The sequence below is a fragment of the Halopseudomonas pertucinogena genome, from assembly GCF_014646575.1.
Lineage (GTDB): Bacteria > Pseudomonadota > Gammaproteobacteria > Pseudomonadales > Pseudomonadaceae > Halopseudomonas > Halopseudomonas pertucinogena.
In genome coordinates this window covers 1-57671 of record NZ_BMNN01000007.1, presented here as the reverse complement: position 1 = coordinate 57671, position 57671 = coordinate 1, and the positions used below count along the sequence as shown (strand labels likewise).

The following is a 57671-nucleotide window of genomic DNA, read 5'->3' as shown; positions in this document are numbered from 1 at the left end:
GGCACCGACCTGGAGCGGCTGTCACGGGACACCCCGCTGCGCGCCATTCGCAGCGGCGTTACCTCCAACCAGGCAGGGGGCTACCTGCGCTGGTACCAGAACGAAATGCGCGAATACACCCTGGGGGTATCGACCAGCCGGTTTTCCGATGGCAACCGGCGCATGAATTACGCCATCAGCGGCAAGGAGCGGCTGTACACCCACCCTTATCTGACGCTGGATCTGCAGCCTTACCTCGGCGCAAGTACCAACAGCAGTCAGGATGGTCCCTATTACAGCCCCCGCCGGGATATCCATCTGGCCCCATCGCTGCTGGCCGACCATGTCCTGCATCGCTATTACGACACCCTCTGGCGCCAGCAATTCCTGCTGGGCGCAGGGTATTACCGGCAGCGCGGCGAAGGCGGCGGCATGAGCGCCACCGCCGGCTACGGCCAGCGCTATGCCGCCAACCAGGTGCTCGACCTCGGCGCCATGCTGATCTGGGGCCGGCAACCCTATGACGGCGACCAGGAACACGACCTGAGCCTGGTCTTCGACTTGAACTACCGATTCTGAGAACCACGATGAAAAGATACCTATCCATGGTTCTGGCAGCAGCACTGGCCTTGGGCGCGGCACTGGCAGCCGCCCAGCCGGTGGAGTTCGTTCCGCCCCAGCAGCGACCGGCGCAGAACTCGGAAAAGCCCTGGCCGAAGAACCACTTTCTGGCGCTCTGCTACCACGAGGTGGAAGACGATGCGGCCGACGAACGCTATCTGTCGGTGCGCACCAGCGCACTGAACGAACAGATCGCCTGGCTGCGTAATAACGGGTACAACCCGGTCAGCGTGCAGCAGATCCTCGAAGCCCACAGGGGCGGTCGCGAACTGCCGGAAAAGGCCGTGCTGCTGAGCTTCGATGATGGCTTCAGCAGCTTCGTCAACCGCGTCTACCCCTTGCTCAGGGCCTATGACTGGCCCGCACTGTGGGCCCCGGTAGGCAAATGGGTGGACACCCCGGCAGACGAGATGGTGGACTTCGGCGGGTTGCCGACCGAGCGCGAACGCTTTGCCGACTGGCAGGCGGTGGCTGAGCTGAAGGACTCACCGCTGGTGGAAATCGGCTCGCATACCTGGGACATGCACTTCGGTGTGCAGGCCAACCCCCAGGGCAGCCGCCAACCGGTGGCAGCCAGTCGGTTCTATGACCCCGCCACAGGGACCTACGAAAGCACCGAGGCTTTTCACCAGCGCATCGCCGCCGATGTGCGCCGGATCACCGACAAGCTCACCGAGGTCACCGGCAAGGCGCCGGTCGCCTGGGTCTGGCCCTATGGCGCCGCCAGCGGCACGGCGCTTTCGGTTATCCGCGAGCATGGCTACGAAATGGCCTTTACCCTGGAACCGGGGCTGGCCAGCACCGAGGACCTGAGCAGCATTCCGCGGCTGCTGATCTCGGGCAACCCGGACATCGATGACTTTGCCCGCCAGGTGACGCGGTTCGAGGAACAGCCGGCAGTGCGGGTCATGCACATTGATCTGGATTACGTCTATGACGAGGATCCCGGTCAACAGCGCCGGAATATCGACACGCTGATCCAGCGGGTACATGACATGCGGATTTCCCACGTATTCCTGCAGGCCTATGCCGACCCGGAGGGCGACGGCACCGTGCGCGAGCTGTACTTCCCCAACCGCTGGCTGCCCATGCGGGCCGACCTGTTCAATTTCGTCTCCTGGCAGCTGAGGACCCGTGCCGATGCCCGGGTCTATGCCTGGATGCCGGTGCTGGCCTTCGACCTGGCGCCGTCCATACCCCGGGTGCAGCGCTGGTCCGCTGATGGCATCCACCAGGACGCTGAGCAGTACAGCCGCCTGTCACCCTGGAGCCCGGTGGCCCGCCGGCAGATCACCGAAATCTACCAGGATCTGGCCCAGCGAGCGTCCTTCCAGGGCATCCTGTTCCATGACGATGCCCTGCTGTCCGACTTCGAGGATGCCGGCGATGACGCCCTGGCTGCCTATGAAGCCGCCGGCTTTCCCCGGGATATCGGCGAAATCCGCGATTCGCCGGAACAGCTGCAGGCCTGGAGCCGCTACAAATCCCGTTACCTGACCGACTTCACCCTGGAGCTGACCGAGGCCGTACGGGCCATCCGCGGGCCGCAGATCAGCACCGCGCGCAACATCTATGCAATGCCGCTGCTGGAACCCGGTTCGGAGGAGTGGTTCGCCCAGAACTTCGAGGACTTCCTGCAGGCCTACGACTGGACAGCGGTGATGGCCATGCCGCTGATGGAAGGCATCCCGGAACAACACAGCAAGCGCTGGCTGGACCGGCTGGTCAGAACCGCGCTGGCCCATCCGGGCGCGCGGGACCGGGTGCTGTTCGAGCTTCAGGCAATGGACTGGCGCAAGGATGGCAATCACCGGCAGATTCCCCCGCGGCAACTGCTGGACTGGATGTACCAGCTGCAGATCAGCGGCGCCCGCCACTTCGGCTACTACCCGGATGATTTCCCCGCGAACCATCCCGACCTGAAGACCATCCGCCCCGGGTTCTCCTCCTACTGGTATCCCGACCATGACTGATCGCCTGTTCGCCCTGCTGGTGCTGTGCCTGATGCTGGGCCTGCCGCTCGGCGCCGCCGCGCTGTTCACCGCCGATGTGATACTCAACTTCGTGTTCTTCTGGCCGCTGTTCATGTCCGGGCTGTGGATCATCGGCGGCCTGTACTTCTGGGCCCATCGCGAGCGGCACTGGCCCTGGGGCGAGGATGTCGCTCCGCCAGAGCTGATCGGCAACCCGCTGGTATCGATCCTGGTGCCCTGCTTCAACGAGGGCGTGAACGTCCGCGAAACCATCGGCGCGGCACTGGCCCAGCGCTACCGGAACATCGAGGTCATCGCGGTAAATGACGGCTCGTCAGACAACACCGGCGAGGTACTGGATCAGCTGGCCCTGGAGCATCCCCGTCTGCGGGTCATTCATCTTGCCGCCAACCAGGGCAAGGCGATCGCCCTGAACACCGGCGCCCTGGCTGCCCGCAGCGACCTGCTGGTCTGCATCGACGGGGACGCCATGCTCGAGCAGGACACCGTGGCCTACATGGTGGCGCCGCTGCTCGATAACCCGCGGGTCGGCGCGGTAACCGGCAATCCGCGGGTACGTACCCGCTCGACCCTGGTGGGCCGGGTGCAGGTGGGCGAGTTTTCCTCGATCATCGGCCTGATCAAGCGGACCCAGCGGGTATATGGCCAGGTATTCACCGTCTCCGGCGTCATTGCCTCGTTTCGCAAGCGGGCGCTAGCGGAGGTCGGCTTCTGGAGTCCCGAGATGGCCACCGAAGACATCGACATCAGCTGGAAGCTGCAACGCCAGCACTGGGCGATCTTCTTCGAGCCCCGCGGGCTGTGCTGGATCCTGATGCCGGAAACCCTGCGCGGGCTGTGGAAGCAGCGGCTGCGCTGGGCGCAGGGCGGCGCCGAGGTGTTCCTCAAGCACATTCGCAACATCTGGATCTGGCGTAACCGGCGCATGTGGCCGCTGATCATCGAATTCTGCCTGTCCGCAGCCTGGGCCTTCGCCTACGGCTTCAGTCTGATCCTCTACCTGATCGGCCAGTTCGTGACGCTGCCGGACAACCTGACGGTCCTGCAGGTCATCCCGCCCGCCTTCACCGGCCTGCTGCTCGGTGTCGTCTGTCTGCTGCAGTTCGCCGTGAGTCTGCTGATCGAGCGGCGCTACGAGAAAAACCTCGGCCGCTCGCTGTTCTGGGTCATCTGGTTCCCGGTGGTGTACTGGATGCTGAGCCTGTTCACCACCATCGTGGGCTTCACCAGAGTCATGCTCAAACGTCAGAACCAACGCGCGCGCTGGGTCAGTCCCGACCGCGGCATAGGGAGGATCACCCGATGAGTCATCCACTGATCTGCACCGAGCGACGGATACTGCCCAGGCTGCTGGACACCCTGTTCACTCTGCTCGCCTGGATCGGCTTCGGCTGGCTGGTCTGCCAGGGCCTGATCAATGTCCTGCAGGCGCAGCCTGATGCCGGCGCCCGACCTCTGGCGCTGAACGTCAGCACCATCAGCATGTATCTGCTGATTGCGCTGATCAACGCCATGCTGCTGGTGCTGTGGGCACGCTACAACCAGCGCCGTTTTGCCGTGGAGCGCCGCCAGCGCCGCGACGGGCTGCCGGACGAGACGCTGGCCCGCCTCAGCGGCCTGCCTGCCGAACGCCTGCAGCAGATGCAGGTCACCCGATCAATGGTGGTCAGCCACGACGCCGACGGCAGCATCACCGAGTTGCGCGCCCGGGAGGCCGTACTCGGCTTCCTGGACATACCCACACTCGACACCATCGATTAGCCCACAGCTGGCGCAGACCGGCGGATTGTCAACTATATTGACTGCTGACTCAGGCAGCCGCCCCCGCTGACCTTGCTTTACCATCCTCCGGGCCTGCTGCCATTCTCGCCGGGAGTACGCCATGGCATTGCTGCACCCGCTGTTCGACCAGAACGTTCAACAACACGGCAGCGCCCAGACGCTGCTCCATCCCGACCTGCAACGGCTGGATCTGACGCAGCTGGCCCGGCAGGTCAGCCTGCATTACATGGTCGATGAAAACAGCCTGATGCCCGAGCTGATCAAGGTGCTGGGCCACCAGCCGGAGGATGTGAGGCGGCTGGAACAGCGCACCGCCGAACTGGTCGAGCGGGTCCGCCGCCAGGGTGATGCCAGTGACAGTCTCGACCGGCTGCTGCAGCAATACAGTCTGGACACCCGTGAAGGGGTGCTGCTGATGTGCCTGGCCGAAGCCTTGTTGCGGGTACCCGATTCGCGCACTGCCGAAGCGCTGATCCGCGACAAGCTGTCGGTGGCGGACTGGAAGAGCCACCTGGGCCAGAGCGACTCGCTGCTGGTCAACGCCTCCACCTGGGGACTGATGCTCACCGGCGGGCTGGTGAAGATGGACCCGCGGGACAACCAGCCGCTGCCCGTGTTCAATCGGCTGGTCAGCCGACTGGGCGAACCGGTGGTACGCCAGGTGATGTCCCATGCAATGAAACTGATGGGCTACCAGTTCGTGCTGGGCCGCACGCTGCCCGAGGCATTGCGCAACGGCAAAGCCATGCTCAGACAGGGCTATACCTATTCCTTCGACATGCTCGGCGAGGCCGCCCGCACCGCCGAGGACGCCCGCCGCTACCTGGCTGCCTATCTGGACGCCATCGAGCGGGTCGGCGAGGCTCGTTCCACGGCGAAGGCGAGCGCTCCACCGCCATCCATCTCCGTCAAGCTCTCCGCCCTGCACCCGCGCTATGAGCGCAGCCAGCGCACGCGGGTACTGAAAGAGCTGGGTGCCAGCCTCGGCCAGCTGGTGGATCGAGCCCGTGAACTGGACGTGGCCATTACCCTGGATGCGGAAGAGGCGGACCGGCTGGAGATCTCGCTGGAACTGCTGGAGCAGGTCTATCGCCAGCATGCCCGGGGCTGGGGCAAGCTGGGCATGGTGGTACAGGCCTATTCCAAACGGTCGCTGCCGGTGCTGCACTGGCTGACCCGGCTGGCTGACGAACAGGGCGACACCATTCCGGTGCGCCTGGTCAAGGGGGCCTACTGGGATACCGAAATCAAGCTGGCCCAGATCGAGGGGCTGGCCGGCTACCCCGTGTTCACCCGCAAGGCCAATACCGACATCTCCTATCTGGCCTGTGCCCGCTACCTGCTGTCCGACAGCGCCCGCGGCCGCCTGCTGCCCCAGTTCGCCACCCACAATGCCCATACCGTCGTCAGCCTGCTGGACATGGCCGGCGACCGCCCCATCGAGTTCCAGCGCCTGCACGGCATGGGCGAGGCTCTGTACAACGAGGCGCTGCAACTGGCGCCCGCCGGCAGTTACTGCCGCATCTACGCCCCGGTGGGCGCGCACAAGGATCTGCTCCCCTATCTGGTGCGACGGCTGCTGGAGAACGGTGCCAACTCGTCCTTCGTGCACCAGCTGGTGGATGAGGACGTGCCGGTGGCCCAGCTGTGCCAGCATCCGCTGGAAGCGCTTGCCGGCAAGATCCAGTACCGCAACACCAGCATCCCCCTGCCGCAGGATATCTACGGCCCCCAGCGCCCGAATTCGCGCGGCCTGAACCTGAACATCAACAGCCAGCTCGAGCCCCTGCTCCAGGCCCTGGAGCCCTGGAACAGGCACCGCTGGCAGGGCGCGCCGCTGCTCGCCGACACGGTGACCGCCGACGCCGGCCCTTCCCATGCGGTGGTGAGCCCGTTCGACCGTGGCCAGCAGGTGGGCGAGGTCCGTTCGGCCAGCCCGGAGCAGGTAGCCCAGGCGCTGGACGCGGCGGCAATGGCGTTTCCCCGCTGGAACGCGGTCGCGGTGGCCGAACGGGCCGCCTGCCTGCGGCGCCTGGCCGACCTGCTGGAGCAGCACTTTGCCGAACTCATGGCGCTCTGCGCCCGGGAGGCCGGCAAGCAGCTGCGCGACGGGGTGGCTGAAATCCGCGAAGCGGTGGACTTCTGTCGCTATTACGCGATGAAGGCCGAGCAGAAGATGGGCGAACCGACCTTGCTGCCCGGTCCCACGGGTGAATCCAACGAGTACTACCTCACCGGCAAGGGCGTATTCGCTGCCATCAGCCCGTGGAATTTTCCGGTGGCCATCTTCCTCGGCCAGATTACCGCAGCGGTGGTGGCTGGTAATCCGGTACTGGCCAAGCCTGCCGAACAGACCTCGCTGATCGCCTGCCGCTGCGTCGAGCTGGCCCACGAGGCGGGGGTCCCGCGGGATGTGCTGCAACTGCTGCCCGGCCCGGGGAGCGAACTCGGCCCCCTACTGACGGCCGACCCGCGGGTGGTGGGTGTGGTATTCACCGGCTCGACCGCCACCGCGCAGCAGATCAACCTGGGCCTGGCCCAGCGCAGGGGTGGCCCGCTGGCCAGTCTGGTAGCCGAAACCGGCGGCCAGAACGCCATGCTGGTCGACTCCACTGCACTGCCCGAGCAGGTGGTGTCGGATGTGCTGGAGTCAGGTTTTGCCAGTGCCGGCCAACGCTGCTCGGCGCTGCGCGTGCTGTTCCTCCAGGAAGACATAGCCGACAGGGTGGAAACATTGCTCATCGGCGCGATGCAGGAGCTGCAGATAGGCGATCCGCGCGACCCGGCAACCGACGTCGGGCCGGTGATCGATGCGCGGGCCCGGGAACGGCTGCAGGGGCATATCGATCTCCACCGAGCCCAGGGCCGCATGCTGGCGGTCAGCGGAGTGCCGGACGAATGGCTGGCGAAGGGGGAATTCGTGGCGCCGGTAGCGCTGCGCCTGGAAAGCATGAACGAGCTGACCGCCGAGCACTTCGGCCCGGTGGTGCACATCGTCCGCTACCAGGCCGAGGAGCTGGAGGAGGTGCTCGACAGCATCAACCGCTGTGGCTACGGGCTCACCTTCGGCATCCAGAGCCGCAATGAAAGCCACGCTGCGGCCATCGAGAAGCGCATTCGCGTGGGCAATGTGTATATCAATCGCAATATGATTGGCGCCGTCGTGGGCGTGCAGCCTTTTGGTGGCATGGGGCTGTCCGGTACCGGTCCCAAGGCAGGCGGGCCGCATTACCTGCTGCGCTTCGTCACCGAACGAACCCGTACCATCAATACCGCAGCCATAGGCGGCAATGCCAGCCTGCTGGCGCAGGGCGATGACTGAGCGGCAGTTCTGCCGTGATCGGCTTCGCCTCTATCTGCAAGGAGCTGTTCAATGCTGGACGACACCAATAACGCCTGCCTGGCCAAGCCGCAGAGGAGGATATTCCCGTGACGGACCAGACCTATCAGCTGATCGCCATCGCCGTGTATTTCCTCACCATGCTTGGCATCGGTTATTACGCCTACTTCCAGACCACCGACCTCGACGACTACATGCTCGCCGGCCGCAAGCTTCCACCGAGCGTAGCTGCGTTGTCTGCCGGTGCCTCGGACATGTCCGGCTGGCTGCTCATGGGGCTGCCCGGCGCTATCTACTCAGCCGGACTGGTGGAGGCCTGGATCGCCATCGGCCTGACCATCGGCGCCTATCTCAACTGGCGCTTCGTTGCGCCGCGGCTGCGCTCGTACACAGAGGTATCCAACAACTCGATCACCCTGCCCAGCTTCATGGAGAACCGCTTCAAGGACGAGTCCCGACTGCTGCGCATCACCTCCGGGATCATCATCCTGGTGTTCTTCACTTTCTATGTCTCTTCCGGCATGGTGGCCGGCGGGGTGTTTTTCGAGGCTTCCTTCGGCACGCATTACCTGTTCGGCATGCTGCTGGTGGCCGGCGTCACCCTGACCTATACCCTGTTCGGCGGCTTTCTGGGCGCTTCGCTGACCGATGTGGTGCAGGGTCTGCTGATGCTGGCGGCGCTGGTCATCGTGCCCGTGATGATTGTCATCGGCATGGGCGGTCCCGGTGACACCATCGCTGCGATCAATGCCGCTGACGCGGCCCACAACCTGGCCAACCCGGACGACGAGCTGCGCCGCACCTCGCTGCTGTTCGGTGGCAGCCTGCTGGCCATCATTTCCGCTGCATCCTGGGGGCTCGGCTATTTCGGCCAGCCGCATATCATCGTGCGCTTCATGGCTCTGCGCTCTTCCGCAGATGCCAAGGCCGGGCGCCGCATCGGCATCGGCTGGATGATCCTGGTGTCGGCCGGTGCGGTGTTTACCGGGCTGATCGGCGTCGGCTACTTCCACAGCACCGGGCGCACCCTGGACAACCCCGAAACCGTGTTCCTGCTGCTGTCGCAGATCCTGTTCCACCCGCTGGTCGCCGGTCTGGTACTGGCTGCGGTGCTGGCAGCGATCATGTCCACCGTGTCGTCGCAGCTGATCGTCTGCTCATCCGCGCTGGTCGAGGACCTGTACAAGATCTTCGGCAAGGATCTCTCCGTAACACAGCAGGTGCGCATGGGCCGGGTGGGCGTGCTGGCCGTGGCGGTGGTGGCCGCCCTGCTGGCGGTCGATCCGCGTTCCAACATCCTGGGGCTGGTCGCCTTCGCCTGGGCCGGTTTCGGCGCCGCCTTCGGCCCGATCATCCTGCTGTCGCTGTTCTGGCGCCGACTCAGCGCCATGGGCGCGCTGGCCGGCATGATCGCCGGCTCGGTGGTGGTGGGCATCTGGGGTAACGTGCCGGCCCTCAAGGCGCTGATGTACGAGATCGTGCCCGGCTTCTTCGCCTGCGTGGTGGTTGCGGTGGTGGTGTCGCTGCTGACCAGGCCGCGCCATGACCAGGAGATCCAGCGCGAATTCAGCGCCATGGAATCCCAGCACTGAGGAACAGCTTTCGATGGTCAAGGGCCGCCGTTTCCCCTAAGCTCTGCGGCCCCGTCAACCCGGCCACTGGAAATCAATCATGAAATCGATCAACAGACTCCTGCTCGCCCTGCTGACCCTGGCGGCACCCCTTTCCGCGCTCGCCGCCAACGGACATTACGTACCGGGTATCGAAGCCACCGGCGGCGCCTTCCTGCCGCCTGCGCCTGGGCTCTACTACCGAGCCTATCTGGTGCACTACGACATCACCGATGTGGTGGATCCCAGCGGCGACACGCTGCCCGGCAGCAACTCCGGCTCGGTTTCGGCGCTCGCCAACCGCTTCGTCTGGGTCTCCGGACGCAAGTTCCTCGGCGCTGATTACGGTGTGGAAACCATCATCCCGGTTCAGCGCACCACGCTGAATTTCAAGGGACTGGGCGTCGACAGCAGCGAAAGCGGCGTGGGCGACGTCTACCTGGGCCCGGTGGTACTGGGCTGGCACGGCTCGCAATGGGACGCGGTATTCGCCGCCGGCGTCTGGCTCGACACTGCCGAGCACGACGCCCGTGATCCCGCCTCCATCGGGCGCGGTCACCACACCACCATGCTGACGCTGGGTGGCGCCTGGCATTTCGACGAGCAGCGTCGCTGGTCGGTCTCGGCCCTGTCCCGTTACGAGATCAAGGGCGAGCAGGATGATACGCATATCACTCCGGGGGACAGCTGGCTGGTGGAGTGGGCACTGACCCATCGCCTGGAAAGTGGCCTGGAAGTTGCGCTGGCCGGTTTTGATGCCTGGCAGCTGGAAGCCGACAGCGGCACCCCGAGCAACGACAAGCTGGAGCGGCACGCCGCCGGGATCGAACTGGGTTACGGCTGGCGCGAGCTCGGCATGGAATTGCGCGGTGCCGTCTATCACGAGTACTCGACGCGGGCCGGCAGCAGTGGCGTGCAGCCGGAAGGGAATCTGTTCAGGCTGGCCCTGACCAAGGCCTTCTGAGCCAGCGTGGCGAAGACGGAGCATGGGGTGCGGTTGCGACCATGGGCTAATCAACGGCCCCGGTTGCGCCTGCTAAAGTGGACATCTGTTGTAACAATTGCCGACAGACTGCAACAAGTCCCGGAATAACAACAACGAGGTCATTCCATGCTCATCTTCTTCGCCAGCCTTGCCATACTGCTGCTCGGTTACCGGTTCTACAGCCCCTTCGTCGAGAAACAGGCCGGCATAGACCCCACCGCTGCAACGCCCCAGCAACGCCTGCACGACGGGGTGGACTATGTCGCCATCAGTCCTGCCCGGGCATTTCTGATCCAGTTTCTCAATATTGCCGGGATCGGCCCCATTTTCGGGCCCATTCTCGGTGCCCTCTACGGTCCCATCGCGCTGGTGTGGATTGTCATCGGCAACGTCATAGGCGGGGCCGTGCACGATTATTTCTCCGGCGTGATGAGCCTGAAGGAAGATGGCAAGAGCCTGCCGGAGATCGCCGGCAACTACTACAACGTCATCTTCAAGGGTTTCATGCTGGTGTTCACCTGCATGCTGCTGTTCTTCGTCGGCGTGGTCTTCATCATGAGCCCGGCCGGCCTGCTCAGTAACCTGTCCTACTTCGAAGGCACCATCCTCGCGAACAATATGTTCTGGGTGGTGGCGATCCTGGTCTATTACTTCCTGGCTACCCTGCTGCCGATCAACAAGATCATCACCAGACTGTATCCGTTGTTCGGTCTGCTGATGATCGTGATGACCACCCTGGTTGCCCTGGCGCTGCTTGTGGAGGCGCCGCACCTGCCCCGGGTGAGCGATATCTTCGCCTATTTCCACGGTCACCACGAGCATGACTTCCTGACGCCCAACGCCGAAGGCCTGCCGGTATGGCCGCTGCTGTTCCTGACCATCACCTGCGGTGCCATCAGTGGCTTCCACTCCACCCAGTCCCCGATGATCGCCCGCTGCCTGACCAACGAGAAATACGCTCGACCGATCTTCTACGGCTCGATGATGTGTGAAGGGATCGTCGCCTGCGTCTGGGCACTGGCCGGCATCGCCGCCTTCCCCGGCGGTTACCCGGAACTGAAGGCCATGCTGGATCTGGGTGGTCCGGGGCTGGTGGTCAACCACATCGCTACCAGCTACCTGGGCGTGTTCGGTGGGGTGATGGCGATCATGGCAGTAGCGATCTTCCCGATCACCTCGGGGGACACGGCGTTCCGCTCGCTGCGCCTGACCATCACCGATGCGTTCCATATCCGGCAGTCGATCGGGCGCCGGCTGTCACTGGCTGCGCCGATACTGGGCGTGGCCTTCCTGATGACCTTCCTCGACTTCTCGCTGATCTGGCGCTACTTCGCTTTCTCCAACATGCTGCTGTCCACCAGCGTGCTGTGGCTGGCGACCAAGTATCTGCTGGACCGCGGTACCTTCCACTGGGTGACCAGCATTCCTGCAGTGATAGGCACGGCGATCACCGTGTCCTATATTGCCACCGCGGGGATCGGCCTCAACCTGCCGGAAGCGTTCAGCAAGCCGATCGGGATCGTTATCGCAGTGGTGTGCACCATCGGCCTGATCATTCATCACAACCGGCGTGCCGCCGTGGCTGTCGCAAGCCCGGATGCCTGACACCCCGACTGCCCCTTCGGGGGCAGTCAATCATCCACACACACCCGGTTGCGCCCCTGCGCCTTGGCGTCATAGAGCGCCCTGTCGGCCAGCTCCTCCACCCGCTTGCTGTCGTGCCCGTGGACATTGAGCACCATCAGCACCACATTGTCCCGCTCCGGATAGATGTTGGCCACGCCCTCCAGCAGGTGGCCGGGCAACACGGAGGCGACAATGACGCCGGAGAAGACGCCGTTCACGTAATAGGCATGGCTGAACTGCAGCATCCATTCGCCGGTTGCCTCGTTGCGCAGCGGCGCACTGATCAGAAAAGGAACACGCTGACGGGCATGCTGTTCAAAGTAGTCACTGGCGGCGACTGAGCCACCGGTACTCCCCCCGCCGGCGGCTCGCCGGCTGCTGAACAGGATATTCCCCTCCGCATCGGTGACCAGCATCTCCCGCAGCGCCCCGTTGAAGATGCTCTCCTGTCCCACATCAATCAGATCGCGGTATACCCGCAGGTCACCGTCAAGCCAGTGATGCGCCAGGTGTTCGAGCAGGAACTCGACCTTCATCAGCTGCGAGCGTGCCTGCATGGCCAGGGCGTGGGCCGCCTGGTCGCCGCGCAGTGCAGTGCCCTGCTCGGCCGAGCGCAGGTGATCGGCATGGGTGCCGCGCAGTTGCATCCAGTAGAGTCCCAGCAGGGTGAGGAATACCAGCCACGCCATGGCCAGGCGCATCGGAAAGCGTATTCGTTTTACATTCACGGACGGCGGGCCCTGCTGCCTTGGAAAGATACGGGACAAACTACAACAACAGGCTCCCGAGCGTCCAATAGGCCGCCCTCACCATGGCCATTGGTTGGGGCTATGTTGAAACGGCAGTGCAGCCCGGCCCGGAGAGACGGCTGCGCCCGCCGGTCACCGGCTGGACGACGATGCGCGTGGCGATCCGCTCCTTCAACGCCGGTACGTGGGAGATGATGCCGATCAGCTTGCCTTCCTGCTGCAATCCGGACAGGGTATCCAGCGCGGTATCCAGCGCTTCCTCATCCAGCGTGCCGAAGCCCTCGTCGAGAAACAGCGAGTCCACCCGCACGTTGCGACTGGACATCTGCGACAGCCCCAGCGCCAGCGCCAGGCTGACGATGAAGCTCTCGCCACCCGACAGGTTCCGGGTCGAGCGCACCTCACCGGCCTGGTAATTGTCCATCACATTGAGCTCCAGCGGCTGGGAACCGTCGCGCACCAGCAGATAGCGATCGCTCATTTTCTGCAACTGGCGGTTGGCGTGGCCGATCATCATCTCGAAGGTGAGGCCCTGGGCGAAGTTGCGGTATTTCTTGCCGTCCGCCGATCCGATCAGCGCATGCAGGGCGTCCCACCGGCGACACTCGCGTTGCTGCGCCTCGATGGCCTGCTGCTGCGCCTTGAGACGCTCACGGGCCGCCGCGTTCTCCTGCAGCCGATGGCGCAGGCTGGCACAGATATCGCGAACCTCCTCCAGCGCCTTTTCATCAGCGCTCAGCCGGGACTGCAGCTGCTCAAGGGTGTCAGCGGTCAGGCGGCGCTCACGCTCGCTGGCCAGTCGCTTCCGACATTCCCCACGGCGTACCTCCAGCTCGGTCTGGCGCTGCTCCAGGGCCCTGGCCTGCCCGGCCAGTTCGCTGCGCTCGGTGGCACTCAAGGCCGCCGCGAGATAGTGCTTTTCATCGGCAAAGCCGGCCTCGACAAGGCGCGCGTGGAATGCCGCCTGCTGCTGCAGCAGCTCGGGCTCGCAGCGGGCGATACGTTGCTGCAGCGCCTCGACCTGCACATGAGCACTGTGCCACTGCCCGTGCAGCTCGGTGTGCCGGGCCCGGGCCTGCTGCTCCGCCGCAGCGGCAGTATCAGCCAGCTTCTGCAGCTGACGTTCCTCGCTGGCGGGATCGCGTTCCCCGAACAGCGCTCTGCGCTGTGCCTGAAGCGCGGCCAGCTCCTTTTCGAGAGCAGCCAGGCCCTGCTGACGAACCCGCAGGGCAGCTTCGGCTGATTCCAGCAGCGCATCGAGCCGGCGCACCTCGCCGGCAAGCTCCGCCCTCTGCGCGTCGATCTGCAGCTTGCTGGCTGCCTGCGCCTGCCAGGCCGCCAGTCGCGCCTCGAGGCTGTCGAGCAGCGGCGCGATGCCCTGCTCGGGCAGCTCCGTGATCCCCAGCGGCAACAGGCCGGCGGCCACCTCAGCGCGGCGACGGGCAAAATCGTGGTGCATGGCCTGCAGACTGGCGTCGATCTCGGCCAGCCGGGCCTCGGCCGAGGTGAGCTGATGATTTGCGGTTCTGCCCGCCGCCTCGGTACTGGCAAACGCCGTGTGGACCTGCAGCTCGGCCTGCTCCAGTTCGCGAATACCGGCTTCCTGCTCTTCGGCCCTGGCGATCAGCCGGTCGAGAGCCTGGATCCGCTGCTCGGCAGCATCCGGTGTCGGCACGTTGCCATGGGCGAAGGGGTGTTCGGTGGCGCCGCACAGCGGACATGGCTGACCGGCGGTCAACCTGCTGCGCTGTTCCTCCAGCTCGGCGATGCGACTGAGCAGGGCAGCTTCGCGCAGCAGCCCGTCCTTCTCGGCGCGGTATTCGCGCAGCAGGCGCCCCTGCAGCAGTTCGGCGAGAGCCTCCCGCGCGTGCTGCTTGCGCTCGATCGCCTGCTCCAGCGCCTGCTTCTGACAGCGGTATTGCTCGCGCAGCGATGTCAGCGCCGCGCTCGCCTCTCGCACAGCGCTGTCGGCGGTGTTTCGCTCCTCCTGACGCCGGTCGATGTCCTGCTGCCGTTCGAGCAGCCCATGCATCTGCTCTCTGACACCGGCCAGGCCGCTGACCAGCCATTCATCCCGGGCGTGCTGTTGCAGGTAGTCCTGTATCTCTCGCAGCTGCTGTTCTGTCCGATCGAGTTTTTCCTGCTCGGTACGGCGCTGGCGGCGGAGCGCTTCGATTGCGGCGGTCTCCTTCCCGCTGGCCTGCTGCTCGGCGCTGATGCGGCGCCCCAGCTCAGCGAGCCCCTGATCCAGTGAGCGCACCTGTTGCAGGAGCGGCGCAGCGTCGCTGAGCTGTTGGCGGTGCTGGAGACAGGCCTGCTCGGCGCCCAGCAGGATGTCTTTCTGTTCCCGGGCCGCGGTTTCCAGTGCCGGCAGCGCCTGCTGCTGGGCAACCAGCGCGCCACGGTCCTGCTGCAGTTGCCTGCGGGTGGCATCGAGTGCGGCGTGGCAGCCGTCGAGCGTCGCCGCCCGAGTGGCGCGTTCGAGTCGGGCACGTTCCGGCTCGAACGCCGCAACGTCCATCTTCAGCCGTTCGGCTTCGGTATCCAGCGTCTGCAGTTCCCGAGCCAGGCTATCGAGGGTGGTCAGCCAACTGATCGCCTCGCGGGTTCCGGCCAGTCCTGCCTCCCGTTCTGCCTGTTCCGCGGTACGGGTCTGCAGTTGCTGTTCAAGCAGCTGCTCCTGCTCCGCGTCCAGCAGAACCAGCCCGGCGGTCTCGGCCTGCAGCAACTCCAGCTGCTGTTTCTCGGTCCGCTGGCGCTCATGAACGCGCACCGAAATCTCGCTGTAGATCTCGGTACCGGTGATCTGTTCGAGAATCGGCGCACGCCTGTCCGCATCGGCCTGCAGGAAGGCGGCGAAGCCGCCCTGGGCCAGCAGCATCGAGCGGGTGAAACGCTCGAAGTCCATGCCGGTGACGCTCTCCACCTGCCCGGCCACCCGGCGGATCTGCGACTCAATGATCTCGCCGGTGTCGGCGTCGGCTATCTCCTGCTTCGGTTGCTGCAGCTCGCCTTCGGGCTTTCGCCGCGCCCGGTGCTGGCTCCAATGGCAACGGTAACGGCCGGCGGCGGTTTCGAAGGTGACCTCGGCAAAGCACTCCCCGGTCTGCCGGGACATGATCTCGTTGCCGCCGGCGGTTACCCTGCCAAGTCGCGGCGTGCAGCCGTACAGCGCAAGGCAGATGGCGTCCAGGATGGTGCTCTTGCCCGCGCCGGTCGGTCCGGTAATGGCGAATATGCCATCCGCAACATAGGCCGGGTCGGTCAGGTCGATCTGCCATTCGCCGACCAGCGAATTGAGGTTACGCAAGCGGATCTGCAGGATTCTCATCAGCGCTCGCCACCCTGGGCCAGGGGATCTTCGTCATGGAGCTCGCGAAGTATCTCGCGGTAGGCGTCCATCAGTGCCGAGCGCTGCTCCTCCATCACGTCATGCTGAGTCAGGCAGCGCTCGAACACCTCGGTCACGTCCAGATCATCCAGCGTCTCCTGCTCATCCATCCGGTCCAGCACCCGGTCGATGATGCGGCTGTTCTTCACCCGCAGGATATCCATGCCGGTGCCGGCAATGGCGTTGTCCAGCCGCTCGCGCAGGTCGGTGACAATTTCCTCGCCCTGGTAGACCACCTCCAGCCAGGCCCGGGAGTCGCTGGCCTTCAGCTCGGCCAGACGCGCGGCAATGGCCTGCCAGTCACCGCTGATGCGCTCCAGTTGCTGGAATACCGGTATGTCCAGCAGTTCAACCCGGGTGCTGCGCTTGCCGTCGGCCGTGTCGAAGGTGACCTGGCACAGGCTTTTCTGCTGCCTGGCCTCGCCAAACCCCATGGGCAACGGCGAGCCGCTGTAGCGGATGATCTCGGAGCCGTTCACTTTCTGCGGAATGTGCAGATGGCCGAGGGCGACATAATCGAATATCGGCGAGAAAACCGCTCCGGTGACATGCGCCAGGCTGCCCACATACAGATCGCGGACGCCATCGTCCTTCAGCGTCTGGCCTCCGGCGGTGAACAGATGGCCGGTGGCAACGATGGGGATATCCACATTCAGCGCTTGCCGTTGGCGGCTGGCTGTGTCGGCGACGGCAGCGTAGTGGTCCCTGATGCCTTCGAGCAGTTTGCGCTCCTTGTCTGCAACGCTTTCCCCCGCCTCGACCTGGCGGATGTCGCGGTCCCGCAGATAAGGCACCGCGCAGACAATCAGCTCCGGCTCGCCCTGGGCGTCCCGCAGCACCAGCACCTCGTCGGCCGGGTCCTCGGCGCTGCTGCCGACGACATGCACATCCAGTGCGCGCAGCAATTCACGGGGCGCATTGAGAAACGAAGGAGAATCATGATTGCCGGCAACGATCACCACATGCCTGCAGGGAGAGGCGGCCACCTGGCAGAGAAAACGATAGTAGAGCTGCTGGGCCCGATTGCTCGGCGCCGTGGTATCGAAGATGTCACCGGCCACCACGAGTATCTCGGTGCCCTGCTCATTCATGGTTGCGGCGAGCCAGTCGAGGAAAGCGGCAAACTCCTCGTAACGTCGCCTGCCGTGCAGGGTGCGACCAAGATGCCAGTCTGATGTATGCAGCAGTTTCATGAAATTCCCGGGCCTTGAAGTACGGGCCGATTGTCGCATAACGGCAGCGGTGAATGCTGCCTGCGGGATATCGACGGTAGCCAGCAGATTGGATACTCTGGCGTCGCGGCGCTCAGCCCGGCCTCGACCAGACCAACAACAATAAAGGAACGCCCTTGATAACCGTCCATCACCTGAATAACTCGCGCTCGCAGCGCATCCTGTGGCTCCTTGAGGAGCTGGCCGTGCCCTACGAGATCAAGCGCTACGAGCGTGACCCACAGACCATGCTGGCGCCGGCGGCCCTGAAGCAGGTGCACCCGCTGGGCAAGTCCCCGGTGATCACCGACGGCGAGCTGACCATCGCCGAATCCGGGGCCATCATCGAGTATCTGGTCGACCGCTATGGCGATGGCCGTCTGGCACCCGCGCCGGGCACGCCGCAGCGGCTGCGCTACCGCTACTGGCTGCACTATGCCGAAGGTTCGGCGATGCCGCCGCTGTTGCTCAAGCTGGTCTTCGACCGGATCGAGAAGGCGCCCATGCCGTTCTTCTTCCGCCCCTTTGCCAGAGGCATCGCCAGCAAGGCCAGGGCCAGCTTCATCGAGCCGCAGATACGCCAGCACCTGAACTATATGAATGACGAACTGGCGGCCACCAGGTGGTTCGCCGGCGAGGAATTCAGCGCCGCGGATGTGCAGATGAGCTTCCCACTGGAGGCCGCAGCGGCGCGGGGCGGGCTGGATTCCAGATGGCCCCGCCTGCTGGATTTTCTGCAGCGCATTCATGGCCGACCGGCGTATCAGCGCGCGCTCGAGCGCGGCGGCAGATATGACATCGTCGGCTGAGGCCGGGCGTCCGTTACATGCGCCAGCGGGCGATGATGTGCTGCCCCATCCGCCGGCGCGGCACCTGCCGTCTCGGTACCGCATAACCGCACACGGTAATGCCCTTGCGCCGCATCCGCTGCCGACTGCCGGCCAGCAGCGGGTGCCAGGCGGGCAGCGGCTCGCCCCTGTGGATCCGGCGATAGGAACAGGATGCGGGGAGCCAGTCATACTGCTCGACATTGGCCGGAGTGAGCTGATGACAGCTGGGCTCCCGCCGCAGGCGGCTGGCGTAATCGCTGCAGCGGCTTTGTTCGATATCCAGCAGATCGCAGGCGACGCTGTAGACCGTGACCTCACCCTGGTCTACCTCGCGCACCAGGCAGCACTGCCCGCAACCGTCGCACAGCGCCTCCCATTCCCTGGCGTTAAGCTCGCCCAGTGAATAACGTTCCCAGAAACGCTCCCGCACATCTCCCTCCCGCCGAAAAAGGAGCGCATTAGACGACATTCGCAGCATTTAGTCAAATTTCTCGCATTTTTACGTTTTTTGTCGGCGGTTCGTGCAGCGCCCGGGGTCGCCGGAGCTGTATCCCGGCCCAGCGACCGGGTATCCTTGCGGCCATGTACAGCCTCGCCCGTCCCGTCACCAGCGTTCTGGAAATCCGCAAGAGTCGCTTCATCGGCTGCGTGGAGCCCGTTGCCGATCGCGCCGCCGCTCAGCTGCGAGTGGATGAACTGCGCGCCCAGCACCCCGGCGCCGCCCATGTCTGCTGGGCCCTGCTCGCCGGCGGGCACAGCGCGGCGGTGGACGACGGCGAGCCCTCCGGCACCGCCGGACGCCCGATGCTCGAAGTGCTGCGTCACCAGCAGCTGGATGGTGTACTGGCCACCGTGGTGCGCTACTACGGTGGCATCAAGCTCGGCGCCGGCGGACTGGTGCGAGCCTATACCGATGCGGTGGCCCAGGCCCTGGCGTCGGCAGAGAAAATCGAATATATCCCCCACCAGACAGTACGCTGTAGCCTGCCTTATGCCCATGAAGGGATTGCCCGCCAGTTGATTGCCGAGTCGGGTGGCGAACTGGGCGACGTCGAGCATTGTCAGACCGTCACCCTGACAGCGCGTCTGCCGGCCACCGCCAGCGATGCACTCCATGAACAGCTTCTGTCGGTAACGCGCGGCGAGCTGGAATGGGAAACTTTCTGTTCGGAGTAGGCTCGTGGAACGCCCCCCTGAACGCAGAATACCGAGCTCCATCTCGACGCTGCGAGCCTGCCGCAACCCGATGGCCGGGATGGAACCCGGCCCTCCAGCCCCTCTGGGAACGTCGAGTTCCATCTCGACGCTGCACGCCCACCGCAACCCAGATGGCCGGGATGGAACCCGGCCCATCTCGACGCGAAATGGGACCAGTCGCCGAGCTAGCCGGATGCCGAGCGGCAGCTGGCAGCGGTTGCCACAGGTGCGGCCTGCAGCAGCCACTCCAGAGCCTCATCCCAGAACGGTTGCGCTTCGCTGCGGAAATAGCCCATGTGGCCGATGGCCGGTTTGCCCGGTGCCGGCTCTATGTCGTAAATGGTCAGCGGGGCGTTGATGTAGCCCTTGACGAAGGCATCCCGCGATCTGGGCGGCGCCCAGGGGTCGTCGCGGGACGTGACAAAGGCACAGGGGGTCTGCACGGCGGCGTAGCGCGCGTGGACGAAGGTCATGCGCGGGTCGTCAAAGTAGTAATGGGGATAACTGCACCAGCGCTTCCAGTCCCGGTAAACACCCTTCGGCAGATCGTCGCCCATACCCAGCACACTCCAGGCCATGTAGCCCTTCCAACGCACTATCACCGGCATGAGGACATTCCAGAACAGCCGGATCTTCAGCGCCTCACCTCGGGGCATCCAGCCGGCCCAGCCGGCGCCGGAACCGAAGCTGTAGCAGGCGGTGAGCCGATCATGGTTGGGAAGCATGCCGATGGCATGGCCACCGAAGGAGTGACCTATCCAGTACAGCGGCAGATCTTCCTGACTGAGCAGATCGACTGCCGCCGGCAGATCCTTTTCCGACCAGTCCAGATAGGACATCTCGAACCCCTTGAGGCTTGCCGGGCTGGACTCACCGGTGCCCCGATAATCCACCGTGAGCACATTGAACCCACGGCGCGCAGCATACTCGGCAAAGCGTCGATAAAAACGCTGGGGCACGCCCGTCCCGCCAGCCACCAGCACATTTCCCCGCGGCGGACCAAGGGCCTGAAACCGCGTGGCACCGAGCGCGTAGCCATCCCTTGCGGTAATGGTGATTCTGCGGGAACGGACATCTGGCTCCGGCGAGCCCGGCTTGGCGGTCATGCGTAGCTCCATACTGCGTTGTTGTTAGAAACGAAGCGGTCGACAGGAATGCATTGGCACGGCACACCAATTCAAACGACCGTTTAACACGCTAACCAATCTGTCGGGCGCGGTCAAACGGCAAAAGGGAGTAACAAAGGGGAGGATCGGGTGAATCAGGATTAAGGGGGCCGCTGCCGGCCCCGGAGAGGATCAGTCCTGCATCTGTTCGCAGATTGCCCGGGCAGCAGCTGCGGCTGACCCGAAGCGCTGGTTGAGGGCTCCGTGGGCCTGGCTTATCGCTTCCCAGCGACCGTCTGCCCCTTGCATGGTAAGGCCTACCTGCAGACCCTCATGGTCATGCACGCTGATCTGCCTTTCACCGGCAGCGTTGAGCTGCACGCGACCCAGTTCACACGCCGCGGCAATACCGCTGCCAACCAGCAGCGTCAGCCCCAGAGCGGCACACAGAATTGGCTTTTTCATCTTTGAATCTCCTGGTGGACCGGCTCGCCGGAGGCGGCGAGCCGGTCGGCTTTTTCAGCGCAGATTGATTACGACCGGAATTTCCTGAATAACGGCGGTTTCGGCACCGACCACATCAAGCCGGAAGACGAAACGCTGTTCACCGGGCCCACTGCGACCGCGATTGAAGGTAACGTCGAAATGGACGGTTTCCCCACGACGGACGTCGCGGATAACCGACGGGGTGATCGACTGCACCATGCCGGCAAAGTCGCCATTGGGCGCGAGCCGGAGATCCAGCATCGCCGCAGCGGTATCCAGTGCCTCGACAACCTTGGCCACGATGTCACTGCTGGCGCTGTCGAGCTGGAATACCTGGCCGTTGGTCTGGGCAACCATTTCCGCTACGTCGGGCACGCTGTAGCCTCGCTCCAGCCCATACACGCGGATGCCCATACCATTGAGCGCGTTGACGGTTTCCGTCCAGCCCGGCCCGGGATAGCCCTCACTGTAGTAACCGCCGTCCTCATTGGTGGAGCTGTGGAAAGCCGCATCGGTAGCCAGGAACACGATCCGCAGCGAGCCTTCCCGCCAACCCGTGATGGACGCATCCAGATCCGCGGCGGGCGTGCCCGGCACGCTGCGACCGGCACCGGTGGCCAGCTGATAAAGGGCTTCAAGCTGGCTTTCCGGCGTGTCATTGCCACTCCGAAGGGTCAGACCGTTGATGGCATCGATGGTCTGCTCGCTGTCCGCGGTCAACGCCTGATCCAGCCTGAACGCATAGTCACCGGACGAACCCCAGGGGCTGATCGGCGTGTCGGCGAAGGACGCAATCCCGGTGTGCACGTCATTGCCACTGGCCCGGAAGGCGTTTACCAGGTCCACAGCCTGACGCTTGAACTGGTTGATACTGCTGCCGTAACTGCCGGAAACGTCGACCAGGAACATGATATCGACACGGTCGAACACTGCACCTTCGAGCGGCAGGGTAACCGCGAGACGCTCGGTGACGCTTTCGCCACCGCCAATGACCACAGTGACCGGGTCGGTGATCGGACGGGTACGCCCTTCCCTGGCATCCAGGGCGGCCTGTATCGCGCCTTCGACGTTGAGTCGGGCGCCCTTGCCGAGACGACTGGGATCTGCGCCCACCTCGGCAGCGCTCAACGGCTGGGTGAACACATCGCTGCCCACCACGGTACCGCCTTCGCTCAGCACCACCTCGTTGTTCTCGATGGGTAGCGCGCTCTCCCTCAGCAGGCGACGAACCTGGGCCGGGGTCAGGTTGGGCTCGATGCTGCGCATGGCAACCACTGTCGCTGCGACCAGCGGAGCGGCGAAGGAGGTGCCGCGGGCTTCGCCATCATTCCAGGCACTGCGAACCGTACCGGACGCAGCAATGTCCACCCGGCTGCCGTAGTTCGAGTAACCCTCGCGCGCCGGAGCCGCTGCATTGTCATGCGCGCCGACCGTCAACACCTGAACGCTGGGATGGGCACCGAACAGGCGCACGTCGCGCTCACCCGTGTCGGTATTGCCGTTGCCGGCAGACACTACCAGCATGGCGTTGGGATAATGTCGCGCCATGCTCGCCACCAGTCGATCATAGGCTCGACTCAGGCTGTCGAACTGGGCAGCACCGATCAGGTTGTTGGTGACCGGCGAGCCATCGCTCTGCACCGGGCCATCAACGCAGCCAGAGACACCGAAACGGGCGCAGCGATGCACACCTGCGCTCATGTTGACCACCTGAGCGCCACTGTCCAGCGCCAGCACCACGTCTGCCAGAAAGCTGTGAATGGAACGGGTGCCGCTGTTGCCCACACGGATGTTGACACCACCATGTGCACCCGCCTCCCCCATTGCACGGAGCAGGCCGGCGGCACCGCCATCGCCCAGCTCCGCGGCAATCAACCCCATCACATTGGTACCGTGGATCGAATCGCTGGAGGTCGACCGACCCCGGTCGGGAGAGAACAGTCCGATGTTACCGGAACGGCTGCTGCCGTCGGCGGCATACCCGTTGAAATCCGGCCGGGAGAAGTGCACTCCCGCCTCGAATACACCCATCGAGCGGAAGAAGGGCATGACCGCACCGCTACGCTCGGGATGCACCCTCTCGGCATAGAGCTGCGCGCCCTCTTCCACCCGGTTGGAGGCACGCTGGCCCGCCAGGCCAGGGTCCGCGCTCCAGCTGATCGCTTCCGGGTCAAGATGGATATCCATCAGAGCATCTTCGATATGCTCACGTGCCCGCAGGCGCTCCATGGCTTCTTCCAGCTGCTCGATGCTGGTGGTGGGAAGCCGCAGCTGACGGCTGCGCAGCAGGTCGATCCCGCCCACCACCTCGCCACCTTCGGCAGCGGCGGCGGCCTCGGCCACGGCATCCAGGTCCGCTCCCTCGGCAATGAATATCAGAACCAGATTGGCCGCGACCTTGCTGTCACCCTCATCCTCCAGCAGCTCATCCTCATCGGGAGCCACGATGGAGACAGAATCGCTGATGGTGAAGCGCAGCCTGTTGCTCTCGACACTTCCGGCACGGAGAAACAGCGTCTGGTCGCCGGCAAGACCGGAGGGGATGACGAAGGTGAGCTCATCTTCGTCCACACCGGCTGGAGTGATCACCTCGTCACCGAGCACCACTTCCAGGTCATCGAGGCTGACGCCTTCGCCTTGCTTCTCGAAGCGCACCCTGACGGTACTGCCCGCAGGCCCCGAGGACGGATTGATCGATGTCGTGCTCAGTGTCGCCGACGTATCGCCGCCACCGCCGCCACCCTTGTCATCGTCCCTGCTGCTGCCACCGCCACCGCCGCCCAGACAGCCGGTCAGTATGACCGCGAGCAGCACCAGCCAAAGCCCCCGCCACAATTGTCCGGGAGCGCCCCCTGAATATGCGTTATGCACCATGTTCTCCTCAAGAACGGTGCCACAGAGGGATACTGCAGTACGGCTTCCCTACCGAGGCCTGAATTTTTGCGTAATTTTGCACCGCCCGATGCTATCGACAAAAAACAGGCACTTCAAACCAGATTTGTGCTGCCTGTCATCTTTTTGACAAATAAAGTTTCCGTTCCAGAGGCAGTACCGCCGGTCAGGGACGCTGGAGCGGGCATTGCTCCGGCCGATATGACGGCAGACCTTCCGAATCGACTATATAATTTCCCATGTTTCACCCCGTCCTGAATTCGAACTGGAACCACTCGATGCGGCATAACCTGAAGTCAATTACATTCATGCTGCTCGTCACGGTCCTGGCACTGAACCTGTTCATGGTCACTCTGCTGACCTATACGCTGCATGCCTCCTACAAACGCAAGATCGCCGAGGTGCGGACCAACGTCGCCAACATCGCGCTGATGATGGAACAGAGCATTACCGGCACCGCCAGGGAGGTGGATCTGGTGCTGCAGGAGATCCAGTATTTTCTCAACAGAGAGCTGGCTGAAAGGGGCACAGTTCGGCGGAGCGAGATGGATGAGCTGATAAAGGCCAGGCAGGGTTGGGTCAGCCATGTCGCCCGTATACGCGTCAGTGACGCAACGGGCGCGGTACGCTTTGCCCCCAATGGGCCCCCGAGCCAGCTGAGCTACGCAGATGCCGAGATATTTCATCAGCTTCGTTCGGGCGCCCAGGTCGGCCTGGCGATCTCGCCGCTGATACGGTCCCCCCTGACCGGTGAGTGGATCCTGCTGTTTGCCCGCCGCTACGACAACGCCGACGGCAGCTTCGCGGGTGTGGTTGCCGCATCGGTGCGGGCCAGCCATTTCGCCAGCCTGGTCTCCGAACTGGATCTCGGCTCCAAAGGCATTGCCTTGGTGCGCGACCTCGACATGCGGCTGGTGGCCCGCCACCCGCCGCTGGACGCCCCGCCCGGTCGCACGGGGTCGGTGGGCGGCTCGGCGGAGCTTACGGCACTGCTGAACTCAGGTGAACCTTCCGGCATCTTCTTCAGCGAAGGCACCGCCGACGGCGTCCCTCGCACCAATGCCTTCCGCCGGTTATCCGAGCCTCCGGTGATGCTCGTGGCAGGGCTGGGCGAAGATGATTACCTGGCTATCTGGCGGCATGATCGTAACAAGGCGGCAGGGCTGGGATTGCTGTTCTTTCTGGTGACGACCCTGGGCAGCGTTCTGATGTGGCGGCAGATCAGGGCCAGCCACCGGGCCAACCGGCGCAGCCATCTGCTGCTGCAGCATGCCAGTGACGGCATCCACATTCTCGACAGCAGGGGCCGGTTGCTGGACGCCAGCGATGCCTTCTACCGCATGCTCGGCTACCCGGCCGGGGGGCATGCCTGCCCCTCCCTTGCCCCCTGGGATGTCATGCATCCGGGGGACCAATTCCGTGCGCTGGTCGCGTCCTGCCTGCGACACAAGCGGGTCACCACCTACGAAAGCGTGTTCCGGCACCGCGACGGTGGCGAGTTTCCCGTGGAGGTGAGCGTCGTTCCCCTTGAGATAGACGGCAAGCCCCAGCTGTTCTGCGCCGCCCGCGATATCACCACGCGCAAGAAGGTGGAGGAGGACCTGCGCATCGCCGCCCGGGCCTTCGAATCCCAGGTGGGGATGATGATCACCGATGCCGATCTGCACATCCTGCGCTGCAACGAGGCCTTCACCCGGATCACCGGTTACGCCATGGAGGATATCGTCGGCCGGCATCCGAACATCCTGCAGTCCGGTCGGCATGACGAGAAGTTCTACCGCGCCATGTGGCAGGCCATCAGGACCGACGGCTCCTGGCAGGGGGAGATCTGGAACAAGCGCAAGAACGGCGAGATATATCCGCAGCTGCTGTCCATCGGCTCGGTACGCGATGAAAAAGGCGAAACCACCCATTATGTCGCCTCGCTGTCCGATATCTCGTCGCGCAAGGCCGACGAGGAACAGATGCGCACCCTGGCCTTCTACGACTCGCTCACCAAGCTTCCCAACCGTCGGCTGTTTCTCGAGCGTCTGGATCAGGCCCACGCCGCCGCCCAGCGCCTGCAGACCTTCGGCGCCCTGCTGGTCGTGGATCTGGATGACTTCAAGACGCTCAATGACACCGAGGGGCATGCTGCCGGTGACCTGCTGCTGGCCAAGGTGGCGCAGCGGCTGGTCGACTGCGTTCCGCAGAACGAGGCGGTCGCCCGGCTCGGCGGGGATGAGTTCGTGATCCTGCTGGATAATCTCGGGCCCCACGAGGTGGAGGCGGCACGCCGTGCCGAGCAGGTGGCGAGGGGCGCAATGGCGACACTGGGCAAGCCCTACCGCCTGGGCCGGTCCGATTACCGTGGCTCCGCAGGTATCGGCATCGCGCTGTTCGGGCCCGGCAATATGCCGTCCGCCCAGGAAGTGCTGCGCAACGCGCATCTGGCTGTGTCCCAGGCCAAGAATACCGGCAGTAACAGCCTGTGCTTCTTCGATACCCGCATGCCCGCCCAGGTCAGGGAACGCAGCGATATCGAAGCGGGGCTGCGCATCGCGCTGGAGCAGGATCAGCTGGTACTGCACTATCAGCCGCAGGTGGACCGGGATGGCCACATCATCGGCGCCGAGGCGCTGATCCGCTGGTGCCACCCGCAGCAGGGCATGATCTCACCCGGCCGCTTCATTCCCCTGGCCGAGGCCAACGGCCTGATCCTGCCCATCGGCAACTGGGTGCTGGAGACCGCCTGCCAGCAATTGGCACGCTGGGCAGAGGTGCCCGCCCTCGCCCACCTCACCCTCTCGGTGAACGTCAGTGCGAATCAGCTCTCCCAGCCGGACTTCGTCGAACGGGTGCTGGAGGTGCTGCAGCGAACCGGCGCGCCGGCGCAGAAGCTGAAGCTGGAGCTGACCGAGAGCGCCCTGGTGCATGAGATCGAAGAGATCATCCGCAAGATGTCGGTGCTCAAGGAGCACGGGGTATGCTTCTCACTGGATGATTTCGGTACCGGCTACTCATCGCTCAATTACCTCAGTCGCCTGCCGCTGGATCAGCTGAAGATCGACCAGAGCTTCGTTCAGGGAATGCTGCAGGATACCAACAGCGCCGAGATTGCCCACCTGATCATGCTGCTGGCCGAGCGCATGGGGCTGGTAGTGCTGGCCGAAGGAGTGGAAACCGAGGAACAGCGTGCCGCGCTCCTTGAGCGCGGCTGCCAGCAGTTCCAGGGTTATCTGTTCGGGCGGCCGATGACCGTCGAGCAGCTGGAAGGGGAGCTGCAGGCCTGACTCCCCGGCGCTCACACGGTGCGGGAGAAGTTGCCCTTCTGCTTCGCTCCCAGATAGGCGTCGAACGCCATCGCCACGTTGCGCAGCATCAGCTTGCCCTCAGGCAGCAGCACCACCTCGTCATCATGGATGGCCACCAGCCCGTCGGCCACCGGCTCGGCCAACTGCTCCAGGGCGTCAGCGAAGTAGCTGCGGAAATCGATGCCGTACCGCTCCTCGAACCTCGCAAAATCGATCCGCTCCTGACACATCAGGTCCAGAATCACTTCCCTGCGCAGCTGATCATCCTCACTCAGGGTGTAACCGCGCATGATCGGCAGCAGGTCGGCATCAATCCGCGCGTAATACTGGGACAGCTCCTTGACGCTCTGGCTGTAGGTGTTGTGCACCTTGCCGATCGAGGAGACACCGATACCGATGAGGTCGCAGTCGGCATGGGTGGAGTAGCCCTGGAAGTTGCGCTGCAGGGTACCGTTCTCCCGGGCGATTGCCAGCTCGTCATCCGGCAGCGCAAAGTGGTCCATGCCGATGTAGACATAACCGGCGGCGGTCAGCCGGGCGATGGTAAGCTCCAGCAGCTCCAGTTTGCGCTCCGGCGGTGGCATGTCCTGGGGGCGGATGAGCTTCTGCGCGCGGACCAGCTCCGGCAGGTGAGCATAGCTGTACGCAGCGATGCGGTCCGGGCGCATCTCGATGATCTTGCTCAGCGTGGCATCGAAGCTCTCCACGGTCTGCAGCGGCAGGCCGTAGATGAGGTCCACACTGATCGAGCGGAACTGCGCCTCGCGGGCCGCCAGCACCAGGTCACGGGTCTGCTCCTCGCTCTGCAGACGGTTGACCGCCTTCTGCACCGCCTCGTCAAAGTCCTGCACGCCGAAGCTCAGCCGGTTGAAGCCCAGTGCCCGCAGCTGATGGATCTGGGCGGGGGCGACGGTACGCGGGTCGACTTCCAGCGAAAACTCGTGGTTGTCGCTTTCATCCATGTTGAAGGAAGAACGCAGGGTGTCCATCAGGTCTTCCAGCTGCTCGCTGGTCAGATAGGTCGGTGTACCGCCGCCCAGATGCAGCTGGGTCAGCTTGCGCGACCTGTCGAACAGCGCCGCCTGCATGGCGATCTCGCGTTTGAGGTATTCCAGATATTCCACCGCACGCTCGGTCTTGTGGGTGATGATCTTGTTGCAGGCGCAGTAGTAGCAGAGGCTCTTGCAGAACGGGATATGAATGTAGACCGACAGATCCTTCGGCATCTCAGCGGCATTGCTGGCCTTTGCCGCAGCGCGGTAGTCATCCATGGCAAAAGCCTGATGGAACTGAGGTGCCGTGGGGTAGGAGGTGTAGCGCGGACCCGGCCGATCATATTTTTCGATCAGTGCGCGGTCAAAGGTGATTTTCTGTGTCATGGGTGCTCGCCCTCATCATCGCCGGCCGGAACCCGGCTATTCTTGCGTGTGATTGTATGGCACCACGGGCCGGGTTGCATTGAGGCGAATCAACGCAGGGCGCACCTGGTCACTCCTGGCGCAGACCGAACATCACCGAATGGGCTTCGCCCTCGCTCACGGATACCACGACTCCCTGGCGGCCATATATCCAGGCTTCGCCCCCTTCTACCGGCATGTGCCAGTCCGCCACGCCGAATGTCGCAATCACCTTCTGCGCGCTGAGCGGCTCCTCGGGCATTACGCTCAATCGCTCCACCGGATACTGCGCCAGCGCGGCTGCAACCGCCGGCGACACCGCCTGGTCAGCCATGTCCGGCTGCCAGGCCTGCGCTTCCACCAGACTGTTGGTGCGCTCCTCGTCCAGGCCGATCACCGCCTGCAACCGCCAGCGCTGGCCATCGGAGTCCAGCGGGTGGCGGCTGACCAGCCGCGGCTCGCCGTCGGCGCTGATCATCCACAGGCTTCCCTTGCCCAGCGTGCGCTCCACATCAGCCAGGGTCAGCAGCCGTTCCCGCAGGGGCGCCCAGAGCGTTGCCTCGTAAGCAGCCTTCCAGGCCAGCGGCTGGCCCGCTTCCTGCTCGGCGCGCCAGCGGTCCAGCGCCAGCAGCGTGAGCAGCACCACCGCGACCAGTGTGCCGATCCGTAAACCCATGCGTGCGTTCATGCAGCTCCCCTTTCCCTGCGATGCGAAACGATAAAAGCAAAAGGGCATCCGAATGGATGCCCCTTGATCTGCGCCGGAGAATATCAGGCTGCGTCGTCGATATTGATCTGCTTCTTCAACTTGTTCATGGCGTTCTTTTCCAGCTGGCGAATGCGCTCCGCCGAGACCTGGTACTTCGCCGCCAGCTCATGCAGGGTCGCCTTCTCCTCGGCCAGCCAGCGCTGGTAGAGAATGTCGCGGCTGCGCTCGTCCAGCTGCGCCAGCCCTTCCTGCAGTTGCTGGGTCGAGCTGTCGGCCCAGTCGGCGTTTTCCATCTGCACGGCCGGATCGTACCGCTTGTCTTCCAGATAGTGCACCGGCGCATAGGTCGCGTCGTCATCGTCGTCGCTGGCGCCGTCAAAGCCCAGGTCCTGGCCATACAGGCGGCTTTCCATCTCGCGCACTTCCCGCGCCGCCACGCCCAGGTCGGCCGCCACCGCATCGACCTCGTCCTGGTTCAGCCAGGCCAGCTTCTTCTTGGCGCTGCGCAGGTTGAAGAACAGCTTGCGCTGGGCCTTGGTAGTAGCCACCTTGACGATGCGCCAGTTGCGCAGGATGAACTCGTGAATCTCGGCGCGGATCCAGTGCACGGCAAAGGACACCAGGCGCACGCCCATTTCGGGGTTGAAGCGCTTCACCGCCTTCATCAGGCCGACGTTGCCTTCCTGCACCAGATCGGCCTGGGCCAGGCCGTAGCCGGCATAGCTGCGAGCGATGTGCACGACAAAACGCAGGTGCGACATGACCAGCTGCCGGGCTGCGTCAAGATCCTGGTGATAGTACAAACGGTCAGCCAGCTCGCGCTCTTCCTCGACACTGAGTATCGGGATGCTGCTTACGGTCTGAACATAGGCCTCCAGGTTGGCACCTGGCGACAGATTATGTACGGGCTGCAAAGCAGTGCTCATGTTTGGACTCCAAATGGTTGAAAGACCCCTTTTGCGTCCGGTCGGGACGTGGCTCAAGCAGGCCGGGCCTGCGAGCCGGACACCCGATTGTAGCATTCAGAGATCTGACATGGAATGCTGGGCAAAGTTCATATGTACGAATAAATACAGTTATTAATCAATGCCTTACATGTTACTGCGGCTCGATTTCGCGAATATGACGGCCGACCGCGAGCCAGGCGCCGGCAAGCCCCAGCAGCATGCCGCCAGCCACCAGCATCACGCCGTCCGACACTGGCATGCCGGCCAGGGCAAAGTCACTCTGATACAGCGCGGCGACCTGCTCGACGGTAAGGTTGAGCCAGTACAGTCCGGCCAGCACCAGCAGCCAGGCGAGTACACCGGCCAGGGCACCATAATAGAGTCCAAGATAGAGGAACGGCCTGCGTACGAAGGCATCGGTGCCGCCAACCAGCTTGACCACCAGAATCTCTTCCCGGCGGCTTTCGATTGCCAGTCGGATGGTGTTGGCCATGACCAGCAGCAGGGCAATGATCAGCAGTGTCGCCAATCCTGCCGTGAACCGCTCGAGCATCTTCAGGATCGCCGTCAGCCGCTCGACCCACAACAGGTCTATCTGCACCTCGTCGACACCCGGCAACCGCGCCAGCTGATCCCGCAGGGGCTGCAGCGCCGCCGCACCGCCCTCGATGCTGTGCGGCGTTACCAGAATGAGGTTGGGCAGCGGGTTGTAGGCAAGCTGCTGGAGCGCATCGCCCAGACCCGAGTGCTGCTGGAATTCGACCAGCGCCAGCTCCCGGTCCAGCAGCTCCGTGGCAGCCACGTCCGGCCGCGCCTCGATCTGCTGCTGCAGCTCGGCCGCACCCGCGGCATCCACCTCGTCTTCAAGATAGACCGAGAGCTGGGCTGCCCGTTGCCAGTCCACCCCGAGCTGCTCGACCTGGTCGATGAGCACCGCCAGCCCCATCGGCAAGGCCAGCACTATGCTCATCACCAGCACTATCATCAAGGTGCTGAACGGGGCATGCGCCATTCGCCGCAAAGCCAGCCGGGCGCTGTCGCGATGGCTGTTGGCCCAGCTGCGCAGCGGGTGGCGCCAGTTGCGCTGTGAGCGGGCAGCACCGCTGGCCTTCGCCGGCCGCTTGTCAGTCGTCTTGCCTGGGTTGGTAGCCATTTCAGGCTCCATCCGCCAGCAGTCGGCCTTCGTGCAGAGTCAGCATCCGATGATCCAGTCTGGCAATCAGTGGCAGGTCGTGGCTGGCAATGATCACGGTCACCCCGACCCGGTTGAAATCCTCGAACAGCCCCATGATCTCGGCGGACAGAGCCGGGTCCAGGTTGCCGGTGGGCTCGTCGGCCAGCAGCAGGGCCGGCTTGTGCACCACCGCCCGGGCAATGCCGACCCGCTGCTGCTCACCACCGGACAGGGCGATCGGGTACATGCTTTCCTTCTTCAGCAGACCGACCTTGTCCAGCGCGGCACGCACCCGGCGGCCGATCTCGTCCCGCGGGGTGCCGTTGATGATCAATGGCAGCGCCACATTGTCGAACACGGTGCGATCGAACAGCAGCTGGTGATTCTGGAATACCACGCCTACCTGGCGGCGCAGGTAGGGAATGTCATGGCTGCGCAGGTCGCGCAGGTTCTGGCCACCGACATGCACATGGCCGGAACTGGGCCGCTCCATGCACATGATCAGCTTCAGCAGGGTGCTCTTGCCGGCACCGGAATGGCCTGTGATGAAGACCATCTCCCCGGTGCGGATATGAAAACTCAGGCTGTCCAGTCCCTGGTGGCCGTTGGGGTATCGCTTGCTGACCTGGTCGAAGCGGATCATCGGCTACTCGCGTCCGAACAGCGCCTTGACGAACTCCGGCGCCGTGAACGGCCGCAGGTCATCGATCTGCTCACCCACGCCGATGAAGCGGATCGGCAGGCCGAACTGCTTGGCCAGCGCGAAGATCACCCCGCCCTTGGCGGTGCCGTCCAGCTTGGTCAGCACCAGTCCGGACAGGCCCACTGCCTGGTCGAACAGCTTGGTCTGGCTGATGGCGTTCTGGCCGGTGCCGGCATCCAGCACCAGCAGCACCTCGTGGGGCGCTTCGGGGTCGAGCTTGGCCATGACCCGCTTGACCTTCTTCAGCTCGTCCATGAGGTTGTCCTTGTTGTGCAGACGACCGGCGGTATCGGCAATCAGCACGTCAGCGCCGCGGGCCTGAGCGGCCTGCAGCGCATCGAAGACCACCGAAGCGGAATCGGCACCGGTGTGCTGGGCAATTACCGGAATATTGTTGCGCTCGCCCCATACCTGCAGCTGCTCGACCGCTGCGGCACGGAAGGTGTCTCCGGCCGCCAGCATCACCTGTTTGCCCTCGCCCTGCAGGCGTTTGGCGAGCTTGCCGATGGTGGTGGTCTTGCCGACACCGTTCACGCCCACCACCAGGATCACGTAGGGCTTCTTGCCGGCGTCGACCTGCATGGGCCTGGCGACATCGGCCAGCAGGCGTTCAAGTTCATTCTGCAGCGCCCGGTACAAGGCATTGCGGTTGGACAGCTCGCGGCGCCGCACCCGCTGCTGCAGCGACTCCATGATCAGGGTCGTCGCCTCGATGCCGACATCGGCCATCAACAGACGGGTCTCCATCTCTTCCAGCAGCTCGTCGTCGATTTCCTTCTCGCCGAGGAACAGGTTGGCCATGCCCTCACCGAGGTTGGCGCTGGTCTTGGACAGCCCGGCGCGCATCCGCGCGAAGAATCCCCTGGGCTCTTCCTGCGGTTGCGGCGGCTCGGGAGCCGTTTGCTCGCTGAGCCCGCCGAACAGCTGCTCGGCAGCCTGGCGGGCGGCCAGGTCATGACTGGGTTGCTGAGCGGCCGGCTGGCTGGGTGCTGCGCTCTCCACCGATGCAGCGGCCTCGGCGGCGGATGCCTGAGGAATCGATGCCTGCTCGGGTACGGGCACGTCTGAAGGTGCAGGGGTTTCGCTGGCCGGCTCATCGGCCTTGCGGCGCATCCAGCCGAACAGGCCCTTCTTGCCACCGCGGGCATCATCGCCGCGGTCGGGGCCCTGCTGGGGATGCTCTGGCTTGTCTTTGGAACCAAACATGAACGATCACTATCTGAGTCTGGCGCCGACCGGGATGGAGACCCTTGGCCTGCGCGTTGGAGGTTGGGTTATCCTACCCCACTTCCGCCATCGGCGGTATGACCCATGCAAGCCACAGGATTGAACATGCATACGGCGCGGCGCTCCCTTGTATACACGGTTTTCCTGCTGCTGCTCGGCCTGGCCGGCAGCACCTCGGCCAGCGACACGCGGCAACCCACCCACGAGTTCACCCTGGATAACGGTCTCAAGGTCATAGTGCGCGAGGATCATCGCGCCCCGGTGGTGGTCTCCCAACTGTGGTACCGCGTCGGCAGCAGTTACGAGCCGCCCGGGCGGACCGGCCTGTCCCACGCGCTGGAGCACATGATGTTCAAGGGCAGCGAGCGGCTGGCCCCGGGCCAGGCATCACGCCTGCTGAGCAGCCTCGGCGCTCAGGAAAACGCCTTTACCTCCCGCGATTACACCGCCTATTACCAGATCCTCAGCCGCGATCAGCTGGCCATTGCGCTGGAACTGGAAGCCGAGCGCATGCATAACCTGACACTGCCCGAGGACGAGTTCCTGCGGGAGATGGAAGTGATCAAGGAGGAGCGCCGGCTGCGGGTGGATGACAACCCCAACAGCCTGGCCTACGAGCGCTTCCTGTCCCAGGCCTACATGGCCAGCCCCTACGCCCAGCCGGTAATCGGCTGGATGCACGACCTGGACCGACTCACTGTCGAGGACATGCGCAACTGGTACGACCTCTATTATCAGCCAAGCAATGCGGTGCTGGTGATCGTCGGCGACGTCCAGCTGGAGGAAGTGCGCAGTCTTGTCGACCGCTACTTCGCTCCCCTGAGCAACAGGCCGGTTCCGGAGCAGCGCGCCCCGCTGGAACTGCCCGGCGGCGCCGAGCGCAGTCTGACCCTGCGCCTGCCGGTGCAGATGCCGAGCCTGCTGCTGGGCTTCAACGTGCCGAGTCTGACCACCGCCGAGCAGGCCGCGGACGTGCACGCCCTGCGCCTGCTGGCCGCGGTTCTCGACGGCGGTTACAGCGCGCGCCTGGCCACCCATCTGGAGCGTGGCGAGTCCGTGGCCACCTCGGCGTCGGCCCATTACGACGGCTTCGCCCGGGGCGACAGCCTGTTCCTGCTCAGCGGCATTCCCAACCAGTCCCGGGACATCTCCCTGGAACAGCTGGAGCAAGCCCTGTGGCAGCAGATCGAGCAACTGCAGCAGACGCCGCCCAGTCCCGAAGAGCTGAACCGGGTACAGGCGCAGATGACCGCGCAGCTGGTCTATGCCCAGGACAGCATCAGCCATCAGGCCAACCGGATCGGCATGCTCGAGAGCATCGGCCTGCCCTGGACCCTGCTGGATGAAGATATCGACGCCCTGCAGAACATCACCCCGGAACAGATCAGTGATGTGGCCCGGCGCTATCTCGTACCGGAACGGCTGACCCGTGCCGAAGTTCTGCCCGCCGTAACCGAGGAGGCGCTCTGATGGCTGCCCATTCCGCAAGGCGCTGGACCGCCGCGCTGCTTACCCTTGCCGTATTCGCCGTGTTCGTCTGGCTGCTCTACGAGCCGGCGCCGCAGGCGCCGATACCGGCTCCCGCCGAACACAGCCAGCCGGCGGCCGCTACCGAGGCTGTCAGCAGCGAGGTAGCCGGCAGCGAACCACCGGACGCCGTGGAGGAGCTGCTCCCGGAACTGGAATCCCTGCAGAGCGTCGACCTGGACCAGCCGCCGGCGCGACGCAACCTGGACCTGCAGCACTGGGTGACCGAACAGGGTGCCCGGGTCTATTTCATGGCCGCCGATGAGCTGCCGATGCTGGATGTGCAGGTGCTGTTTGCGGCGGGGGCCAGCCGGGACGGGGAACAGCCCGGCCTGGCGATGATGACCAACGCCATGCTCAACGAGGGCACCGGAAACAAGGATACCGGAGCCATCGCGGCTGCCTTCGAACAGCTGGGTGCCGAATTCTCCAACAGCTCGCACCGGGATATGGCGCTGGTCGGGCTGCGCAGCCTCACCGCTGCAGACAAGCTGGACCCGGCTCTGGCCCTGTTCTCCAGCGTCGTCTCCCGCCCCAGTTTCCCGGACGAGGCCTTCGAGCGGTTGCGCAACCAGCTGCTGGCCAGCCTGCGGCTGCGATTGCAGCGTCCGGCCTCGCTGGCCAGTGAGGCCTTCTGGGCCGATCTCTATCCGGACCATCCCTATGGCAGCCTGCCGGAGGGCACCGCCGAGAGCCTGGGCCAGCTGCAGATCGACGACCTGCGCCGGTTCCACCAGCAATACTACAGCGCGGGCAATGCGGTGATCGCCATGGTCGGCGCGATCGACCGGGACAGGGCCGAGCGTATCGCCCAGCGCCTGGCCGATGCCCTGCCCGCAGGGCCGGCGGCGGAGGTGATTCCGGAGCCGGCGCCGATCGCCAGCAGCCACCGGCATATCGACTTCGATGGCCAGCAGACCCACGTGCTGGTCGGCCAGCATGGCATCAGTCGCCATGATCCTGACTACGCCGCGCTCTATGTCGGCAACCAGATTCTCGGTGGCTCCGGCTTCGGCTCACGGCTCATGGAAGAGATCCGTGAGACCCGTGGACTGTCCTACTCGGTCAGCAGCAGGTTGATCCCGATGCAGGCCACCGGCCCGGTGATGGTGAGCATGCAGACCCGTGCCGATCAGGTGGATCTGGCCCTGTCGGTCATCCACGAAAGCCTGGACAGATTCATCAGCGAAGGCCCGACCGAAGCGGAACTGATCCGCACCAAGCGCCAGATCAACGGTGAGTTCCCGCTGAGCACCGCCAATAACGCAGCGATTGTGGCCCAGCTGGGCGCCATCGGCTTCTATGGCCTGCCGCTGAACCATCTGCAGCTGTTCCTTGATCAGGTGCAGGCGCTTACCACTGAAGATATCCAGCAGGCGTTCGCCCGGCATTTCGACCCGCAGCAGCGTCTGGTCATTACCGTCGGCCCGGCCCGGGCGATACCCGAGCAGCCGGCAGTCGAGCCCGCCGACACCCTCGACGAACCCGCGGAGCTCAACCCATGAGACAGCAGAAGACCAGAACCAGCCAGCTGCGCATCATCGCCGGCGAATGGCGCAGCCGCCGTTTCAGTTTCGTCGAACAGCCGGGGCTGCGGCCGACCCCTGACCGGGTGCGCGAAACCCTGTTCAATTGGCTGAGCGGGCACATCGAGGGCGCCCGCTGCCTGGACCTGTTCACCGGCAGCGGTGCGCTGACCCTGGAAGCACTGTCCCGCGGCGCCAGCCATGTGTTGAGCTGTGACCTGAGTCGCGAGGTGGTATCCACCCTGCGCGGCCACCTGCAGACCCTGCAGTGCGACCGTGCCGAGGTCCGCCAGCAGGACGCCCTGGCGCTGCTTGCCGGCCCGCCGCCCGCCCCCTTCGACATCGTCTTCATTGATCCGCCCTTTCATCAGGACCTGCTCATCCCGGCCTGCACCACACTGGAATCCAATGGCTGGCTGACCGTCGATGCGCTGATATACACCGAAAGCGAAACGCCGCCGGCACAGCTGGCGTTCCCCTCGGCCTGGCAGCTGCACCGGGAAAAAAGAGCCGGCCAGGTATGGTACTGCCTGTGGCAGCGGCAGGCGTCCGGAGGATGATTTTGGGTTTTGCCGCAGCAGGACCATTAAGCTACCATGCGCCCTCTGGTACCCTCAGGCAGGAAAGCGCCAAATGAATACTGTTCTCTACCCCGGCACCTTCGATCCCATCACCATGGGGCACATGGATCTGGTAGGCCGTGCCTCCCGGCTGTTCGATCGCGTAGTGGTTGCCGTGGCCGCCAGCCCGAAGAAGAATCCGGCCTTTTCGCTGGAACAGCGCGTGGAGCTGGCGCAGGAAGTGCTCAGCCAGTACGACAATGTCGAGGTGGTGGGCTTTTCCACCCTGCTCGCGCATTTCAGCCGCGAGGTGGGTGCCAACGTGCTGCTGCGTGGCCTGCGTGCGGTGTCCGACTTCGAATACGAGTTCCAGCTGGCCAACATGAATCGCCAGCTCGCCCCCGAGGTGGAAAGTCTGTTCCTGACCCCTTCGGAGAAGTATTCTTATATCTCTTCCACCCTGGTACGCGAGATTGCTTCGCTGGGTGGTGATGTCAGCAAATTTGTTCATCCGGTAGTGCACGAGGCCCTGCTCAAGCGCTACAACGGTTGAACCTCTCCCGGAGCAGAAGATGGCCCTGATCATTACCGACGACTGCATCAACTGCGACGTCTGCGAACCGGAATGCCCCAACGGGGCCATTTCCCAGGGAGAGGAAATCTACGTCATCGACCCCAACCTGTGCACCGAGTGTGTGGGCCATTTCGACGAACCCCAGTGCCAGCAGGTCTGCCCGGTTGATTGCATTCCCCTTGACCCGGACCGGGTCGAATCCCGCGAGCAGCTGATGGAAAAATACAAGCTGCTGACCGAGGCGTCATGATGCTTCGCAGCCTGGTACCCGCGCTGGCGCTGCTGCTGAGCCTGACGGTCCAGGCAGCCCCCGCGCCCGGCCAGCAGGCCATTGCCAGCGCCCACCCCATCGCTACCGAAGCCGGCCACCGGATCATGGACCAGGGCGGCAACGCCTTTGACGCGGCCATTGCCGTGGCCGCTACCTTGGCGGTGGTCGAGCCCTACGGTTCGGGCATCGGCGGTGGCGGCTTCTTCCTGCTGCGCCAGGCCGGCGAGGATGAACCGCAGTATCGCTTCATCGACGCCCGGGAGACCGCACCGCTGGCCGCCCACCGGGACATGTTCCTGGACGAGCAGGACAAGCTGAAGCGGGTAATCAACGGCCCACTGGCCGCCGGTATTCCCGGCACCCCCGCTGCGCTCGCGCACCTGGCCGGACACTACGGCAGGCTGCCCCTGGCGCAGAGCCTGGCACCGGCGATCGCTGCCGCCGAAGAAGGCTTCGCTGTTGGCGAAAGTTATCGCACCCTGGTCGGTTTCCGCCTTGACGCCATGCAGCAGGACGCGGAAACCGCACGCATCTTTCTCAGGGACAACCAGGCGCCGGCCGCGGGTGACCTGGTACGCCAGCCCGAGCTGGCCGAGACCCTGCGCCGGATGGCAGAACATGGCCACGCCGGATTCTATTCCGGCCCGCTGGCCGAACGGCTGGTCAGTGGGGTCAAGGCGGCCGGTGGCATCTGGGAGCAGGGCGATCTGGACAGTTACCGCGTCATCGAGCGTGATCCGGTGCGCTTCAGCAGTCGCGGCTTCGATGTGATCACCTCCCCCCTGCCCTCCGCCGGCGGCATTGCCCTGGCCGGCATTCTCCAGGGCATGGATCAGCTGCCCGAGGCAGCCCATGGCTCGGTGCAGTGGACCCATCAGCTGGTTGAACTGATGCGCCGCACCTACCGCGACCGGGCGGTACTGCTGGGTGACAGCGATTTTGTCGAGGTGCCGGAGGAGCGGCTGCTGTCAGTCGATCACGCGCGCCGACTGGCCGCCGGTGTCGATCCGCAGCGGGCCACGCCGAGCCTGGAGCTGGGCCCCGCCATCCCCTTCCATGAAGGCACCAACACCACGCATTTCTCGCTGATCGACCGCGAGGGTAACGCCGTGGCCGCCACCCTGAGCGTCAACCTGCCCTTCGGCGCCGCCTTCACCGTGCCGGGTACCGGTGTGCTGCTGAACAACGAGATGGATGATTTTGCCGCCGACCCGGATGGCCGCAACAGCTATGGTCTGGAAGGCAGCGAGGCCAATGCCATCGCCCCGGGCAAGCGTCCGCTGTCGAGCATGACGCCAACGATGCTGGAAAATGAGAACCAACTTGCGGTGCTCGGTACACCCGGCGGCAGCCGTATCATCAGCATGGTGCTGCTCGGCACCCTGGAAGCGATGGCAGGCCGGCCGGTGGAGGAGTGGGTCAGCCGCCCGCGTTTCCATCATCAGTACCTGCCCGACCATATCCAGATCGAGGATGCGGCCTTCAGTGCCGAGCAACGCCGGGCGCTGGAAAAACTGGGCCATACGATCAAGCCGGTCGGGCGGGATTATGGCGACATGCAGGTGCTGCAGTGGGACAAGCGCAGGGCCGAGATCAGTGCCGCCAGCGATCCCCGCGGCGAAGGCGAGGCCACTGCCAGACGGCCCGTCAGGCGAGACTGACCACCTCTTCCCGCCGCTGCCGCTCGTCGCCCGGCACATACTGCCCCAGCCCCGCATGGGCCCGCAGCAGATGCCGATGGATCCGCTGCATGTAGTGCAGATCATTGAGCAGCGAGGTGGCCTGCCAGCCATCCAGTTCCCGATTGCGCAGCTGCTGATGCAGCTCATGCTGAAACCCATCCATGAACAGCTGCGCCCGCGCCTCGCTTGATTCGATCTGCTGCAGCCGTTCCTGGCCGGCCGCGGCGTCCGGCCAGTCGCGCAGCTCCAGCAATGTCAGCCCGCACTGCTCGCGCAGCCGGTCATAGGCCCGGCGCAGCGTCGGCTGGTTGCTGTCGATGTGTCGGCGCAGGTTGGTCTGCAGGTGCTTGGCCGCCTTCACAGCGGTGACCAGATCGCGCGCCGCCATGGAAAGATTGAGCATTGCCTGCTGCTGTTCGGGCAGCAGCGACACGTCCATCCGCGACATGAACTCGACGATATCGGCATAGATGCCCTTGATGTGCCGCTCATAGAGCGCCTCGGCGTCCTCCCGCAGGGCCATGGGAACCGGCTGGCGTACCGCTTCGTGAAGGGCTGCCGGGCCCATCGCGGTGAAGTCGTCGGGCAGATACACCGCAGTAGCCACCACCTGACGGCTCAGGCCCGCCAGGTGGTGCAGTTCCTGTTCGAGCACCCGCAGGGCGGTATCGGCGTGCAGCAGCGCCGACTCGTTGATGTATCTTGCCCGGGCACGGGATTGCTCGCTGAGCCGCCCCGCTGTCGTTGCCGGGTCGTCATCCGGCAGCCAGCGCTCCAGCAACCGTACCAGATAGAAACTCCAGGGCAGCACCAGCGCCAGGCCGAACAGGTTGTACAGGGTATGGAAGATGGCCAGCTTGAGCATGTGCGCATCGGCGGCCAGGCCACCCAGCTCCGCCAGCCACTCCACCGCCGCCATCAGCTGGTGCAGCAACAGCAGCGCCGCACCGGCGGTGACCAGATTGAAGATCAGATGGGTAGCGGCAATGCGCCGCCCGGCATTGTTGCTGCCGATCGCCGCAAACAGTGCGGTGGCGGTGGAGCCCAGGTTGGCGCCGATGACCAGCGCCAGCGCAGCCAGGGTCAGCACCAGGGTGGCATGGCTGGACTGCATGATCACCGTGGCCAGCGCGCCGAGCAGCACGAACAGCAGCACCCCCGACCAGCCGTCAACGGCATGGCGGCTGAGATCGAACGCCCCTTCGAAGCCGCTGAAGCCGGTCTTCATCAGATCGATGCCCAGGAACAGCAGGCCGATGCCCAGCAGTGCCAGCCCGCCTCCGCGCCAGCCGGCTTCATCGCGGCGGGCAAGAAACACACCGAATGCCAGCATCGGCATCGCCAGCTGCGCCATGTTCAGCTTGAGCCCGGCGAGGGCGATCAGCCAGGCGCCGGAGGTGGTGCCCAGGTTGGCGCCCAACACCAGGCCGACACCGCCCAGGGTATTGATCAGACCGGCGCTGAGAAAGGCGATGCCCAGCAGCGTGACCAGCGTGCTGGACTGGACCAGTGCAGTGCTGACCACGCCTACCAGCAGGCTCTTACCGAGACCGTCGGTACTCCAGTTCAGCCAGCGCTCCAGGGCACCGCCCGACAGCGCCCGGAAGCCCTCTTCCAGCCGGCCGATGCCGAGCACGAACAAGCCGACACCGGCGGCCAGCGTGGCCAGCTCGTTGCTCCAGATCATCAAGCCGAGCAATAACAGCAGCAGAGCCGGAAACCAGGCCTGCCTGATCAGTTTCTGCATCCCAGGCCCCGACAGACTACAGACAACCCCCCGCTACCGTACTACCCGGTGTGCAGGGTCCTACCAGCTGCTTTCGTCCTGCTGCTTGCGACCGTAGCCGGCCTTGGTGCAGCCCAGGCAGCGCATGAAGGTTTCCCGACCCGGGCGCACCACCAGTTCCTGCCCCGCCTCGGCGGTGTTGCCGGCCAGCGCGGTGAACGGCAGACTGACGACAAAGGCAGCGGCGCCCACCGCCGTGATGGCCGCGCCGATCGGCCTGGCAATGATCAGGTCGCCGACCATGGCGAAGATGCCGGGGTTGTCGACATTCTCCTGATAACCGTAGTTGGCCTCGGTGGCCATGACACTGCCGGCGAGCAGCATGCCGGCAAACAATGCTGTGAAGTGACGAGACAGGCGCATAGTGGTAATCCCTGATGGTGAGCCCGATAAGCGGCGTTATTGGTGTTATCCCGGCGCCCCATCCCGGAGCGCCATCCTCAGCATTGTAGGCATAATCAGCCTGCCAGGGAACGTGTCGGGCCGGCAAAAGGCTACCGGGCGCACATTTTTGCAGCTCAGCGCTGGCAGCGGCGGCAGAATACCGTGCTGCGCTGACCGAGTCGGCATTCCGACAGGGTGGTACCACAGACCTTGCACAGCTGACCGCCCCGGCCGTAGACGAACAGCTCCTGCTGGAAGTACCCCGGCTTGCCATCTCCGCCGATGAAGTCGCGCAAAGTGGTTCCGCCACTCTCGATGGCACGCGCCAGCACCTTGCGGATCTCCCCGGCGAGCAGATCATAGCGGGCCCAGCTGATCCGGCCGGCCTCCCGGCGCGGATCGATGCCGGCGGCGAACAGCGCTTCGGTGGCATAGATGTTACCCACCCCGACCACCACCGCGTTGTCCATGATGAACGGCTTGACCGCCATGCTGCGCCGGCGCGACAGCTGATACAGCCGCGCGCCGTCGAACTCCTCTGACAGGGGCTCCGGGCCGAGACTGGCCAGCAGCGGATGCACCTCCCCGGCGCGCTGCCAGAGCATGGCGCCGAAGCGCCGCGGGTCCGTGTAGCGCAGGGTGAGGCCGCTATCCAGTTCGATATCGACGTGCTCGTGCTTCAGCGCGGGGGTGGCAGCCGGCACCAGCCGCAGACTGCCGGACATGCCCAGGTGGCAGATCAGCGTGCCGCCGCCGATATCCATCAGCAGATACTTGGCGCGGCGGCGGACCGCCGTGAAGGTCTGGTCCTCGATCTGGATCGCCAGATCCTCGGGAATCGGCCAGCGCAGCCGGGCATCCCGCACGATCAGGCGGGTAACACGATGGCCCTGCAGATGCGGGGCGATGCCCCGACGGGTAGTTTCGACTTCAGGTAGCTCAGGCATCAGTACCTTATCCTTCTGCGGCCGACCGGAATCAGTTGACCAGCCAGTGAATGATAACCAGCAGGGCAATCAGCAGGGGAATGGCAGTCGCCACGAAGGGACCATTCCATCTGAATACCACCTGGTACGGACTGACCTCGCTGTAACGGGACAGGATCAGCGTCGACGGCCCGAACGGGGCGAAGATCATGGAGATGGAGAAGCCGCAGATCAACCCCACCGCCGGGGTGAGAATGGGTACCCCCAGCCGCGCCAGCTCCGCCAGCAGGCCGACCATCAGCGCCAGCGAGACAATCGGCGCGATGCCCACCAGCGCCAACAGGATGATCCCGAGCAGGCTGCCCGTGGCAAGCACCACGCTGTACTCCGGCTTCAGCGCCAGCCAGGCGGCCAGCTGCTCAAGAGGCACCGTCGCGCCGAGCATTCCGCCCATCAGCGCAGCGCAACCAAAGATGAACATCTCGTTGTGCATGGCCACCAGGTTGTCGGTCATCTGTTGCATCACACGCCGTGGCGAGCGCTCGCGCCAGAGCAGGTAAGCCGCCATTCCCAGCGGAATCAGGATCATCGCCGCCTGGGATGGACTCAGAACCGAGACCGAGGCCAGCAGCCCGATGGCGCTCAGCCCCAGCAGGCTCCCAAACAGCAGCTGCCCCATGCCACGGGCCGGCGTGCCATCGCCGATATGGTCACGCAGCGCCACCAGATTACGGTTTTCCCGACGCCAGCCCACCAGCAGCAACAGCACCGCTGCGGTCAGGCCGTAGGGCAACATGCCGGCCCAGCTCAGTTCCGGCATCTCCCGGGTGAGCATGGCGATGGTCACGCTGGTTGGCGCCACCAGCGGCACCAGGGCGAAGCCACGCAGGGTCGCCAGCATGACCACGCGCATGCCGGAGCGGCGCTGCGCCTCATCCAGAGGATACTGCTGCAGATGCTGCTGCAGCGTACCGCACATCAGGCTCATCATGCCGAAGTTGAGAATCGAACCGATACTGCCGGCGGTCAGTACATAGCGCGGGTAGAGCCACAGTGGCCGCCCGGTCAGCAGTGCCTTGTGCATCTCGCGCAGATGCGGCAGATGCCGGGCCAGCAGCTGGATGAGCCCCAGCGCGCCGAGGAAGCTGGTGTAATAGGCCATGGCGCTGGCCAGCTGGCCCCACAGCGCCGGCTCCGGATCGCCGAATGCCAGCAGTGCGATCAGCATGCCAAGGGTAATCAGCCCCAGTACCCGGGGATAGACAAGCAGTCGCCGGTAATGCAGCAGGTAGTAGGCGGCCAGCGCCGCCGCGGCAGCCCAGCTCAGGTGCGGCCACTGCCCGGCCAGCGCCAGCAGCTCGAGTCCCACGCCCAGCGGCAACAACAGCGCTGTCATGGCAGATCTCTGCGCAGCGCACCCTTCTTGAATACACCTTCGCCGAAGGCCAGCAGGGTGTCGTGGTCATCGAGCAGATCACAGCTGGCCATGAAGATCTTGTGACCCTGCTTGCGACAGGTCGCCACCGCCCGCACCCGCGCACCCTCGCCGGCCGGCGCACTGAAGTTGACGTTCATCGACAGGGTGATCGCCACCCTGCGCTCCTCCGGATCGTCGGCGTGGGTGCCGCACAGCCCCATGGCCACATCCAGCAGACTGGCCACCACCCCGCCATGCAGGTTGCTGGCATTGTTGAGGTGACGCTTTTCCAGCGTCAGGCCGATTACCGCGCGCTGGGGCTTGAACTCCAGCAGCTCGGCACCCAACTCCTGAAAGAAACCGGTCACCGAATTCTGCACGGCCAGATTCTGGTCTTCACTCATGGATGTCTCACTCACGATTTACCTGACGGCCGACGCGACGGCGGCGGCAGCAGTATGCCACGGGGCGGCATGCGCGTAACGACATTGGCTGGGCTGATGGCGGTGCATAAGCCGATAAATGTGCCGGCCGACTTGCACTGGATCAGCCCAGGATTTACTCTCGTTACACATTAAACGGAATATGGTTCCGCATGGCGGAACAGACGATCAGAGTACCGAGGAGCACCCACATGTTCAACCGTATCGGCGTTATCGGCGCCGGGGCCATGGGCCGCGGCATTGCCCAACTGTTCGCCACCAGCGGTCAGCAGGTCCTGCTGTTCGACACCCGAGCCGAGGCCATCGACGACGCCCTCGCCTTCAACCGCAACCTGCTCCAGCGCCAGGTCGCCAAGGGCAAGCTCAGCGAGGCGGAGTTCGAGGCGATCAACGCGCGTATGCAGCCCGCTGCCGAGCTGCAGCAGCTCAGGGACTGCGACCTGATCATCGAGGCCATCGTCGAGATCCTGGAAGTAAAGCAGAAGCTGTTCACCGATCTGGAAGCCATTGTCAGCGACGACTGCCTGCTGGCCACCAACACCTCGTCGCTGTCGGTCACCCGCATCGCCGCCGGCTGCCGCCGCCCCGAGCGGGTCGCGGGCTTTCACTTCTTCAACCCCGTGCCGCTGATGAAGATTGTCGAGGTGGTGCGCGGCTCCCGTACCGAGGAGCGCTACATCCAGGGCCTGGTCGACCTGGCCGAGAAGGCCGGTCACTTCCCGGCGATTACCCCCGACACCCCCGGTTTCCTGGTCAACCACGCCGGCCGCGCCTTCGGCACCGAAGCCCTGCGCATGCTCAGTGAAGGCGTCGCCACGCCGCAGCAGATCGACCGCATCCTGCGCGACGGCCCGGGCTTTCGCATGGGGCCCTTCGAGCTGTTCGATCTGACCGGGTTGGACGTGTCCCACGCGGTGATGGAGTCGGTGTACGAGCAGTTCTACCACGACCCGCGCTACACCCCCTCCTTCATCGCCGGTCAGCGCGTCGCCGCCGGCCTGCTGGGCCGCAAGACCGGCCAGGGCTTCTACCGTTATCAAGACGGCCAGAAGATCGAGCAGCCCGAGCCTGCGCCGGAGACCGTGCTGATCAACCGGCCGTTCTGGCTGCAGAGCGATGACCCGGGGCTGCGCAGCCAGGTCGCTGCCGTGCTGCAGGCCGCCGGCGCCACCCTGGAGACTGGCGATGCGCCGTCCGCCGAGGCCATCTGCCTGGTGACGCCGCTGGGTGAAGACTGCACCGCCGCCCTGACCCGCCTGGGCCTGCCGGCGGCGCGCACCCTGGCCCTGGACAGCTTTGCCAGCTGGGACAAGCGCCGCACCCTGATGCGCCAGCCCGCCGCCGAGGCCGATGTGGTTGCCCAGGCGCGCCAGGCCCTGGCCGCCGATGGCGTGCCGGTGGAAGTGATAAACGACTCCCCCGGTTTCGTCATCCAGCGGCTGATTGCCAGCGTGGTGAACCTGGGTACCGAAATCGCTCAGAAGGGCATCGCCACACCGGACACACTGGACCGTGCCATCCAGCTTGCGCTGGGCTACCCGAAGGGCCCGCTGGCCTTCGGCGAGCACTACGGCAAGCAGGTCATTCTCACCGTTCTCAACAACATGCAGGCCACCTATGGCGAGCCGCGCTACCGTCCCAGCCCCTGGCTGCGCCGCCGCGTCCAGCTCGACCTGCCGTTGACCGCCCCCGATTTCCAGGAGTAATCCGATGACTGCTTATATCTATGATGGTTTGCGCTCGCCCTTCGGCCGCCACGCCGGTGCCCTGGCGCCGGTGCGCCCGGACGACCTGCTGGCCGAGGTGATCCGCGCTGTGGTCGCCCGCAACCCCTTCGACGGCCAGGACTACGAAGACATTGTCATGGGCAATACCAACCAGGCCGGTGAAGACGCCCGCAACGTCGCCCGCCACGCCGGCCTGCTGGCCGGCCTGCCCCAGGAAGTGGCCGGTGTCACCGTCAACCGCCTGTGCGGCTCGGGTCTGGCTGCCATTCTCGATGCTGCCCGCGCGGTGAAGTCCGGCGAAGGCGAGCTGTTCCTGGCTGGCGGCGTGGAAAGCATGAGCCGTGCACCCTTCGTCATCGCCAAGAGCGAAAGCCCCTACTCTCGCGACTTCCGCGCCTTCGACAGCACCATCGGTGCGCGCTTCCCCAACCCGAAGGTGGAAGAACAGTACGGTGACGACACCATGCCGCAGACCGCCGACAACGTAGCGGCGGACTTGGGCATCAGCCGCGAGGAGGCCGACACCTACGCCGCTCGTAGCCAGGCGCTGTACGAGAAGGCCCGTGCCGAAGGCTTCTTCGCCGAGGAAATCCACCCCATCGAAGTGCCCCAGGGCCGCAAGAAGCCGAACAAGGTGGTAGACCAGGACGAGCACCCGCGCCCGTCCAGCGACCTGGAAGCCTTGGCCGGCCTGCGTCCGCTGTTCGGTGGTGGTGTGGTCACCGCCGGCAACGCCTCCGGCGTCAACGATGGCGCCGCGGCCCTGATCATCGGCAGCGAGGCCATCGGCCAGAAGTACGGCATCAAGCCCCGTGCCCGCATCCTCGCCGGTGCTGTTTCCGGCGTTGCGCCCCGCATCATGGGCCTGGGCCCGGTCGAGGCATGCAAGAAAGCGCTCAGCCGTGCCGGTCTGACCCTGGACGACATGGACGTGATCGAGATCAACGAAGCCTTCGCCGCTCAGGTACTGGGCTGCGCCAAGCAGCTGGGTATTGCCTTCGACGACCCGCGCCTGAACCCCAACGGTGGTGCCATCGCCGTCGGCCACCCGCTGGGCGCCTCCGGCGCGCGCCTGACCCTGACCGCCCTGCGCCAGCTGGAACGTACCGGCAAGCGTTATGCGCTGGTGAGTCTGTGCATTGGGCTGGGCCAGGGTGTTGCAGCGGTGATTGAGCGGGTCTGATGGTCTGCTCCCCCTCTCCCCAGCCCTCTCCCGCAAGGGGAGAGGGAGCAGTGCTGATGCCGCTGATAGTAGTGATGTCAGACATACACCGCTGCGCTCCCCTCTCCCCTTGCGGGAGAGGGGCGGGGGGAGAGGGGGAATCCACCCCCGCGAACCACCCCCGGAACTTCTGACCCCACACCAATCTCTGCTATGGTATCGATCCCATCGAACCGGAAGCGCCCCGATGCAACTGAACACCAATCCCTTTGAATGGCTGGGCCAGGCCTTTGGTACCCTTGTCCGGCTGATTGTTGATGGTCTGGCCTGGGTGTTCGACATGCTCAGCGGCGCCAGCAGCGCCTTCGTCCACGGCTTTTCCCGGGCGCTGGGGGTGGACAGCAGCATTCTCAGCATCGCCTTTGTCATTCTCGGGCTGTTCCTGATCTACCTCGGTTTCAGCTCGTTCATCAGAAAGCGATTCATCCGCGGGATCATCTGGCTGTTGCTCGGCCTCTGGTTGCTGAGCAGCCTGATCCGTTAGTCACCTTCCTGGATAAGGAGAACACCATGGGTTTTGCCTTGAATCTCGACCTGCAACTGACCAGCGGCGCCTTCGCCAACGACGGCCCCATCCCCACCCGCCATACCGGCGAAGGCGAGGACGTCTCCCCGGCCCTGAGCTGGAGTGGCGCGCCGGCCGGTACAAAAAGCTTTGCCGTGATCTGCCACGACCCGGATGCCCCGCTGGTGTCGGCCAACGGCACCTACGGTTTCGTGCACTGGGTGCACTACAACATTCCGGCTGATGTCACCTCTTTGCCCGAAGGGTGCAAGCACCACACCGATGGTCCGACCAACTTCGGCAAGCCCGGCTATGGCGGCCCCATGCCTCCTGAGGGTCATGGTCAGCATAAGTACTACTTCTGGATTCTTGCGCTGGATTGCGAGCCGAATCTGGAGGACGGCCTGGACATGTGGCAGCTGCTGGCGAAGGTCGAGCCTCACACCCTGGCGATGAACCGTCTGGTCGGAACCTACCAGCGCGGCTGAGCCGTGCGGTACCGCCAGACCTGATGCCCCATGATCCCGGCCTGCGCCGGGATCATGCTTTCCGGCCCCGTGTATCGCCACTGTGCATGCCGCCGGATTCACGGGGCGATATCAGCTTGCCCACTGCCCCTGCAGTACCTAGGATGTGCGCCACCCAAGCCTGCCAATGGAAACAATAATGAGCAGTCATCTGTTTGATCAGGCCATCGCCCTGACGCCGCTGGCCCCCAACCTGTACCGGGGGGAGACCAGCGAAGCCTTCGAGAACATGGTTGGCCCCTTCGGCGGCTCAACCGCTGCCACCCTGCTGAATGCGGTGCTGCTGCACCCGCAGCGTCTCGGCGACCCGGTGTCGCTGACGGTCAACTTTGCCGGACCGGTAGCGGCCGGCGAGTTCGAGATCGAGGCCACACCGCTGCGTACCAACCGTTCGACCCAGCACTGGCTGATATTGCAGAAGCAGAATGGCGAGGTAGTGACCAGCGCCACCGCGTTTTTCGCCAACCGGCGCGAGACGCTGACCGAGCAGCCCCTCGGCCCGCCTGCGGCTCCTGCCCCCCAGACGCTTCAGCGAATCGATCTGAGCATCCGCAACTGGTTCAGGCAGTATGACTTCCGCTTCGTGCATGGCATTCCGCTGATGCGCCGCCCGGCAGACCAGCCGGCCGACACCGAATCACTGCTGTGGGTGCGGGACTTTCCCGAGCGCGCTCTGGACTATGCCTCGCTGACCGCGCTGGGTGATGTCTTTGCGCCGCGCATCTTCATGCTGCGCGAGACCTTCACGCCCTCCGGCACGGTATCCATGACGCACTATTTCCACGCTACCCGCGATGAACTGGAGAAGGTGGGGACCGGTTTCGTGCTGGGCCAGGCCCGGGCGTCGAGACTGCACGCCAACTATTCGGATCAGGTGGCGCACCTGTGGTCGGAGGATGGCGTCCTGCTGCTGACCAGTACCCAGTCGGTCTACTTCAAGGAGTAGACCGACCGGTCTCAGCCGCGCACGCCGGTCAGCGCGGCGATAACATCGGCGCGCAGGGGCGCGTTGAGCAGCAGGCGGGTTTCCCGGTAGGCCCGGCGATTCAGCGCTGCCAGTTGGCGAACCTTTTCCCTGGCCCGTTCCAGCAGCTCGCCGCCGGTGGCCAGCTCATCGTAGAAACCAGCCTCCAGCGCCTGCTCAGGGGTGAGCTTCTGCGCCTGCAGCGCGCAGCGATTCAGCCACTGCGGCGCCAGACGACGCGCCTGGGGCATGGCGGCATCGGGCATGGTCATGCCGATGGCCACTTCGTTCAGGGCGATATTGAAGGCGCCGGCCGCACCGATGCGGTAGTCCGCCAGCAGCAACATGAACGCCGCCTTGGCCATCGCATGGCCGGTGCTGGCGATCACCACCGGCGCCGGGTAGTCGAGCAGCGCCAGCGTCAGCCGATCCCCGGCAGCACGCATGGCGTCGCACTCCGGGCCACCGGACTCGATCAGCGCACGGTCGTAACCCGCGCTCAGGCAACCGGCTCGCCCATATATAAGCAGGGCCGCATCGGCAGCCTGAGCCTCGGCAATGGCAGCCAGCAGCTGCTGCAGCATGCGCTCGGACAGGGCATTGACCTTGCCGTCGTCCAGTGCAATTTCGGCAACGCCATCAGCGATGGTCAGACTCAGCATGGTCATGCTCCGGCTTGTGCCCGGGCCTCATCGCGAAGCACCCGGCGTAACAACTTGCCCACCGAGGACTTGGGCAGGTCATCACGGATCTCGATGAAGCTCGGCACCTTGTAGCCGGTCAGTTGCTCACGGCAGTGGGCGATGATGTCGGCCTCGGTCAGGTTCTGGTCATGCAGGCTGACATACAGTTTGATCGCCTCGCCCTTGCGCTCGTCCGGAATGCCCACGGCAACACACTCGCGGATGCCGGGATGGCGCATCACCGCATCCTCCACATCGTTGGGGTAGACGTTGAAGCCGGAGACCAGAATCATGTCCTTCTTTCTATCGACCAGCTTGAGGAAGCCGTCCTCGTCGATGACGCCGATATCGCCGCTCTTCAGCCAGCCATCGGGGGTGAAGGTTTCGGCCGTGGCTTCCGGACGCTGCCAGTAGCCGGCCATGACCTGCGGCCCGCGGATCAGCAGTTCGCCGGGCTCACCGGGAGGCAGCTCGTTGCCCTCGTCATCGACGATCTTCAGCTCGGTATCGAGGATCGCCTGGCCGATATAACCTTCGCGGTAGGGCGTGTTGGCAGTGGCAGCAATCACCACCGGCGAGGTCTCGGTCATGCCGAAACCTTCCCGTATCACGTTGCCGGTGCGCTCCTGCCAGCGCCTGGCCACCGCCAGGTTCAGCGGAGCACCACCGGAGTTGACCCATTTGACGTTGCTGAAGTCGACGGTATCGAATTCGGGGTGGGCCATCAGCGCAACGAACAGGGAGTTGATGCCGGTGAACAGGGTGATGCGGTGCCGGCGCATGTCGGCGATCATGCCGTCCAGATCCCGCGGATTGGTGATCAGTACACTGTTGAAACCGGTGAATACCGACGCCAGGCAATTGGCGGTGAAAGCAAAGACATGGTACAGCGGCAGGGGCGAAACCCGCACCTCGTTGCCGTACTCCACCTCGCCGGGGCTGAGAATGCTCACCGCCTGCAGCACGTTGCTCAGCAGATTGCGGTGGGTCAGCATGGCGCCCTTGGACACGCCGGTGGTACCGCCGGTGTACTGCAGCACCGCCAGGTCATCCAGCCCGCGCTGCGGCTCCACCTCGGGCAGGGTCCGGCCAAGGCGCAGCGCCGCCATGAACCGCGTTTCGTCCTCGGCGCCGGCCTCTTCCTGCGGGTTGCCCCAGTCATCGACACTGGTAACGATCAGTCGCTCGATACAGGTATCCTGCTGGATGCTGCGCACCAGCGGCACCAGCCGGTCCAGCACTACCACGGCGCGGGCACCGGAATCGCGGAACTGGTGACGGGTTTCCGGAGCCGTGTACTGGGGGTTGGTGTTGACTATGACCAGACCGGCCTTGAACGCGCCGAAGATGCTCACCACATACTGCAGCAGATTGGGCAGCTGGATGGCCAGCCGATCACCGGGCTGCAGGCCCGCCCCGTGGCGCAGATAGCGGGCAAACGCATCGGCATGCTCGTGCAGCTGGTTGAACGTCAGAGACTCCGCACCACAGGAGAAGGCTGGCCTGTCCGCATAATCCCGCCGGGCCTTGTCCAGCAGATGGAACAGGTTGGTGTGACCGAGATCGGCCAGCCGGCCGGCAACAACACTCGATTCTGGTGTGGACATCGGAACCTCTTTATTGGACTATTATTTTGCAGTGCGAAATACAATACCAAAAAGATGCTATTCTATCCTTCGCGGCTGTGCAATCGTCCGAACAAATCATAACAATTGCCGTGCAAACGCCTGGTTCGCCATGCCAGCCCGGGTTCAAGAATGAAGAAAGACTTTACGGATGGATTAATCAAGGGCTTACCCTCCATGAATGACGATCAGGCAGAACAAACCCCCATCAAGGACCGCAAATTTGTCGAGGCGCTGTCGCGTGGACTGGACGTCTTGCGGGCATTCAGTCAGGGCTCGGTGGTCATGGGCAATCAGGACATTGCCCGCATCACCGGTCTGCCCAAGCCGACCGTCTCGCGCATGACCTATACGCTGACCAAGCTGGGCTATCTCTCCTACTCTCCCCAGCTTGAGAAATACCAACTGGACTCCGGCGTGCTCGCCCTCGGCTATGCCTACGTATCCAATCTCCGGGTTCGCCAGCTGGCCAAGCCCTATCTCGACGAGTTCGCCCGTAACACCAATACCTCGGTAGGCCTGACCTGCCGCGACCGGCTGTCGATGATCTACGTCGAGAACTGTCGCCCCGCAGAGGTCACCTCGCTGCGCATGGATGTTGGCGTACGTCTGCCGCTGGCCACCACTGCGGCCGGCCGCGCCTATCTGGCGGCACTGAAGGAGGAGGAGCGCAAGCACGTGATGAGCGCTCTGGCAGCCCGCAACCCGGAGACCTGGCCGGAACTGGAAGCCCAGCTCGAACAGGCTTTCGCCGATTACGCACAGTACGGGTTCTGCCTCTCCCTGGGAGACTGGGACCGCAACGTCAACGCGGCGGGTGTGGCCCTGCACCTGCAGGATGGCACCATCATGGCGCTGACCTGCGGCGCGCCGACCTATCTGGTGTCCGAGGAGAAGGTGAAGAACCAGCTGGCCCATCAGCTGGCGATTCTCGCTCGCGATATAGAACGCCTGGGCGTGTAACCATCACGCCCCTTTATGAGCAGCCATTTACCGATGGGCATCGACAACGCTTTGTAAGTTTTGTATTTTGCCCTGCGAAACATGGTTTCATTATTTCGCACAATGAAACTCATCTGATTGCATCACAGGAGGTTCAGCATGTCCGAGGTCGTTACCCTGGAACGGCAAGGCGCCGTTGCCGTCATTACCGTCAACAACCCCCCGGTCAACGCCCTTGGCGTGGCTGTGCGTGACGGACTGCAGAAGAGCTTCAGTGCCGCCGAGGCCGATGCCGAGGTCAAGGCCATCGTGCTGGTCTGCGAAGGCAATACTTTCATCGCCGGTGCCGACATCAAGGAATTCGGCAAGCCGCCGCAATCCCCGAGCCTGCCGGAAGTGGTCAACGGCATCGAAGCCGGCAGCAAGCCGAGCATCGCCGTGATCCATGGCACCGCCCTGGGTGGCGGTCTGGAAGTGGCCCTGAGCTGCCATTACCGCATCGCCCGCAAGGACGCCAAGGTCGGCCTGCCGGAAGTGAAGCTGGGCCTGCTGCCCGGTGCCGGTGGCACCCAGCGCCTGCCCCGTGTAGTGGGTGTCGAGAAGGCGCTGGACATGATCGTCAGCGGTAACCCCATCGCCGCCACCGAAGCCGAGCAGCTGGGCGTGGTGGATGAGCTGTTCGAGGGCGAGCTGCTGGCCGCCGGTCTGGCCTTCGCCGAGAAACTGATTGCCGAGGGCAAGGGCCCGCGCCGCACCGGTGAGCGCACCGACAAGCTGGAAGGCGTGGACAACGCCGCGCTGGTTGCTGCCAAGCGCGCCGAGATCGAGAAGAAGACCCCGGGTCTGTTCTCGCCCCAGCGCTGCGTCTCCGCCGTTGAGGCCTCCTTCACCCTGCCGCTGGAAGAAGGCCTCAAGCGCGAACGCGAGCTGTTCGGCGAGTGCCTGGTATCGCCCCAGCGTGCCGCCCTGGTGCATGCGTTCTTCACCGAGCGCCAGGCCTCCAAGGTCGATGGGCTGCCCAAGGACACGCCGGTACGCGACATCAAGTCCGCCGGGGTCATCGGTGGCGGCACCATGGGCGTCGGCATCGCCATGTGCTTTGCCAATGCCGGCATTCCGGTCAAGATCCTCGAAATCAGTGAAGAGGCCCGCGACAAGGCCATCCAGCGCGCCCGCGATACCTATGGCATGAGCGTCAAGCGCGGCAGTCTGACCGAAGCGGCGCTGGAAAAGCGCATGTTGCTGATCAGCGGCATCACCGATTACGCCGACCTGTCTGACGTTGATGTTGTGGTGGAAGCCGTATTCGAGGAAATGGGCGTCAAGCAGAAGGTCTTCGAGGCACTGGATGCCCACTGCAAGCCCGGCGCCATTCTGGCCAGCAACACCTCCTCGCTGGACCTGAATCAGATCGCCCGGTTCACCAAACGTCCCGAGGACGTGGTCGGCCTGCACTTCTTCAGCCCGGCCAACGTCATGCGTCTGCTGGAAGTGGTGCGCGGCGAGAAGACCAGCGACGAAGTGCTGGCCACCGCCATGGCCATCGGCAAGAAGCTGAAGAAGGTTGCCGTGCCGGTTGGCGTTTGCGACGGCTTCGTCGGTAACCGCATGGTGTTCCAGTACGGCCGCGAAGCCGAATTCCTGCTGGAGGAAGGCGCCACCCCCGAGCAGGTCGACGCTGCGCTGCGCAAGTTCGGCATGGCCATGGGACCCTTCGCCATGCGCGATCTGTCCGGTCTGGATATCGGTCTGGCCATCCGCACCCGCCAGCGTCAGACACTGCCAGCCGAATACAAGCTGCCGACCATCCTCGACAAGATGGCCGAGGCCGGCATGCTCGGCCAGAAGACCGGCAAGGGCTTCTATGTCTATGAGAAAGGTTCGCGCACCCCGCTGCCCAACCCGGAGCTGCCGGCCATTCTGCAGGCCGCTTCGAAGGAACAGGGCATGGAGCGCCGCGAGCTGAGCGACGAGTACATCATCGAGCGCACCATGTACGCCCTGATCAACGAAGGCGCCAAGATCCTGGAAGAGGGCATTGCCCAGCGTGCCAGCGATATCGACGTCATCTACATCAACGGCTACGGCTTCCCGGCGCACCAGGGTGGCCCCATGTTCTATGCTGACGCGATCGGCCTGGACCGTGTGTATGCCCGCATCTGCGAATTCCACGAGCAGCACGGCGCCTGGTGGAAGCCGGCTCCGCTGCTGGAAAAACTGGCCAAAGAAGGTCGCAAGTTCGCCGATCTCTGAGACTTATCCGCCGGGGCGTCCGCGCCCCCGGCGAGCTGAACAACAACGAGGACCCAACATGGAAATCCATTACTCAGCTGAACAAAACGCCTTCCGCGAAGAAGTGCGTGAATTCCTCAGGCAGGAACTGCCGGCAGACATCGCTGCCAAGGTCAAGCTCGGCAAGCACCTGACCAAGGCTGACCACGAGCGCTGGCAGCAGATCCTGTCCCGCAAGGGCTGGTATGCGCCGGGCTGGCCGGTAGAACACGGCGGTACCGACTGGGGCCCGGTGGAAAAGCACATCTTCGACGAAGAGAGCTCCGCCGCCGGCGCGCCGCGCACCATCCCCTTCGGCGTCGCCATGGTCGCTCCGGTGATCATCAAGTTCGGTACCGAAGAGCAGAAGCAGAAATACCTGCCGCGCATCCTGTCCGGGGAGGACTGGTGGTGTCAGGGTTACTCCGAGCCGGGCGCCGGTTCCGACCTGGCCTCGCTGAAGACCCGCGCGGTGCGCGATGGCGATCACTATATCGTCAACGGCCAGAAGACCTGGACCACCCTGGGCCAGCACGCCAACATGATCTTCTGCCTGGTGCGTACCGATCCGGAAGCCCAGCAGCAGCGCGGCATCTCCTTCCTGCTGATCGATATGGACACCCCCGGCATCACCGTGCGTCCGATCATCACCCTGGACGGCGACCATGAAGTCAACGAAGTGTTCTTCGACGACGTGCGCGTACCGGTCGAGAACTTGGTAGGTGAAGAGAACAAGGGCTGGACCTGCGCCAAGTACCTGCTGACCCACGAGCGTACCGGCCTGGCCGGCATCGGTTCGTCCAAGGCCGCTCTGAGCCACCTGAAGAAGATTGCTGCCAAACAGCAGAAGGGCGGCAAGTCACTGCTGGAAGATCCGCTGTTCCGCGCCCAGATCGCCGAAGTGGAAATGTCCCTGATGGCTGCCGAGATGAGCACCCTGCGCATTGTCGCCGCGGCTTCCGAAGGCGGTGTGCCGGGCGCCGAGAGCTCAATCCTCAAGGTCCAGGGCACCGAGATCCGTCAGGCCATCACCCACCTGATGCGCAAGGCGCTCGGCCCCTACGCCCTGCCCTTCCTGCCGGAAGAACTGGAAGGCGACTTCGACGGTGAGTACCTGGTAGCCGATTACGCGGCGGCCCCGGCTTCCACCTACTTCAACATGCGCAAACTGTCGATCTTCGGCGGATCCAACGAGATCCAGAAGAACATCGTCTCGAAAATGATTCTCGAACTCTGAGGAGCCGACCATGGACTTCAAACTGACTGAAGAGCAGCAGATGCTGCAGGACACCGCGGCCCGCCTGGTTCGCGACGTTTATACCTTTGAAAAGCGCCTGGAATTCAGCGACAGCGAAGCCGGCTACAGCACCGAGTTCTGGCAGCAGCTGGGCGAGCTGGGCCTGACCGCCATCCCCTTCTCCGAGGAGCTGGGCGGTTTCGGCGGCAGCGGCGTGGAAACCATGCTGATCATGGAACAGCTGGGCCGTGGCATCTGCCTGGAGCCCTACATGGAGTCGGTCATCCTGGCCGGCGGTCTGATCGGCCAGCTGGGCAATGACCAGCAGAAGGAAGAACTGCTGGGCGCCATCGCCAGCGGCGAACTGCAGGCCGCCGTGGCTCTGGAAGAGCCGAGCAGCCACTACAACCTGTTCGACGTGCAGACCACTGCCCGCCAGAACGGCAGCAGCTGGAGCCTGAGCGGTCGCAAGGCCGTGGTGATCGGCGGCCACACTGCCGGCAAGATCCTGGTTTCCGCCCGCACCGCCGGTGACGTGCGTGACCAGCAGGGCATCAGCCTGTTCATCATCGACCCGAACGCTCAGGGTGTCAGCCGCCGCGTGTACTCCACCATGGATGGCCGCAAGGGTTGCGAGCTGTTCCTGGACAACGTCCAGGGTGAACTGCTGGGCAGCGCCGGCGATGCCTACGACGCCATCCGCTACCAGAGCGGGCGTGCCATCGCCGCCCTGTGCGGCGAAGCCGTCGGCGCCATGCGCGTGGCCTGCGACCTGACCCTGGATTACCTGAAGACCCGCAAGCAGTTCGGCGTGCCGATCGGCAAGTTCCAGGTACTGCAGCACCGCATGGTGGACATGGTCAGCGAGCTGGAGCGGGCCACCTCCATGGCCATTCTGGCGGCCTGTCTGGCCGATGACGAAGACAACGACGAGCGCAGCGCCAAGCTGTCCGCCGCCAAGTTCATCGTCAACCGCGCTGCCCGTTACGTGGCCGAACAGTGCATCCAGCTGCATGGCGGCATCGCCATGACCTGGGAGTACAACGGCGCCCACTACGCCAAGCGCCTGGTCATGATCAGCCACCAGTTCGGTGATGACGATCATCACCTGGAAGCCTATTCCAACCAGCTGGTTGTTGCCTGAGGCCACAGCCCTGATCGGGAAACAGGCTTTTGTCCTGTTTTCCCGGTCAATTCATCGTAAATTCAGCCTCAAGGTACTATCGGTCAGGAAAAGCGACCGGTATGCTAAGGCCCCTTTTAATGTCATGCGCCGCTCCATGGTGGCGTTTCACAGACTTGCGGAGGACTAACGTCCATGAAAATCCTCGTCGCCGTAAAGCGCGTGGTTGACTACAACGTCAAGGTTCGCGTCAAGGCGGACAACAGCGGTGTCGACCTCGCCAACGTCAAGATGTCCATGAACCCCTTCTGCGAAATCGCCGTGGAAGAAGCCGTACGCCTGAAGGAAAAGGGTGTCGCCACCGAGATCGTTGCGGTCACCGTGGGCCCGACCGCGGCCCAGGAGCAGCTGCGTACCGCCCTGGCACTGGGTGCCGACCGCGCCATTCTGGTCGAGAGCAACGACGACCTGAACTCGCTGGCCATCGCCAAGCTGCTCAA

47 protein-coding genes (1 of these 47 running past the window's edge) are annotated in these 57671 nt (G+C 64.4%); 27 read left to right on the top strand and 20 right to left on the bottom strand.

The genetic code is table 11. The features are described 5' to 3' along the window. The 8 genes from pgaA to IEW63_RS13125 form a co-directional block, all read left to right on the top strand. On the top strand, positions 1–558 hold the 3' end of the coding sequence (gene pgaA / locus IEW63_RS13160; RefSeq protein ID WP_188637097.1) for a poly-beta-1,6 N-acetyl-D-glucosamine export porin PgaA. Its footprint begins 1899 nt before the window's first position; 558 of the gene's 2457 nt are visible here — the last part of the coding sequence; its start codon lies beyond the left edge, outside the window; it ends in the stop codon at positions 556–558. 8 nt (positions 559–566) lie between these two features. Then, entirely contained in the window at positions 567–2573 is a 2007-nt protein-coding gene (gene pgaB, locus IEW63_RS13155) for a poly-beta-1,6-N-acetyl-D-glucosamine N-deacetylase PgaB (RefSeq protein WP_188637096.1), read from the top strand. Then, positions 2566–3900, top strand: a complete 1335-nt coding sequence (pgaC, locus tag IEW63_RS13150; protein ID WP_188637095.1) for a poly-beta-1,6-N-acetyl-D-glucosamine synthase — start codon at positions 2566–2568, stop codon at positions 3898–3900. The genes pgaB and pgaC overlap by 8 nt, the downstream gene beginning before the upstream one ends. Then, positions 3897–4355 carry a poly-beta-1,6-N-acetyl-D-glucosamine biosynthesis protein PgaD gene (gene pgaD, locus IEW63_RS13145; RefSeq protein ID WP_188637094.1) on the top strand — a complete coding sequence of 153 codons (459 nt, stop codon included), beginning with the start codon at positions 3897–3899 and terminating at the stop codon, positions 4353–4355. Before pgaC ends, pgaD begins: the two co-directional genes overlap by 4 nt. Before the next feature lie 121 nt (positions 4356–4476). Then, positions 4477–7698, top strand: coding sequence for a bifunctional proline dehydrogenase/L-glutamate gamma-semialdehyde dehydrogenase PutA (putA, locus tag IEW63_RS13140; RefSeq protein WP_188637093.1), 3222 nt, complete (start codon positions 4477–4479; stop codon positions 7696–7698). Between the two features lie 107 nt (positions 7699–7805). Beyond that, positions 7806–9308, top strand: a complete 1503-nt coding sequence (putP, locus tag IEW63_RS13135) for a sodium/proline symporter PutP (RefSeq protein ID WP_188637092.1) — start codon at positions 7806–7808, stop codon at positions 9306–9308. A 79-nt stretch (positions 9309–9387) separates the two neighbouring features. Next, a complete protein-coding gene (locus IEW63_RS13130) occupies positions 9388–10290 on the top strand; it encodes a SphA family protein (RefSeq protein ID WP_188637091.1) in 903 nt (300 codons plus the stop codon). A 147-nt stretch (positions 10291–10437) separates the two neighbouring features. Beyond that, entirely contained in the window at positions 10438–11916 is a 1479-nt protein-coding gene (locus IEW63_RS13125; protein ID WP_188637090.1) for a carbon starvation CstA family protein, read from the top strand. Between the two features lie 26 nt (positions 11917–11942). On the opposite strand, the gene IEW63_RS13120 is transcribed toward IEW63_RS13125, so the two are convergent. From IEW63_RS13120 to IEW63_RS13110, 3 genes are all read right to left on the bottom strand, one after another. Then, positions 11943–12665 carry a PDC sensor domain-containing protein gene (locus tag IEW63_RS13120; RefSeq protein WP_188637089.1) on the bottom strand — a complete coding sequence of 241 codons (723 nt, stop codon included), beginning with the start codon at positions 12663–12665 and terminating at the stop codon, positions 11943–11945. Positions 12666–12765: 100 nt separating this feature from the next. Continuing rightward, positions 12766–16017, bottom strand: a complete 3252-nt coding sequence (locus IEW63_RS13115; protein ID WP_188637088.1) for an AAA family ATPase — start codon at positions 16015–16017, stop codon at positions 12766–12768. Continuing rightward, positions 16017–17270: an exonuclease SbcCD subunit D C-terminal domain-containing protein gene (locus IEW63_RS13110; RefSeq protein WP_188637087.1), complete on the bottom strand. Its 1254-nt coding sequence runs from the start codon at positions 17268–17270 to the stop codon at positions 16017–16019. The genes IEW63_RS13115 and IEW63_RS13110 overlap by 1 nt, the downstream gene beginning before the upstream one ends. Positions 17271–17425: 155 nt before the next feature. Between IEW63_RS13110 and IEW63_RS13105 the strand changes: the two genes are divergently transcribed. Next, entirely contained in the window at positions 17426–18097 is a 672-nt protein-coding gene (locus IEW63_RS13105) for a glutathione S-transferase (RefSeq protein WP_188637086.1), read from the top strand. A gap of 13 nt (positions 18098–18110) precedes the next feature. Here IEW63_RS13105 and IEW63_RS13100 read toward each other — a convergent pair whose 3' ends face one another. Next, positions 18111–18548, bottom strand: a complete 438-nt coding sequence (locus IEW63_RS13100) for a YkgJ family cysteine cluster protein (RefSeq protein ID WP_229710517.1) — start codon at positions 18546–18548, stop codon at positions 18111–18113. Positions 18549–18700: 152 nt separating this feature from the next. On the opposite strand from IEW63_RS13100, the gene IEW63_RS13095 reads away from it, so the two are divergent. After that, the gene (locus tag IEW63_RS13095) at positions 18701–19294 is read left to right on the top strand and encodes an IMPACT family protein (protein WP_188637085.1); all 594 of its coding nucleotides are present in this window, start codon (positions 18701–18703) and stop codon (positions 19292–19294) included. 206 nt (positions 19295–19500) lie between these two features. Here IEW63_RS13095 and IEW63_RS13090 read toward each other — a convergent pair whose 3' ends face one another. The 3 genes from IEW63_RS13090 to IEW63_RS13080 form a co-directional block, all read right to left on the bottom strand. After that, the gene (locus tag IEW63_RS13090) at positions 19501–20421 is read right to left on the bottom strand and encodes an alpha/beta hydrolase family protein (RefSeq protein WP_188637084.1); all 921 of its coding nucleotides are present in this window, start codon (positions 20419–20421) and stop codon (positions 19501–19503) included. A gap of 192 nt (positions 20422–20613) precedes the next feature. Next, entirely contained in the window at positions 20614–20886 is a 273-nt protein-coding gene (locus IEW63_RS13085) for a hypothetical protein (RefSeq protein WP_188637083.1), read from the bottom strand. A 54-nt stretch (positions 20887–20940) separates the two neighbouring features. Beyond that, positions 20941–23721, bottom strand: a complete 2781-nt coding sequence (locus IEW63_RS13080) for a S8 family serine peptidase (protein WP_188637082.1) — start codon at positions 23719–23721, stop codon at positions 20941–20943. A 356-nt stretch (positions 23722–24077) separates the two neighbouring features. Between IEW63_RS13080 and IEW63_RS13075 the strand changes: the two genes are divergently transcribed. Further along, entirely contained in the window at positions 24078–27071 is a 2994-nt protein-coding gene (locus IEW63_RS13075) for a bifunctional diguanylate cyclase/phosphodiesterase (protein WP_188637081.1), read from the top strand. Between the two features lie 11 nt (positions 27072–27082). Here IEW63_RS13075 and hemN read toward each other — a convergent pair whose 3' ends face one another. The 6 genes from hemN to ftsY all read right to left on the bottom strand — a co-directional run bounded on the left by hemN (position 27083) and on the right by ftsY (position 33228). Further along, positions 27083–28471 (bottom strand): oxygen-independent coproporphyrinogen III oxidase, encoded by a 1389-nt coding sequence (hemN, locus tag IEW63_RS13070; RefSeq protein WP_188637080.1) that lies wholly within the window; start codon positions 28469–28471, stop codon positions 27083–27085. A 109-nt stretch (positions 28472–28580) separates the two neighbouring features. Then, a complete protein-coding gene (locus IEW63_RS13065; protein WP_188637079.1) occupies positions 28581–29177 on the bottom strand; it encodes a hypothetical protein in 597 nt (198 codons plus the stop codon). Positions 29178–29260: 83 nt separating this feature from the next. Next, on the bottom strand, positions 29261–30124 hold the full coding sequence (gene rpoH / locus IEW63_RS13060; protein WP_188637078.1) for an RNA polymerase sigma factor RpoH: 864 nt from the start codon (positions 30122–30124) through the stop codon (positions 29261–29263). 172 nt (positions 30125–30296) lie between these two features. Further along, entirely contained in the window at positions 30297–31298 is a 1002-nt protein-coding gene (ftsX, locus tag IEW63_RS13055; protein WP_188637077.1) for a permease-like cell division protein FtsX, read from the bottom strand. A 1-nt stretch (position 31299) separates the two neighbouring features. Next, the gene (ftsE, locus tag IEW63_RS13050; RefSeq protein ID WP_188637076.1) at positions 31300–31962 is read right to left on the bottom strand and encodes a cell division ATP-binding protein FtsE; all 663 of its coding nucleotides are present in this window, start codon (positions 31960–31962) and stop codon (positions 31300–31302) included. A gap of 3 nt (positions 31963–31965) precedes the next feature. After that, on the bottom strand, positions 31966–33228 hold the full coding sequence (gene ftsY, locus IEW63_RS13045; RefSeq protein ID WP_188637075.1) for a signal recognition particle-docking protein FtsY: 1263 nt from the start codon (positions 33226–33228) through the stop codon (positions 31966–31968). 126 nt (positions 33229–33354) lie between these two features. On the opposite strand from ftsY, the gene IEW63_RS13040 reads away from it, so the two are divergent. The 6 genes from IEW63_RS13040 (at position 33355) to ggt (ending at position 39368) form a co-directional block, all read left to right on the top strand. Continuing rightward, positions 33355–34719 (top strand): M16 family metallopeptidase, encoded by a 1365-nt coding sequence (locus IEW63_RS13040; protein ID WP_188637074.1) that lies wholly within the window; start codon positions 33355–33357, stop codon positions 34717–34719. Next, complete coding sequence (locus tag IEW63_RS13035) at positions 34719–36281, top strand: M16 family metallopeptidase (RefSeq protein ID WP_188637073.1); 1563 nt, start codon at positions 34719–34721, stop codon at positions 36279–36281. The genes IEW63_RS13040 and IEW63_RS13035 overlap by 1 nt, the downstream gene beginning before the upstream one ends. Then, complete coding sequence (gene rsmD / locus IEW63_RS13030; RefSeq protein ID WP_188637072.1) at positions 36278–36862, top strand: 16S rRNA (guanine(966)-N(2))-methyltransferase RsmD; 585 nt, start codon at positions 36278–36280, stop codon at positions 36860–36862. The genes IEW63_RS13035 and rsmD overlap by 4 nt, the downstream gene beginning before the upstream one ends. Before the next feature lie 73 nt (positions 36863–36935). Then, positions 36936–37415: a pantetheine-phosphate adenylyltransferase gene (coaD, locus tag IEW63_RS13025; protein ID WP_188637071.1), complete on the top strand. Its 480-nt coding sequence runs from the start codon at positions 36936–36938 to the stop codon at positions 37413–37415. Positions 37416–37434: 19 nt separating this feature from the next. Then, positions 37435–37686: a YfhL family 4Fe-4S dicluster ferredoxin gene (locus IEW63_RS13020; RefSeq protein WP_188637070.1), complete on the top strand. Its 252-nt coding sequence runs from the start codon at positions 37435–37437 to the stop codon at positions 37684–37686. Then, positions 37686–39368: a gamma-glutamyltransferase gene (gene ggt, locus IEW63_RS13015; protein WP_188637142.1), complete on the top strand. Its 1683-nt coding sequence runs from the start codon at positions 37686–37688 to the stop codon at positions 39366–39368. The genes IEW63_RS13020 and ggt overlap by 1 nt, the downstream gene beginning before the upstream one ends. Here the strand turns inward: ggt and IEW63_RS13010 are convergent. The 5 genes from IEW63_RS13010 to IEW63_RS12990 all read right to left on the bottom strand — a co-directional run bounded on the left by IEW63_RS13010 (position 39355) and on the right by IEW63_RS12990 (position 44306). Then, positions 39355–41136 (bottom strand): Na/Pi cotransporter family protein, encoded by a 1782-nt coding sequence (locus IEW63_RS13010; protein WP_188637069.1) that lies wholly within the window; start codon positions 41134–41136, stop codon positions 39355–39357. The two genes, ggt and IEW63_RS13010, sit on opposite strands and share 14 nt — an antisense overlap. Before the next feature lie 60 nt (positions 41137–41196). Continuing rightward, positions 41197–41478: a hypothetical protein gene (locus IEW63_RS13005; RefSeq protein ID WP_229710523.1), complete on the bottom strand. Its 282-nt coding sequence runs from the start codon at positions 41476–41478 to the stop codon at positions 41197–41199. A gap of 215 nt (positions 41479–41693) precedes the next feature. Further along, complete coding sequence (mutM, locus tag IEW63_RS13000; RefSeq protein WP_188637067.1) at positions 41694–42506, bottom strand: bifunctional DNA-formamidopyrimidine glycosylase/DNA-(apurinic or apyrimidinic site) lyase; 813 nt, start codon at positions 42504–42506, stop codon at positions 41694–41696. Positions 42507–42537: 31 nt separating this feature from the next. Then, entirely contained in the window at positions 42538–43881 is a 1344-nt protein-coding gene (locus IEW63_RS12995; RefSeq protein WP_188637066.1) for a hypothetical protein, read from the bottom strand. Further along, the gene (locus tag IEW63_RS12990) at positions 43878–44306 is read right to left on the bottom strand and encodes a PaaI family thioesterase (protein WP_188637065.1); all 429 of its coding nucleotides are present in this window, start codon (positions 44304–44306) and stop codon (positions 43878–43880) included. The genes IEW63_RS12995 and IEW63_RS12990 overlap by 4 nt, the downstream gene beginning before the upstream one ends. A 230-nt stretch (positions 44307–44536) precedes the next feature. On the opposite strand from IEW63_RS12990, the gene IEW63_RS12985 reads away from it, so the two are divergent. From IEW63_RS12985 to IEW63_RS12965, 5 genes are all read left to right on the top strand, one after another. Further along, positions 44537–46051: a 3-hydroxyacyl-CoA dehydrogenase gene (locus IEW63_RS12985; protein WP_188637064.1), complete on the top strand. Its 1515-nt coding sequence runs from the start codon at positions 44537–44539 to the stop codon at positions 46049–46051. 4 nt (positions 46052–46055) lie between these two features. Continuing rightward, positions 46056–47255, top strand: a complete 1200-nt coding sequence (locus IEW63_RS12980; RefSeq protein ID WP_188637063.1) for a 3-oxoadipyl-CoA thiolase — start codon at positions 46056–46058, stop codon at positions 47253–47255. A gap of 226 nt (positions 47256–47481) precedes the next feature. Then, positions 47482–47778 (top strand): hypothetical protein, encoded by a 297-nt coding sequence (locus tag IEW63_RS12975; protein WP_188637062.1) that lies wholly within the window; start codon positions 47482–47484, stop codon positions 47776–47778. Positions 47779–47804: 26 nt separating this feature from the next. Then, positions 47805–48287 carry a YbhB/YbcL family Raf kinase inhibitor-like protein gene (locus IEW63_RS12970; RefSeq protein WP_188637061.1) on the top strand — a complete coding sequence of 161 codons (483 nt, stop codon included), beginning with the start codon at positions 47805–47807 and terminating at the stop codon, positions 48285–48287. Positions 48288–48465: 178 nt separating this feature from the next. Next, positions 48466–49272, top strand: coding sequence for an acyl-CoA thioesterase (locus IEW63_RS12965; RefSeq protein WP_188637060.1), 807 nt, complete (start codon positions 48466–48468; stop codon positions 49270–49272). An 11-nt stretch (positions 49273–49283) separates the two neighbouring features. Here IEW63_RS12965 and IEW63_RS12960 read toward each other — a convergent pair whose 3' ends face one another. Further along, positions 49284–49952 (bottom strand): crotonase/enoyl-CoA hydratase family protein, encoded by a 669-nt coding sequence (locus IEW63_RS12960; protein WP_188637059.1) that lies wholly within the window; start codon positions 49950–49952, stop codon positions 49284–49286. A gap of 2 nt (positions 49953–49954) precedes the next feature. Then, positions 49955–51580 carry an AMP-binding protein gene (locus IEW63_RS12955; protein ID WP_188637058.1) on the bottom strand — a complete coding sequence of 542 codons (1626 nt, stop codon included), beginning with the start codon at positions 51578–51580 and terminating at the stop codon, positions 49955–49957. A 195-nt stretch (positions 51581–51775) separates the two neighbouring features. Between IEW63_RS12955 and IEW63_RS12950 the strand changes: the two genes are divergently transcribed. From IEW63_RS12950 to IEW63_RS12930, 5 genes are all read left to right on the top strand, one after another. Further along, on the top strand, positions 51776–52561 hold the full coding sequence (locus IEW63_RS12950; protein ID WP_188637057.1) for an IclR family transcriptional regulator: 786 nt from the start codon (positions 51776–51778) through the stop codon (positions 52559–52561). Between the two features lie 138 nt (positions 52562–52699). Then, the gene (locus tag IEW63_RS12945) at positions 52700–54793 is read left to right on the top strand and encodes a 3-hydroxyacyl-CoA dehydrogenase NAD-binding domain-containing protein (RefSeq protein WP_188637056.1); all 2094 of its coding nucleotides are present in this window, start codon (positions 52700–52702) and stop codon (positions 54791–54793) included. Positions 54794–54851: 58 nt separating this feature from the next. Then, on the top strand, positions 54852–56048 hold the full coding sequence (locus tag IEW63_RS12940; protein ID WP_188637055.1) for an acyl-CoA dehydrogenase family protein: 1197 nt from the start codon (positions 54852–54854) through the stop codon (positions 56046–56048). Between the two features lie 10 nt (positions 56049–56058). Next, a complete protein-coding gene (locus tag IEW63_RS12935; RefSeq protein ID WP_188637054.1) occupies positions 56059–57192 on the top strand; it encodes an acyl-CoA dehydrogenase family protein in 1134 nt (377 codons plus the stop codon). Positions 57193–57366: 174 nt separating this feature from the next. After that, a partial coding sequence (locus tag IEW63_RS12930) for an electron transfer flavoprotein subunit beta/FixA family protein (protein WP_444542581.1) occupies positions 57367–57671 on the top strand: 305 nt, incomplete at its 3' end.

Bases quoted from the DNA above. Each gene is read 5' to 3' on its own strand.
- pgaB (WP_188637096.1), top strand. From the start codon at position 567: ATGAAAAGATACCTATCCATGGTTCTGGCAGCAGCACTGGCCTTGGGC.
- pgaC (WP_188637095.1), top strand. From the start codon at position 2,566: ATGACTGATCGCCTGTTCGCCCTGCTGGTGCTGTGCCTGATGCTGGGC.
- pgaD (WP_188637094.1), top strand. From the start codon at position 3,897: ATGAGTCATCCACTGATCTGCACCGAGCGACGGATACTGCCCAGGCTG.
- putA (WP_188637093.1), top strand. From the start codon at position 4,477: ATGGCATTGCTGCACCCGCTGTTCGACCAGAACGTTCAACAACACGGC.
- IEW63_RS13130 (WP_188637091.1), top strand. From the start codon at position 9,388: ATGAAATCGATCAACAGACTCCTGCTCGCCCTGCTGACCCTGGCGGCA.
- IEW63_RS13125 (WP_188637090.1), top strand. From the start codon at position 10,438: ATGCTCATCTTCTTCGCCAGCCTTGCCATACTGCTGCTCGGTTACCGG.
- IEW63_RS13115 (WP_188637088.1), bottom strand. From the start codon at position 16,017: ATGAGAATCCTGCAGATCCGCTTGCGTAACCTCAATTCGCTGGTCGGC.
- IEW63_RS13110 (WP_188637087.1), bottom strand. From the start codon at position 17,270: ATGAAACTGCTGCATACATCAGACTGGCATCTTGGTCGCACCCTGCAC.
- IEW63_RS13095 (WP_188637085.1), top strand. From the start codon at position 18,701: ATGTACAGCCTCGCCCGTCCCGTCACCAGCGTTCTGGAAATCCGCAAG.
- IEW63_RS13090 (WP_188637084.1), bottom strand. From the start codon at position 20,421: ATGACCGCCAAGCCGGGCTCGCCGGAGCCAGATGTCCGTTCCCGCAGA.
- IEW63_RS13085 (WP_188637083.1), bottom strand. From the start codon at position 20,886: ATGAAAAAGCCAATTCTGTGTGCCGCTCTGGGGCTGACGCTGCTGGTT.
- IEW63_RS13075 (WP_188637081.1), top strand. From the start codon at position 24,078: ATGCGGCATAACCTGAAGTCAATTACATTCATGCTGCTCGTCACGGTC.
- hemN (WP_188637080.1), bottom strand. From the start codon at position 28,471: ATGACACAGAAAATCACCTTTGACCGCGCACTGATCGAAAAATATGAT.
- IEW63_RS13065 (WP_188637079.1), bottom strand. From the start codon at position 29,177: ATGAACGCACGCATGGGTTTACGGATCGGCACACTGGTCGCGGTGGTG.
- rpoH (WP_188637078.1), bottom strand. From the start codon at position 30,124: ATGAGCACTGCTTTGCAGCCCGTACATAATCTGTCGCCAGGTGCCAAC.
- ftsX (WP_188637077.1), bottom strand. From the start codon at position 31,298: ATGGCTACCAACCCAGGCAAGACGACTGACAAGCGGCCGGCGAAGGCC.
- ftsE (WP_188637076.1), bottom strand. From the start codon at position 31,962: ATGATCCGCTTCGACCAGGTCAGCAAGCGATACCCCAACGGCCACCAG.
- ftsY (WP_188637075.1), bottom strand. From the start codon at position 33,228: ATGTTTGGTTCCAAAGACAAGCCAGAGCATCCCCAGCAGGGCCCCGAC.
- IEW63_RS13040 (WP_188637074.1), top strand. From the start codon at position 33,355: ATGCATACGGCGCGGCGCTCCCTTGTATACACGGTTTTCCTGCTGCTG.
- IEW63_RS13035 (WP_188637073.1), top strand. From the start codon at position 34,719: ATGGCTGCCCATTCCGCAAGGCGCTGGACCGCCGCGCTGCTTACCCTT.
- rsmD (WP_188637072.1), top strand. From the start codon at position 36,278: ATGAGACAGCAGAAGACCAGAACCAGCCAGCTGCGCATCATCGCCGGC.
- coaD (WP_188637071.1), top strand. From the start codon at position 36,936: ATGAATACTGTTCTCTACCCCGGCACCTTCGATCCCATCACCATGGGG.
- IEW63_RS13020 (WP_188637070.1), top strand. From the start codon at position 37,435: ATGGCCCTGATCATTACCGACGACTGCATCAACTGCGACGTCTGCGAA.
- ggt (WP_188637142.1), top strand. From the start codon at position 37,686: ATGCTTCGCAGCCTGGTACCCGCGCTGGCGCTGCTGCTGAGCCTGACG.
- IEW63_RS13010 (WP_188637069.1), bottom strand. From the start codon at position 41,136: ATGCAGAAACTGATCAGGCAGGCCTGGTTTCCGGCTCTGCTGCTGTTA.
- IEW63_RS13005 (WP_229710523.1), bottom strand. From the start codon at position 41,478: ATGGCCACCGAGGCCAACTACGGTTATCAGGAGAATGTCGACAACCCC.
- mutM (WP_188637067.1), bottom strand. From the start codon at position 42,506: ATGCCTGAGCTACCTGAAGTCGAAACTACCCGTCGGGGCATCGCCCCG.
- IEW63_RS12995 (WP_188637066.1), bottom strand. From the start codon at position 43,881: ATGACAGCGCTGTTGTTGCCGCTGGGCGTGGGACTCGAGCTGCTGGCG.
- IEW63_RS12990 (WP_188637065.1), bottom strand. From the start codon at position 44,306: ATGAGTGAAGACCAGAATCTGGCCGTGCAGAATTCGGTGACCGGTTTC.
- IEW63_RS12985 (WP_188637064.1), top strand. From the start codon at position 44,537: ATGTTCAACCGTATCGGCGTTATCGGCGCCGGGGCCATGGGCCGCGGC.
- IEW63_RS12980 (WP_188637063.1), top strand. From the start codon at position 46,056: ATGACTGCTTATATCTATGATGGTTTGCGCTCGCCCTTCGGCCGCCAC.
- IEW63_RS12975 (WP_188637062.1), top strand. From the start codon at position 47,482: ATGCAACTGAACACCAATCCCTTTGAATGGCTGGGCCAGGCCTTTGGT.
- IEW63_RS12970 (WP_188637061.1), top strand. From the start codon at position 47,805: ATGGGTTTTGCCTTGAATCTCGACCTGCAACTGACCAGCGGCGCCTTC.
- IEW63_RS12965 (WP_188637060.1), top strand. From the start codon at position 48,466: ATGAGCAGTCATCTGTTTGATCAGGCCATCGCCCTGACGCCGCTGGCC.
- IEW63_RS12960 (WP_188637059.1), bottom strand. From the start codon at position 49,952: ATGCTGAGTCTGACCATCGCTGATGGCGTTGCCGAAATTGCACTGGAC.
- IEW63_RS12955 (WP_188637058.1), bottom strand. From the start codon at position 51,580: ATGTCCACACCAGAATCGAGTGTTGTTGCCGGCCGGCTGGCCGATCTC.
- IEW63_RS12950 (WP_188637057.1), top strand. From the start codon at position 51,776: ATGAATGACGATCAGGCAGAACAAACCCCCATCAAGGACCGCAAATTT.
- IEW63_RS12945 (WP_188637056.1), top strand. From the start codon at position 52,700: ATGTCCGAGGTCGTTACCCTGGAACGGCAAGGCGCCGTTGCCGTCATT.
- IEW63_RS12940 (WP_188637055.1), top strand. From the start codon at position 54,852: ATGGAAATCCATTACTCAGCTGAACAAAACGCCTTCCGCGAAGAAGTG.
- IEW63_RS12935 (WP_188637054.1), top strand. From the start codon at position 56,059: ATGGACTTCAAACTGACTGAAGAGCAGCAGATGCTGCAGGACACCGCG.